Source organism: Paenibacillus sp. cl130 (genome assembly GCF_900116035.1).
Lineage (GTDB): Bacteria > Bacillota > Bacilli > Paenibacillales > Paenibacillaceae > Paenibacillus > Paenibacillus polymyxa_B.
On record NZ_FOYG01000010.1, the window covers coordinates 57672 to 115342 of the forward strand.

Here is a 57671-nt window from a genome sequence, read left to right on the forward strand (position 1 = left end):
GGCCGACCGCGAGATGACAGCCGACCTGAGGGACAGTTATATATCGCTCAATTCCAATCGCATGAATTCAATTATGAAGACGCTGACCGTAATTACGACCGTTTTTATGCCCTTGACGCTGATTGCAGGAATCTATGGTATGAATTTTTCGAATATGCCCGAGTTGGGCTGGAAATATGGATATTTTGGCGTACTGTTCTTCATGTTTTTGTTGAGTGTTGCAATGGTGGTCTGGTTTATGCGCCGAGGCTGGTTCAAATAGTATAGTCTACTTTCTTTTGCGCTTGCGCGGACGTCTGCGCGGGGTAGTGGTGCTTTTGCGCTGTGTCTTTTTCCGACGTGGGCGTGGTGGTGTGTATTCATCCAATTCCTCGGCGATATCTGTTGCAGAGTTTTTGCTCGCGGATTTGCCGAATGCTGGGAGAGAGCCCATAATCAGCTTCGCCATTGGAGCAAATTGCTGCACACTGGACATGACCTTTTGCACCTTGCCGACCGTAGCAACAATTCCATCAATACCACCCATACGGTCAATGAAGCCTTTGATTTCGTTGAGATTACTGAGGTTGCCAAGACCTCCAAGCAGTCCTCCTTTGGCTGGAACCGGGTCTGGTGTGACCACGGCAGAATCCGTAATACTCGCTGGCGCCTCGTAAGGAACCAGCCCGGAAGAACCGGCTTGCGGAACCTCGTTGTATGGATCGAGTCCGGGATAAGGAGATGAACTATACGGATCGGAAAGGGAGCGCTGTAGCGGCCTCCGATGATAGTAGTGTCCAGGCATGAGATCACATTCCTTTGCAGGTTGATACTCTACTGTATGTTACAAACGCACAGTGGGTTTAGGCGCGTGTCCCGAAATCAGGTATAAAAGCGGATTTGGGCATTCGTACGGTACGTTTCTATGGTCATAATGTTGTTCTGTAATGCGTGAAACCGTTAATGCTTGAAAAAGCGACTATTCCTCGGGTACAATGAGGAGAGATCGTAACCTTGGGAGATGATAATCCATGCAGCTTAAGAAGCTTAATGATAAAAGTATTGATCAATTGTTCGAAGCTATTTTAACTCTTAAAAATTTGGAAGAGTGCTATGTATTTTTTGATGATCTGTGCACGATTAATGAAATTCAATCCCTCTCCCAACGTCTAGAGGTTGCCCGTATGCTAGGCAAAGGCAGCACATATAATCAGATTGAAGCAGAGACAGGGGCCAGTACAGCCACCATTTCACGTGTTAAACGTTGTCTGAACTATGGTAATGATGGGTATAAAATGACTCTGGAACGTCTGGGACGCTAATGCGGAGCCCTGGGATACTGGTAATCAGCCACGGCTCTAGGGAGCCATATTGGGTGGAACAGGTGGATCAGGCAGTTGCAAAGCTTCATTTGCCGGAAGAAATACCAGTAGAGGTTTCATTTTTGGAAACGGTTAAAGAAAGATTGATTCAAAATGGTATTGACCGTCTGGAAGCCTTGGGTGTAACAGATATATTGGTTATACCTTTGTTTGTGTCATCAGGCAGTACGCATGTAGATGAGATTAGCTATGCACTGGGTGTCAAAGATGCGCCGGACAAAGAAACAGATTTGAAGCCGTTTCGAATGAAGGCGCGAGTGCATTTTGGCAGCCCGCTGGATGACGGAGAAGATGTTGCCCGCATGGTGTGGGACAAGGTTCGCCCGCTATCGGCCGACCCTGCGAGAGAGGTTATTTTACTCGTAGGTCACGGCAGTGTGCACAACGGCTTTTTTCAGCGCTGGGAGCAGGGGATTTCTTCGTTGGCCCGTACGGTGCAAAGCGTGAGCGGTATCATCACGGACCACGCTTTGCTAAATCCCGAGAGTGTGTACGACAAGGCAGCGTATTGGAATCAGGAGCGGGGTCATGATGTTATTGTGGCACCGCTATTTTTGAGTTCTGGATATTTTACAAGCCACATAATTCCTAAACGCTTGCAGGGGCTCGAATACCGTTATTCAGGAGATCCTTTATTGCCGCATCCTTTGCTCACAAGCTGGATGGATAGACAAGTTCGTGAATTATTGCAAAGTGTGCAGAAGCAAGCAAGGTCAAGTCATAGGTAGTCTAGTTCGGCTATAGCGTCATCTTAGCCTTAAATTTCCTTATTTGGGCAAAGTCTGGCTTCTTTTATTGTAAAAGAGGTCTTTTTCCAGTATGATGATATTTTGTACAGACTGAATGTGATGAACTGCTATGTGAATATAAATATCATTAAATATACGGGTGGCGTAACGGAATGAAAAGAGCTAGATTAATCTATAATCCGACCTCTGGGCGTGAGGAAATGAAGCGTCGTCTTGCGGATGTTTTGCAGCGCCTGGATGAAGGTGGTATTGAAGCCTCTTGCCATGCAACTACGGGTGAAGGGGACGCAACGCGTGCCGCAATAGAGGCCATTGAGCGTGGGTATGACATGATTATCGCCGCGGGTGGCGACGGTACATTGTATGAGGTCATTAACGGGATGGCTGAAAGAGAAAACCGCCCGCCCCTGGGTGTGTTTCCTTTGGGGACGACGAATGATTTCGCCAGGGCACTAGGCATCCCCAAGCACTGGGAGGATTATTGCGACCTAGTTATTCGTCAAAATCCGAAGCCACTGGATATCGGAAAAGCGAACGACCGCTACTTTATCAACATTGCAGGCGGGGGAACTTTAACCGAGCTTACGTATGAAGTTCCGAGCAAGCTAAAAACGATGATTGGCCAGTTGGCGTACTATTTTAAAGGTATGGAGAAGATGGTCAGCCTTGCTCCACAGGAGCTGATCATCAAGGCATCGGGTCAGGAAGTGATTCACGACGAGTTTATGCTCTTCCTGATTGCGAATACGAATTCGGTGGGCGGGTTTGAAAAGCTTGCTCCCGGGGCGACAATAGATGATGGGCTCCTCGATGTCATCGCTGTGCGGAAATGCAATCTGGCGGAAATGATCCGGTTGGTAACACTTGCGCTGCGTGGTGAGCATTTGCAGGATAAGAAGATTGTTTATTTTAAAACAGATTACATGGAAGTGACCTCACCCGGCTACGTCCAGCTTAATCTGGATGGCGAACTGGGCGGTACCTTGCCAGCGACTTTCCGGAATTTACCTCATCATTTGAATGTTTTCCGGTGAGGAATGATGAGGAAATACTTCTGCTTCCGGGCGGCAACGCAATATAGTATATGGAATGAAGAGTAGGTAGTTGTTTTTGTGAACATATTGGTTCTTGCCGTTCTCCGTAGGGAGTAACGGCATTTTCGAGTTGATGTTTGTATGTTTAGATGACCATTCTAATTAGACGTCCGAAGGAAAATACCGCATAAAAAGAAGATCAGAAAGAAGTGACAATCATGATGAATAACCGTAGCGGACGTGGAAAAAGCCGCCGGAATGCAGCGACAGCAACTCCTGTTCAAGGAAATCAGCACAAAAAGACTATGAAGGCGACAAGAGAGAGAGAACCGGAACAGTCTCGAGTTAGAGCTGGAAATGGGCTGCTTCAAGCCGAAATCAAACATAAAAATGGAAATATGAATGAAGTGGCTCAGAAGAAAAGGGAAAATGGACGAAATATTCGTCGTTCTTCCAACGGTGGACGAAGTCAGGAAGCTTCCAATCGTAACCGATCCAGTGCAGAGCGTACCGATCTGCCTGTGCAAAAGAATGATGAGGCCGTGATAGACATCATCGGCATGAACCACGATGGCGAAGGCGTAGGACGTGTAGAGGGTTTTACGCTGTTCGTTCCAGGTGCGTTACCGGGGGAAAAGGTACGGGTAAAGGTGCTGAAAACGAAAAAGCAGTATGGGTATGCCAAGCTGCTGGATATCGCGCAGGCTAGCCCTGACCGAATTGCAGCTCCGTGCGCCATCTACGATCAATGCGGTGGCTGCCAGATCCAGCATATGAGCTACGAAGCGCAGCTTAGCTGGAAACGCCAGCATGTCGTGGACGTGCTGGAGCGTATCGGGAAGCTGAGTGTGGCTACAGAGCCCAGTGAGCATACTGCACAGGTTTTGGCTGCTTCTGCGGATACAGATGGTGAGGCCGATACAGTCACGACTTCTGATTCGGCCATGAATGCGGATGGAAATGCCGACAGCATGTCGCGTGTACATGGCGTAGTCGTGCATCCTACACTCGGTATGAGTGAGCCTTGGCGATACCGCAACAAAGCCCAGGTGCCGATTGGTGTCACTGAAGGCGGGCTTGTCGGCGGCTTCTACGCACGCGGTAGCCATCGAATTGTGGATATGAACACCTGTCTCATTCAGGACGAGCGTAATGACGAAGTTGTCGCACGTGTGAAAGAGATTGGCCGAATGCTGGGCATCAGTGCATATAATGAAGAAACCGGACGTGGGCTGCTGCGCCATGTCGTTGTAAAGACTGCTTTTCGCACGGGTGAAATGATGCTGGTGCTCGTGACGAATGGGCGAGATATTCCGCATGCAGATGCGTGGATCGGCAGTATCCGTGAGCATATCCCACACGTGGCAAGCATATGCCAGAACGTGAATACGAAGCGAACGAACGTTATTTTTGGCGACGAGACTCGTGTACTGTGGGGTCGTGACGTGATCTACGACTACATTGGAAACGTACAGTTTGCGATTTCCGCGCGATCCTTTTATCAGGTGAATCCCGTACAAACAGAAGTGCTGTATAGCAAAACCGTCGAATATGCCGGGCTCACGGGCAAAGAAACGGTAATTGATGCGTATTGCGGCATCGGCACGATCTCCTTGTTCCTCGCTCAGCATGCAGACCAGGTGTATGGGGTGGAGATCGTCAAAGAAGCCATCGACGATGCACGAAGTAATGCGCTATTGAACGAAATGCGTAATGTGAAATTTGAGGTAGGCGCGTCCGAAGACGTCATTCCTGCGTGGAAAGAGCAAGGCATCACCGCCGACGTTATCGTCGTCGATCCGCCCCGTAAGGGCTGCGATCCACGCCTGCTCGATACCATTCTGGAGATGAAGCCAGAACGCGTGGTGTATGTATCCTGTAATCCAAGCACACTGGCACGGGATTTAAGAATATTGGAGGATGGCGGGTATAGTACAGTGGAAGTACAGCCTGTGGATATGTTCCCGCATACGGTGCATGTGGAGAGTGTGGCATTGTTGGAATGGCGGGGTTTGGAATAAGTGAATGTTTGAGTTGGGGACGGATTGGGGACGCGTCTGATTTTGTATTCTTACTTGTTTCTTGGATTAGTATTTTGATAAGTAAAAATTGAACTTATGAGCAAGATTAGGGATTCGCATATATCTGGTAATTCTATAAGAGCTTTGCACTTCGCTGAATAAAAAAGAAAGTACAACCGGCTAGCCTTTAATACTGAAGACTTTTACGCTTAAACTCGTGCGTTGGCAGTTTTGCTCTAACTTACGCTTTTCATTAAAATGCCTTGCACTCAGGTAAAGTCATGAACCACTCGCTAAAGCATAAGGGGCTATTCGTTTTAAATTGCCGTGCATGCATCTTTGGTTGTAAAACTTTATTTAGTCATCCAATGACGAATACTCGCGTCGGCGAAATAGGTTGTACTCCAAAATGCTGTGGAATGGTTCGAATTACTAAGCGTTTTGCCTTGTTTTAAGTAGGACGTAGCATCCCGCGTCCAAGGTTTTTTGGAGCATTTCGCAGATCCATGGCAGCTGTACACAACGGCTCTCATTAGCAGCCCACAATCGAACGGCCGAAGACATCTCGTTTCATTTGGTATAATAAATTCGAATGGAATTCTCTATTCTAATTAGGGAACTTAAGAGATGATAGATGTACAAGAAGAAAATATTAAGAAAAGCGTCTAGAAAAGCAGGAAAACAGAGAAAAATCGGGCTTTTGGAGTTTCGAGAATGCTTATTGTAAAAATCGGAGGTATACAAATGTCAAGTGCAGTACAACAACAACGTGCAGGATTACAATCTCAAATCTGGAAAATAGCCAATGACGTTCGTGGCTCAGTAGATGGATGGGATTTTAAGCAATATGTTTTGGGAACTCTTTTTTATCGTTTTATTAGTGAGAATTTTTCTAGCTATATTGAAGCCGGCGACGAAAGCATCAATTATGCAGAACTTGACGATAGCATTATAACTGAAGAGATCAAAGAAGATGCCATCAAAACAAAAGGTTATTTCATATATCCGAGTCAATTGTTCTCCAATATTGCAAAAAACGCCAATGTTAATGAAAGTTTGAATACAGATTTAGCTGCTATATTTTCTTCTATTGAAAGTTCAGCAAACGGTTATCCTTCTGATCTGGATATTAAAGGGTTATTTGCTGATTTCGATACGACAAGCAATAGATTAGGAAATACGGTAAAAGACAAAAACAGTCGTTTAGCTGCTGTCATTAAAGGCGTGGAAGGGCTTAATTTTGGTAGTTTTGAAGATAGCCACATTGACCTTTTTGGTGATGCTTATGAGTATTTAATCTCTAATTATGCTGCTAATGCAGGGAAATCCGGAGGAGAATTCTTCACACCGCAGCCTGTATCTAAACTTATTGCACAATTAGCGATACACAAGCAAACTACTATTAATAAGATTTATGACCCGGCTGCCGGTTCAGGTTCCTTGCTCTTACAAGCCAAAAAACAGTTCGACGCTCATGTTATTGAAGATGGTTTTTATGGACAGGAGATCAACCATACGACGTATAACCTTGCTCGTATGAATATGTTTTTACACAACATCAATTACGATAAGTTCAACATTGCATTGGGAAATACGCTTTTAGACCCTCAATTTGGTGACGAAAAGCCTTTTGATGCGATTGTATCGAATCCTCCTTACTCCGTAAATTGGATCGGTAGCGATGATCCAACGCTTATTAATGATGAACGATTTGCTCCTGTGGGCGTATTAGCCCCAAAATCCAAAGCCGATTTCGCCTTTGTCCTTCATGCGCTTAGTTACTTGTCAAGTAAAGGACGTGCAGCGATTGTTTGCTTCCCTGGCATTTTTTACCGTGGTGGCGCAGAGCAGAAAATCAGAAAGTATCTGATTGATAACAACTTTGTTGAAACGGTTATTTCATTGGCGCCGAACCTATTTTATGGGACTTCAATTGCGGTTAATATTTTGGTTCTTTCCAAGCATAAAACGGATAATAAAACTCAATTTATAGATGCTAGCGGTGTGGATTTCTATAAAAAAGGAATCAATAATAATGTACTGACAGATGAACATATTGAGAAAATTATGAGCATGTTTGATTGCAAAGAAGATGTTGAGCATGTTGCGAAATCTGTTGATTATGATGCAATCGTTCAAAATGATTACAATCTGTCTGTAAGCTCCTATGTGGAAGCAAAAGATACAAGGGAAATTGTTAATATAAATGAGCTGAATGCAGAAATAAAAATGACGGTAGCCAAGATCGATCAGCTTCGTGCGGAAATAGATAAGGTTGTTGAGGGGATTGAATCATGATTAAGCCCAATTTTATAGAGGAATTGCTTGATGGGGTTCAGGTTGAGTGGAAGACTTTGGGGGAGATTGGCGAATTCACACGTGGCAAAAGGTTTGTAAAAACCGATATGCTCTCAGAAGGTTTCCCATGTATTCATTATGGAGAAATGTATACACATTATAATATCTGGGCAGATAAAACTAAATCATTCGTGAGTCATGATCTAGCCTCAAAGCTACGAGTTGCAGAACATGGTGACGTAATAATTGTTGCTGCTGGGGAAACAATTGAAGATATTGGGATAGGTACTGCTTGGCTTGGTCCTACAGGAGTTGTTATTCATGATGCTTGTTTTGCATATAGAAGTTCTTTGAATCCTAAGTATGTTTCATACTTTTTGCGAACCAAGCATTTTCATGACCAAATTAAGAAATATATATCTTCAGGGAAAATTTCTGCGATTAATGCGAACGGCCTAAGTAAAGCCCAAATTCCCATCCCACCTCTAAAAGTACAGGAAGAAATCGTCCGTATTTTGGATATCTTAACAGAGCTTACAGCAGAGCTTACAGTAGAGCTTACAGTAGAGCTTACAGCTCGTAAAAAGCAATATACCTATTACCGTGATAAGTTGCTGAGTTTTGACGAGGATGAAGTTGAATGGAAGGCTTTGGGGGAAGTTGCTGAAAAAATTTATTCAGGTGGGACACCTAAAACAGGTGTTACAGAATATTGGGAGAATGGTACAATTCCTTGGATGAGCTCAGGAGAAGTTAATTTAGAAACTGTATATGCTACAGAGAAATATATTACTAAATCAGGTTTGGAAAATTCTAGTGCTAAGTTTGTTCCCAAAAACTCAATTGTTATTGCATTGGCAGGACAAGGTAAGACCCGTGGAAAAGTTGCAAGAATTAGAATTGATTTAACAACTAATCAATCTCTTGCTGCATTAACGTTTGATGAAAGTAAAGTTAATACGGATTATATTTTTCATTATTTAAAAACTCAATATGATAATTTACGTCAAATATCCTCAGGAAGTGGAACTCGTGGTGGTTTAAATTTACAGATGATTTCAAATTATAAAATACCTATTCCCACTACTTCTGAACAAGCACGCATCGTATCTATTTTAGACAAATTCGACGCCTTGACATCTTCAATCACTGAGGATTTACCTCGTGAAATAGAATTGCGTCAAAAACAATTCGAATATTACCGTAATATGCTTCTTAGCTTTCCAAAAGAGGAGGTAGAAGCATAGTATGGGAAAGAGTTTAAATGAAATTGCACAACAGTTAAAAGATAATGGAAAAAACGTTCAATTAATTTATGCTTTTAACGGAACAGGTAAAACAAGGCTCTCACGAGAATTCAAATTGTTAATTGCACCGCAAGGAAAAGAGGATACTGAATTTGAGGAATTAGAAGCGGTTAAATTTCTTTACTATAATGCTTTTACGGAAGATTTATTTTATTGGGATAATGATCTACAAAATGATACTGAACCAAAACTGAAAATCTATCCGAATTCTTTTACAAAATGGATATTTGAAGAGCAAGGACAAGATGGTAATATTATTAAAAATTTCCAAAATTATTCGGATAAAAAATTAAATCCGCGTTTTAATGAAGAATATAGTATTAAAGATAAAGATGGAAAAGATATAACAATAGGTGCTTTTACAGAAATAACTTTTTCATATGAACGTGGTAATGAAGAACGTTCTAATAACATTAAAATTTCAAAAGGTGAAGAGAGTAATTTTGTATGGTGTGTTTTTTATACTCTGCTTGAACAAGTTATTGATGTATTAAACGTAGTTGAACCAAGTAATAGAGGAACAAATCAGTTTGACCAGTTAGAGTATGTATTTATAGATGATCCTGTAAGTTCATTAGATGATAATCACTTGATTGAATTAGCAGTAGATTTAGCACAATTAATAAAATCCAATATACCAAACCTTAAATTTATTATAACTACACATAATCCCCTTTTTTATAATGTACTCTGTAATGAATTTAACAATTCTAACAGGGAAACAGGCTACAACAATAATAAACACTTTAAAAAACATAGGTTAGAAAAGAAAGAAGAAGGCATTTATGAGCTCATATCTCAGCCTAATGATTCGCCTTTTTCTTATCATCTTTTTCTAATAAATGAAATCGACAAAGCTATTGCATCTGAGCAAATATATAAATATCATTTTAACTTTCTTCGAAACATTTTAGAGAAAATGTCCACCTTTTTAGGTTATTCTGATTGGGGAGATTTGTTATTACCTGTTAAAGGAAGTCATGCTGCATATGAAAAAAGGATTCTGAACTTATCCAGTCATTCGAAGCATTCAGGTGAAGAAATCGTTGAACTAACAAATGATGACAAGAATGTTTTAAGGCATCTTATTAGTGAAATTAAAGAGATATATAGGTTTAAAAAATTAATTAAGGGGGGAAATGAATGAGCGATTTCAAACCCATTGTAGAATCAAACAACTTCATCGTTCTGGATAAATATACGAAGATCGATCAGCAAGGAGCTGATTATCAGACAGAAGCTGATTTGGAACGAGAACTGATTCAAGATTTGGACAATCAAGGTTATGAACATCTACCAAGTTTAACCACTCATGAAAAAATGCTTGCTAATGTCCGAGTGCAACTGCAAAACCTTAATAATGTACAATTTTCAGAAGCTGAATGGTTTAGATTTTGTGAACAGTTTTTAGATAAACCCAGTGATAACCATATTGATAAAACACGTAAAATTCATAATAATTACATTTATGACTTTGTCTTTGATGATGGGCATATTCAAAACATCTACCTAGTGGACAAAAAGAATATCGCCAATAATAAAGTGCAAGTCATTTCCCAATTTGAACAAAAAGGAACGCAAGCCAACAGATATGATGTTACCCTTTTAGTCAATGGCTTACCTTTAGTACAAGTAGAGCTTAAAAAACGTGGGATTGCCATACGTGAAGCCTTTAATCAGGTTCATCGATATAGTAAAGAGAGTTTTAATTCAGAAAACTCTCTGTTTAAATATTTACAGATTTTCGTGGTTTCTAATGGGACAGATAGCCGTTATTTTGCTAATACGACTAAACGTGATAAAAACAGTTTTGATTTTACGATGAATTGGGCTAGATCAGATAATACCCTGATTAAAGATTTAAAAGATTTCACAGCTACATTTTTTCAAAAAAATACTTTACTGAATATACTACTGAAATATTCCGTTTTTGATGCGAGCGATAATCTACTGATTATGCGTCCTTATCAAATTGCGGCTACAGAAAGAATTTTATGGAAAATTAAAAGTTCACACTTATCCAAAAATTGGAGAACCACTGAAAGTGGCGGATATATTTGGCATACAACGGGTTCAGGGAAGACGCTTACAAGTTTTAAAGCAGCTCGTTTGGCTACTGAACTGGATTTTATAGATAAAGTATTTTTTGTTGTAGATCGCAAAGACCTGGATTTTCAGACGATCAAAGAGTATCAGCGTTTTTCTCCTGATAGTGTTAATGGTTCAGAAAGTACCGCAGGATTAAAACGTAACATTGAAAAAGATGATAATAAAATTATTGTGACGACGATTCAAAAACTGAATAACCTAATTAAAAGCGAAACAGAGTTACCTATATATCATAAGCAAGTGGTATTTATTTTTGATGAAGCCCACCGTTCACAATTTGGTGAAGCTCAAAAAAATATCAATAAAAAGTTTAAGAAGTTCTATCAATTTGGATTTACAGGTACGCCTATTTTCCCAGAGAATGCGTTAGGTTCTGAAACGACTGCTTCTGTCTTTGGTCGAGAGTTACACTCTTATGTAATTACGGATGCCATTAGAGATGAAAAAGTTTTAAAGTTCAAAGTAGATTATAACGATGTACGTCCCAAGTTCAAAACGATTGAAAAAGAACAGGACGAGAAAAAGCTATCGGCCGCAGAAAATAAAGAAGCATTACTACATCCTGAACGGATTAAAGAAATTTCTCAATATATTCTTCATAATTTTAAAATAAAAACCCACCGTTTAAATGCGAATGGAAAAGGATTTAATGCCATGTTTGCTGTGAGCAGTGTTGATGCAGCCAAACTCTACTATGAATCATTAAATAACTTACAACAGGGAAGCAGTAAACCCCTTAAGATTGCGACAATCTTCTCCTTTGCTGCTAATGAAGAGCAAAATGCTATAGGTGAAATTCTTGATGAAACTTTTGAACCTTCAGCAATGGATAGTAGTGCAAAAGAGTTTTTAAGTTTAGCCATTAAAGACTATAATGCCATGTTTAAAACCAATTATGGCGTAGAAAGTAAGGAATTCCAAAATTATTATCGTGACCTTGCTAAACGAGTAAAAGACAAAGAGATCGATTTATTGATTGTTGTAGGCATGTTTTTAACCGGGTTCGATGCTCCTACATTAAATACTTTATTTGTTGATAAAAATCTCAGGTATCATGGTTTGATGCAAGCCTTTTCGAGAACAAATCGTATCTATGATGCAACTAAAACCTTTGGAAATATCATTACGTTTAGAGATTTAGAACAAGCCACTATAGATGCTATTACTCTTTTCGGGGATACAAACACTAAAAATGTAGTGCTGGAAAAAAGCTACAAAGAGTATATGGAAGGGTTTACTGATATCGCAACGGGGGAAGCCCGGCGTGGTTATGTAGACGTAGTAAAAGAGCTGCAAGAACGTTTTCCTGATGTTGAAGATATTTCTACTGAAAAAGATAAAAAAGAGTTTGCCAAGCTTTTTGGTGAATATTTGCGTGTTGAAAATATTTTGCAGAATTATGATGAGTTTTCAAGTCTAAAAGCTTTACAAACAGTAGATCTCAATGACTCTGAGGCTTTGGAAAATTTTAAATCTACTCACTATATGAATGATGAAGATATAGCTGCCATGCAAGAAATTAATGTACCAGAAGAAAGAACGATTCAAGATTATCGTTCATCCTATAATGATATTCGTGATTGGCTTCGTCGTGAGAAAAACGGAAAACAAAAAGACAATTCCTCTATTGATTGGGATGAGGTTGTCTTTGAAGTAGATCTTCTAAAATCACAAGAGATCAATTTAGATTATATTCTTGAACTTATTTTTGAAAATAACAAAAAAATAAAAGATAAAGAATCGTTGGTTGAAGAGGTACGTCGTTTAATTCGTTCGAGTGTAGGGAACCGTGCGAAAGAAAGTTTGATCATCGATTTTATTAATCAAACAGACTTGGATAATATTCAAGATAAAGCAAGTATTATTGATGCCTTCTTCTCATTTGCTCAAAAGGAGCAAAAACGTGAAGCAGAAGAATTGATTACTACTGAAAGCCTTAGTGAAGAGGCCGCAAAAAGATATATTTTAAATTCATTGAAAAAAGAATATGCTAGTGAAAATGGAACGGAGCTTAATGAAATTCTTCCTAAAATGAGTCCTCTTAATCCTCAGTATTTAACAAAAAAGCAGAGCGTTTTTCAGAAAATCTCTGCCTTTGTAGATAAGTTTAAAGGAGTAGGCGGAAAGATTTAATAAATCTAAAATAGCATGGTGTCTTGTTCCGTGGTATAGCAGAAGGTGCGATTCGCCAAACGATCATTGAGAAAAACTATCTTGATACAGTTATAGGATTACCTGCTAACTTGTTTTATGGCGTATCCATCCCAACTACGATCTTAGTATTCAAGAAAAATCGTAAAACAAAAGACATCTTGTTTATCGATGCAAGCAATGAATTTGAAAAAGGTAAAAATCAAAACAAACTTACTGATAAAAACATCAATAAGATTATAGAAACGTACCGAAATCGTGTAGATGTTGATAAATATGCTCATGTGGCATCACTTGAAGAAATCAAAGCAAATGAGTTTAACTTAAATATTCCTCGCTACGTGGATACGTTTGAAGAGGAGCAAGTCATTGACCTTGATAAAGTAAATAAGCTACTAGAGCAAGATAAACAAGAAATCGCTGAACTTGAAGCCAGAATCAATGAACAGCTGAAAATTTTGGGTATTCATGTGTAGAAATTGACGAAAGGGGTCAAGGATATTATTCCTCGGCTCTCTTTTTTAAGCCATTCGCATGGGAACGGCGTAAGTTGGGGGAAGTTATGCCGTGCAGTATTACTATGAACTGCGGCGCAGTACGTTATAGAAGATGGCAAGGAGGGGCGGCGCTCTTCCTTTTTTTGCGAGTCTTTTGGGGAGTCTGCTCCTCTCTTGGGTATGATATACTCATTTAGATGTCTATGCTTAACATATACTGCCGTTTGAACTACGTTGCTTAAACGTGTTATATGTGAAGAAGAAGCAAGGACATGAACAGGTTAGCTTTACCATTTTGGGACCAAAGATTTGTCCTGGTATTTATAGAGGAGTTTTTGATATGACGAATAATTTTTGGCGTGATTTGCCACGACCTTTTTTTATACTGGCACCGATGGAAGATGTGACGGATGTTGTGTTTCGCCATGTCGTAAGTGAAGCAGCCAGACCGGATGTGTTTTTTACGGAGTTTGCGAATACAGAGAGTTATTGTCACCCGGAGGGGAACAAAAGTGTACGCGGGCGTTTGACTTTTACAGAGGATGAACAGCCCATGGTGGCCCATATCTGGGGAGATAAGCCGGAATATTTCCGTGAAATGAGCATCGGTATGGCGAAAGAAGGCTTCAAAGGCATCGATATTAATATGGGTTGTCCTGTAGCGAATGTAGCGGAGAATGGGAAGGGAAGCGGCCTGATCTGCCGTCCCGAAATCGCAGCGGATATCATTCAGGCCGCCAAAGCCGGGGGACTGCCCGTCAGTGTAAAAACAAGGCTCGGTTTCACTGCCGTAGATGAATGGCGCGACTGGTTGACCCATATTTTGAAACAAGACATTGTGAATTTGTCCATTCATCTGCGGACAAGAGAGGAAATGAGTAAAGTAGACGCTCACTGGGAACTGATTCCGGAGATTAAGAAACTTCGTGATGAGGTGGCACCAGATACACTGCTGACCATTAACGGAGATATTCCGGACCGTCAGACCGGCTTGAAGCTCGCTGAGCAATATGGTGTGGATGGCATTATGATTGGGCGTGGTATTTTCCAGAATCCATTTGCGTTTGAGAAGGAGCCGAAGGAACACAGCAGTGAGGAATTGCTTGAACTGCTGCGGCTTCATCTAGATCTCCATGATCATTATTCAGCGCAGGAGCCACGTTCGTTCAGCCCTCTCGCCCGCTTCTTCAAAATATATGTCCGTGGATTCCGAGGGGCAAGTGAACTCAGAAACAGCTTAATGAACGCCAAATCAACAAGTGAAGTGCGTACATTGCTTGATGAGTTTGGAAGCAAGGAACATGATGAGGTAGAGTAACGTGGAAATTAAATTGCCAAGTTGGGGAACGGGCTGTTAGTAGGCATTGAAAACATAGGAGGGTATATGTCCTGGAGTAAATTGAAGCAACAACTGGAGAGCTTCCGCTGTCCTGCGTTAGACGGAAGGGTCGAATACCGAGCGACCAGTTACCGTTATTTGCCTGATAAGTCTGGAATTTGTTATATAACTGTAGATAAGAAGAACATACTCAATATGAATGATATCACTAGTCCAATCAAATGGTATCAGACGGAGTTGGAGATCAAGAATGATCCAGATATCCAAGTTCCTATCAGCAATGAAGAAATTGAAGCGGTCAGAAAAGATACTAATGGGAACGTTCCGGAGGATCGTCTACAAGTAATTGCAAGAAGTAGAAAAATATCAGAGCATGCAAAGGAGCTTTTGTCAGCACAGGCCTCATTAAGCAAGTCTAATTTTAATGTTGTAGCTAATAAGTTTTTAACTACTTCTATAGAGGACAGCTTAGAGAGTAATGATATCTTATTGAATATTCTAGCTTTAGTGGACAGACGAGTTGGAAAAAAGCGAATATTAAACATGACCGAGAAGATGAAGTTAAAGCATCCCATTGTGCAGTATTTTTATGAGTTACGGCGCAGTACGTTATGAAAATAAATAACTTTCAATGATGAGGACACATCGTGTCAGGGTTGTTCTCACTGAAAACATGAATAAGGACTTGAAAGAAATCGGGGAAAAAAGTTGAGTGGAAAACGGGACAAACCCGCTTCCGTCATGTCTTTTCCCTGTTTTTTTATATTGGGCTATGCAATGGAATTATCACCTATCATAACTATCAAAGTTTCTGTTGTTTTGCTCTGGTTTGACAGATCTAAGCCACTGAATTACACTAAAAATGAATGGTTTATTCATTATTGATTGAGGGTGTTTATTATACAGGCGAAAAAAGATGAAGTGAAAAAAGAAATTGAATCAGCCGCTTTAAAGGTGTTTTTTCGAAAAGGCTTTGTAGATGCCAAAATGAGCGATATTGCGGATGAAATCCAAATTTCAGTCGGAAATATTTATACTTATTTTAAAAATAAAAAGGAGTTATTTTATTCGGTTGTTCCGCCGTCTTTAGTGGAATATTTGAAGAATGTGTTAGTGGAAAGCATTCATATCGATAACCAGACTTTTTTTGAAGAAACCAATAACGAAAAAAAATCGGCCATTGTTCAGGAGCAAATCAACCTATTAACTCAATATAGCATGCAGATCGTCATTATTTTCGAAAAAAATAAAGGCACGATTTACAGCGATGCAAAAAACGAACTGATCGATTTGATGATCGAAACCAAGAAGCCCTATTTGAAAAATACTTATAAAAGGTATGAAATCGGAACCGATGAGAATATGATTTTGCTGAACATCATTGCCAATAATGTCATCAATATGATTTTGGATTTATTGAAGAGGGATATGAGCGCCGATAGCCGGAAACGGATTTTTGAGGCACTTAGTCTATACAGGCTACATGGACTAAAAAACTTGAATGAATAATGTCGACAAGTAGGAATGATTATTTGCGGGACAGTCTATCATTTTTCTGGCATCAAGACAGTCCCTATATTTTTTTGTTCCAAAAATGAATAAGTAATTCATTATTAAACACCGTGAGCGTAAACAGGAGGGAGAAACGATGAAGACAGGTTATGCACTTAAGAACTGCAATGTGATTTATGGAGACGCGAAAAAAGACGTTGAAAAAATGATGACGATTTTAATTCACGAAGACGGGCTGATTCAGGAGATCGGGAAGACAAGCGATTTGTCTATCCCCAGCCATTATCAAACGATCGATGTATCGGGGAAATATGTGATGCCTGGCCTCATTAATGCGCACGTCCATCTTTTTGCAGATGGAAAGCCATTTACGCTGTCTGCAAGCGAAGGGCTGCTGAATTTTGCATTCCATCATATTTTGGATACGAGGCTGGGCCGAAGTGTGTTAAAAAAACGGGTGAAGAAAAATGCACTGACGGCACTGCATTCCGGTGTAACCACGATGCGCAGCGTCGGCGAGTTTTTTTATACTGATGTACAGCTTCGAGATGAAATTAATGCAAACCGGTTTGTTGGCCCCAATCTTTTGGTGTCCGGGTATTTCCTGAGCGTAACGGGTGGTCATGGGGCACCCTATTTGGCTTTGATCGGCGATTCGCCATGGGAAGCGAGAAAAAATGTAAGACTCAATGTGAAAAACGGAGTAGATCTAATCAAAATATGCGTGACTGGCGGGGTTACCGATGCCAACATGGTCGGTGAAGCAGGCCGCTTGCAAATGACGGAGGAAGAGGTTGCCGCCATCTGCGAGGAAGCCCATAAAATCGGTATGCGTGTAGCGGCCCATGTGGAAAGTACCGAAGGCGTAAGAATCGCGCTAAAGGGCGGGGTGGATACCATTGAACACGGTGCGGAGATGGATGAGGAGATCATAAGTCTGTACAAAAACAATCCTAGGGCATTAAAGGGCTATACCGCCTTGATTCCTACGATGCAGGCTGCGTATCCCACTGCGAAGTTGGACACGAACCTAACGAAGGTGAATGAGACTGTTAAGGAAAATTCCCGGCTTGTGTACGACTCTATGCTGAAGGGGCTACGACAGGCTGTGGAACATCATATCAAAATCGGGGTTGGAGCGGATGCCGCAATGTCCTACGTCACCCACTATGATATTTGGCGGGAACTGGACCACTTTATGAGACAAACGAAACTGAACGCGGGTCAGGTCATCGAACGGGTAACAAAATCTAATGCGGAAATCTTAGGCATTGATCACCTTACAGGGAGCATTGATATCGGAAAACAGGCGGATTTAATCGTGATGGAGCAAAACCCTTTGAACAACATAAAAGCTTTGTCGGATGTAGCTATGGTCATGGTCAAAGGCAACCTTATACAAACACCATCGGTGGCCAGAATTCGGGAACTGGACGAGCTGCTTGATTCCGTTTGGTAAAATCAAACCCACCCCGTAAACTCCAGTATAGACGCTTTCGCGGATTGCGCTTCGGATTGCGCCCCTTTACGCCATTCTTTTGGCGGCTTTCCCATAAGCCTGGAAAAGCAACGGTTGAAGCTGGAAATGGAATGAAAACCGACTTGTTCGGAGATCGAAAGAATAGAATCCTCCGTGCTTTTTAACTGCTTGCAAGCCTCTTCGATTCGGGTGCTGTTTAGGAAATCGAGAGGCGACGTCCCCATAATTTCATGGAATTTTCTTCGGAAATGAGTTGTACTTAGATGGCACAGATCGGCCAAAAAATCCATGGTAATGGGGTTCATATAGTTTTTCGTGATGTATTCCAGAACCGGAGAAATGACAAAATCGCTTTTCAGACTATGCTCTGTTTCTTGATCTGCCAACAGTTCATTCCTGGAATGAATTCTAAGGAGTTCTATATAAAGGGATAGCAATAAGCCGTAGGCACTTTCCTGATAGTAAGGATTCTGCTGTTTTAATTCCTCTACGATTGAAGTCGCAAGTGTATAAACCTTGGGATGTTGCTCCTTATCCAATATACAGTTCATACCCTTAACCACCCACAAATTCGGCTCGAAGTTGCTGTAAGCACTTTTAAATGAATGTTGAAAGAGATCCTCTGGCGAAAAAAAGATATAAGACCAAAGACTGGCTGTATTTGGCGAACTATACGTGGTATGAGGAAGATACCTGGGGATGAAGGTCACATCGCCCGCTTTGAAGGGTACAGAATCTCCTTTGATCTCCATGATGCCGCTATCTGAATAGCATATACCAATCTCTAAATGGTTATGGAAATGGAGATGCTCACTTTTAATATCTGAAATCTTCCAACGCTCACCGCTTAATAGCAAGACAGGGAAATTTATAGGCAAGCTGTAGTGCCGATATTCTATAACGGGCTTCTTTTTTCTGGGCATATTCAATACCCCCATGACTTTGATTTTAACCAGCAGATATACATCAGGATTTTGCAAAATTCGATTCCAATCGCTCCAAGGTGCAATATATAGACGAACTAGACCATTTCGATCTATATACTGTTTATTGGAAGTCGCTTATTGGATTTTTGCAAAATCATCACATAAATGATTGGAATTGCACAGTTTTGTTGCGAATATGCTTAGATGGAGACTATTTTACTGCGTACAATGGAATAAGTAAAGCGTTTTCAAAACGGTGACGAACAGCTCTCAAGCGCCTTTGGGGGCGTGTGCGAAAGAGAGGAGAACATAGATGCTTCAATTAACTTATGACAAGGAAGAAATATTAAGAGTCATCGACAAAGTCGTCAGAAAAACAATGGCGATGGATTTGACGTGGGACTGGCCTTGCGGTGTGGCCTATTATGGTGTATCCAGAGCCTATACCAAAACAGGAAATAAAGAGTATTTGAATATGCTTGTGCAGTGGGCGGATGAATATATCGAGCTGGGGCTGCCGCATTGGACGGTAAACACATGTGCTATGGGTCATATGCTGATCACATTGTATGAAGAAACAGGGGACCAGAAATATTGGGATATTGTGATGAGCAAGGTGGATTATATTCGGAACCATGCTCTCAGGTTCGGAGACAATGTTCTGCAGCATACGGTATCCGTTGCTAATGATTTTCCAGAACAGGCATGGGCGGACACATTGTTTATGGCGGCATTTTTTCTGCTGCGTGTAGGAACCAAATTAAAGGATGAGGAAATGATCCAGGACGCCTTAAACCAATATTACTGGCATATCAAATACCTGCAAGATCCTAGTAGCGGTTTCTGGTACCATGGCTACAATAATGTCAAGCAGGATCACATGTCCGGATTTTTCTGGGGGAGAGCGAATGCTTGGGGAGCCTATACCATGTCGCAAGTTAAAATTCATTTGAAGGACTGGTATTTATATCCACAGTGCATGGACGTGGAGTGTTCGCTTCGAGATCAACTGGCTGCACTGAAGGGTGTTCAAACGGAGAACGGCCTGTGGCGGACGGTACTGGATGACGAGGAGTCCTACGAGGAGGTGTCTGCATCTTGCGGTATCGCGGCAGCCATGATCAATAACGGCAATCCGTTGCATACCAAATACGTGCAAAAGGCATTGGACGGCATCTTGAACCATATTAGCGAGGACGGACGGGTACTAGGTGTGTCGGGCGGCACAGCGGTTATGAAAGATCGGGATGGGTATCGTAATATTCCAAAAGACTGGATTCAGGGCTGGGGTCAAGGCCTGGCATTGGCTTTTCTATCCGATATGTTGAATTAGGAGGGAACCAAGTTGTCTAAACAAACTACGGGGGCCTTTACACTACCGGGAGAATCCGGTTATGAGGCGCTGACCCTGAAATTAGCTGAACGGTGGGGTGCCGATGTCATCCGTGACAGTGACGGCACGCAATTGTCCGATGAGATTATAAACGCTGGGTACGGCATATATTCGACAATCTGTATCATCAGAGATCATAATGAGTGGGCGTCCCACAATCTTGATAAGCTGCAGCAGTGTTTTTTAATTACAAATCCGAAGGTAGCTGTACAAGATTATGTATCCATCTATCTGATGGAGGATTTTTTTGCTGAACAATTCAAAGTTAATGATTCTAAAGAGGCGTTTAACTATTGGCAGGTTTTTGACAGAACGACCGGGGAGGAAGTTCCAAGAGAACAGTGGAATTATGAAAGGGAATCCGGAAATGTAGTCATTACCGGAATTGTTCCTTGGCATAAATACACCGTAAGCTTCATGGCCTACCGGATCTGGGAAGAGATTTCCATGTACAATCACACAACGAATCATTGGGACAAAGAGCATTTGATGCAGATTGATCCCGTCTATGCAGAAACGCAAAAGTATCTGCTGGATTGGATGGAAGATTGGTGTCTCCATCATAAGGAAACCACGGTTGTTCGGTTTACCTCCTTATTTTATAATTTCGCCTGGATCTGGGGTAGTAATGAGCGCAATCGCCATCTGTTCTCTGACTGGGGTTCATATGATTTTACGGTAAGTTCAAGAGCGCTTGATCTGTTTGCCAAGAAATACGGGTATTCGATGACTGCCGAGGATTTTGTGAATGGCGGGAAATACCGCGTCAGTCATATCCCGGCTGAGCAGCGCAAGCTGGATTGGATGGCATTTATCAATGATTTTGTAATCGAATTTGGCAAGAAATTAATTGACATTGTGCATAGGCACGACAAGCTGGCCTATGTTTTCTATGATGACAGTTGGGTTGGTATGGAGCCTTACAATGACCGTTTTCAAGAGTTTGGATTTGACGGGTTGATTAAATGTGTGTTCTCAGGTTACGAGGCGAGACTTTGCTCAGGTGTAAAAGTGAATACGCATGAGATTCGGCTGCATCCATACTTATTTCCGGTTGGTTTAGGCGGACTTCCTACCTTTATGGAAGGGGGGAACCCCACGCTGGATGCCAAAAAGTATTGGATTAATATTCGGCGCGCCTTGCTGCGGGAGCCTATTGACCGGATTGGACTGGGCGGATATTTGCATCTTGTAGAGCCTTACCCGGATTTTTGCGATTACATCGAAAAGATTGCCAATGAGTTCAGAGAAATTAAGGAACTGCACCATGAAGGCAAGCCCTATCACATGAAGACGAAGGTAGCTATTCTGCATAGTTGGGGAAAATTGAGATCGTGGACATTGTCCGGACATTTCCATGAAACGTATATGCATGATTTGATTCATGTCAATGAGGCTTTATCCGGATTGCCGATTGAAGTGCAATTCATTGATTTTGAAGATATCCGTCAGGGAATTCTACAGGATTGTGATGTAGTGATCAATGCCGGCTCTGCTGGTTCAGCATGGAGTGGTGGGGAGTACTGGAATGACAACAAGTGTGTGGACTTACTGACGAAATGGGTTTATGAGGGTGGTACCTTTATTGGCATCAACCAGCCTTCTGCGGTTGAAGGTCACGACAGCTTTTTCAGAATGGCACATGTTCTTGGACTGGATGAGGATACAGGCTCCAGAGTAGGTCATGGAAGATGGACTTATGAGGTTAGGGATGAGCATGGATTGGTGCCTGAAGGAGCCAGTATAACGCCAAAGAATAGCATTTATCTTACTGATGGGTCAGCTGCGGTAGTGGAAGAAACGAGTGGTATGATAACACTGTCTACTCATGCCTTTGGTAAAGGAAAGGGGATCTACCTTCCTTCTTTCGAATTCAGCTGGGAAAACACAAGGTTGCTGCTGAATTTGATTCGCTTTGCAGGCAATGAGTTACATGAAACGAAGTACATTACGGATAACCTATATACAGAGTGTGCTTATTATCCAGAAAGTAAAATGTTGGTTGTTATTAACAATAGCGATCAACTTCAAAGAACGACGATTGAAACGGAATATGGCAAACAAACCATGGAATTAGAACCGTATGACACCATGATCACCCATATCGGCTTAACAAAATCGGTATAGGAACGGAAAATAATGAGAAGTAGCGGTATCAAGCCCTCCTTTATTTTAAGGAAGGGCTTTTTGTTTCAGCACCTCCAGAAAATCAAGCCAATTTACCGGGGATTTTGTCCATTCAAAAGTATCTACTCCATCATTAACTATAAGTAAAACAATTAAGGAGATGATTTCTTTGAGAAAGGCAACCTTAATGAAAATTAAAAAAACAGAAGCAAAGTTGGGAAAAAAACTGAAAAAAAATAGTCACGTGATTATGAATCTTAAAAAAGCCATTCGTGTAACTCAACTTGGAGATGGGTTCGCACGATTCACTTTCGCACCGATCACTATTTCTCCTAATAGCTTTAGAAGCACTACGATTAACGGTAACGCCTACAATCTGATTAGCGGTGCATGGACTTTCTCTGGAAATGAACAAGGGTTTCTTCTCAATAATTATTCCGCGGCCGAAGACAGATGGGTATTTACTGCATGGAATCCAACTGGATTCACAAGAACGGTATCCTATGCTGTTATCGCCAAACGGAGGCCATGATTCAAATGTCATAGCTAGTAAAGAAAAGGAGCTTGCAGGTTCCTTTTCTTTACTAGAATGTAAATGAATAGACCAAAGATCTCCTAAAGGGTGTGAAGTTTTCTGCATTCTGCCTTAAAAGCCTTTTTACCTTATAATTTTTGATAGTGGTTTAAGAGGTGCTCAACTCTATCTTTAATAATCTGTTTTAAAGATTCAGGCTTCACTGATCGTACATAATGACCATATCTCATAAAATAATGAGCGATAAATTCTTCTTCTCCTGGATTATAGAATCCCTTAATGACTGTCTTATCACCATTTTCTATTTTCATAGAAGGATAATGTTCTTTATAAAAAATATCCTTGGCTTGTTCTACAATCTCTACTTCAAAGTCAATGCTCTTCTCAGTTTGATACATTTCTAATGAACGACTAAGAAGTTCATCTATAGAAAAGCGAGAATTGTTCTCCTCTTCTATAAGGGTTATTCGATCACATCTGAAAACTCTATATTTATTCGTATGTAACTCTATTCCAGTAGCATACCATTGACCAAACTTAGCGGAAATTTTGAAAAATTGAATATAGTAACTTTTTTTCTGATTATTTTTTACATATTTAACTTTACAGGTACTCTCATTAAGAATGCTTGTTAGAATTTTATCTAAATAACGACTAACATGATTATGCTGATATGTTTCAAATTGTAAAACCTTTTTCATTTTATGAATCTGGTTTATTTGTATTTTAGAAAGACAGTGTTCAAACTTTTCATTCAGTTGATTAACACTTAAATGAAAGGGGGTGGATTGATAAGCTTCTAACGTCAACATTGCAAAGTACAGAGCATACACTTCATCCATCGTAAAAATAATGGGGGATAACAATCTATTTTTTAGGATACCATATCGTCCATGTCTGCCATGTTCCGAAAAAATAGGCATACCTAATTGTTCCAATGAACTAATATCACGTAGAGCTGTACTTTTTGAGATATGGTATTTATCCATTAGGTCATTTAAATTAAAAAACTCTCGACTGTTTAAGTATCTGATCATGTCATTTAATCTTTCCGATTTCTTCATCTAAATCTCCTTATAAAGGTGTCATGTTTTGATACCTTTTTATATGATAATAAGTTCAAGGGAATATATCAAATTCATAAGATATCTGACTAAAAGCACATATAAAAGGAGATTGATACCATGAGTACAACATTAGAAGTAGCTATTTTCTTATCCATGAACGGAAAGGCAAAAGAAGCTATACATTTTTACAAAAAACACTTCAGCGCAGAGGAATTGTTTCTGGTTACCTATCAAGACATGGCCCAACGTGACAGCTCCATACAGCTTACGGATGAAAATAAAAATTATATTTCTCATTCAGTCTTATCCATCGGAAAAACAAAAGTAATGATAGCAGAAGATACAATGAATCCCAGTGAAGAATATACAGTAGGGAATAATACTTCATTATGTATTCAAAGTGCTGACCTAGAAGAAATTAAACGTTTTTATGATAGCTTAATTACAGATGATCGAGTGAAAATTATTGTGCCTTTATCTAATAATGTGTTTAGCCAAGCCTACGGTATTATTGAAGACCCATTCGGTATTCAAATACAATTAATGTTTGATAATCGATTATAATAAAAAAGCATATTGTATGTTCCATGTTTCATAATTGGATAATAAATGGGCAGAAGTAAAAACTAAAATGGGAAAACCTAAGATACCGCAGCAGAAAAGGAGCCACTATGACGGAGAAAAAAGAAATAGCAGATCAAATAGGGTGGAACTTCGACAACAGTTACTCTCGTTTGCCGGAATCATTGTTTACAAAGCTCAACCTAACTCCTGTCCGCTCACCAAAGCTGATCATTCTTAATCATCCGTTGGCAGCATCACTGGGGTTGAACGGCACGGCGCTGCAAGGGAATGATGGCGTAGCGGAGCTGGCCGGCAACCAGGTTCCTGAAGGGGCTATGCCTCTTGCTCAAGCTTACGCAGGGCATCAATTCGGGCATTTTAACATGTTAGGAGACGGACGTGCTCTGCTGCTTGGCGAACAGATCAATCCCTTGGGTGAACGGGTTGATATTCAGCTCAAGGGCTCAGGCAGAACGCCATACTCCCGTGGTGGTGACGGTCGTGCGGCACTTGGTCCGATGCTTCGCGAATACATCATCAGTGAGGCGATGCATGCGCTAGGTATTGCTACCACCCGCAGCTTGGCGGTCGTATCCACGGGTGAGTCGATCATCCGGGAAACCGAGCAGCCCGGAGCCATTCTGACCCGTGTGGCTGCCAGTCATCTTCGCGTCGGAACCTTTCAATACGTCTCAGCATGGGGCACGTCTCAAGATCTCCGTGCTCTGGCTGATTATACATTGGAAAGACACTACCCGGAAGTTGCCAATGACGAAAACCGTTACCTTTCACTGCTTCAGGAAGTGATTAAGCGTCAGACCGAGCTGATTGCCAAATGGCAGCTGGTTGGTTTTATTCATGGGGTGATGAACACCGACAATATGACCCTTAGCGGAGAAACCATTGATTATGGTCCTTGCGCCTTCATGGATACCTATAATCTTGAGACGGTGTTCAGTTCCATCGATAGGCAGGGCCGCTATGCTTATGCCAATCAGCCGCATATTGCTGCGTGGAATCTCGCGAGATTTGCTGAGACGCTCTTGCCACTGCTGCATGACAACAGGGAGCAGGCTGTCACACTGGCTGAGGATGCAATTTCAGATTTTGTAAAAATGTTTCACCATCATTGGCTTGCAGGAATGCGGGCGAAGCTAGGGATCTTTAACGAAGAGCAGGAGGATGAATCTCTTATTGAGGAGCTTCTGAGTATCATGCAGAAGCATCGTGCCGACTACACCAATACCTTCCGTGCCCTAACTTTGAACAAGCTGGAGGATACGGTTCTGTTCAGCACTGCGGAATTCACCCAGTGGCACGAGCAGTGGCAGGCGAGGCTGGGCAGACAGCAGGAATCACAAGCCTCCTCGTATCAGCTGATGCGCAGCAGCAATCCTGCAATCATTCCACGCAACCACCGGGTAGAAGAAGCACTGGAAGCTGCGGTGGAACGAGAAGACTACCGCGTGATGGAGAAGCTTCTTGAAGTTCTTTCGAACCCTTATGCCTACTCTACCGAACAGGAAATTTACTCTACATTGCCTGAGGAATCCACCTGTCCTTACCGAACCTTTTGCGGTACCTGATGTGGAGCGAACTATTTGAAGATAACCTATATTATGCGTTGGTGGAGAAGATAGCCAATCTCTCACCAACGCATTTTGTTTTTATAGTGGTAGGTTGCGACTGATTAATCCAGTTCCTGACCGTCATTTTCGATCTGTATGTGTCCGCAATAAAGACATTGATGCGTACAGTTCTGCGTAAGAGCAGGCTGGCCTTCGATGCGCATGTCGCTTTTTCCGTTCAGCCAAGGCATCGTAAGGACAGGAATACACGGTGCCTTTTTCACCCCATAAATATCGACCATCTCACTGGCTTGCACAGCCGGATTCAGCGGACTGGAGCAATTCCCAAAAGATTTTATGTTCACTCCGGGCACATAATCTCCAATATTCATCTGAGCTTTATTTTTGACATACACCCCATGGCTAAAAGGGCGCTTCAAACGCGTGGGCTGTGTACCGTAACTACAGCTTAAAATCGCACCTGCCACGACATAGCTTTTTTTCGCACCTGTTCCAGGCTGCACACTTGCTTCTTCCATACGGATTATTCCTCCTTTGTGGCCATCTCTACTTTTTGCACACGAACACCTGTAAATGGACGACGCAGCAGACTTTCCGCTACCGCGAGATTGATATAGATACGTGCTTCCAACAAGCCGGCAATCCGAAATATAGAGGATTCGATTTTCCCGTGTTTAAGTACCAATTGCTTCAAGGTGTGGTCGGGATACCACTCGGTTTGTGAGGAAAGACAATCCACCACAGGTGGACGCAGTACCCAGTACACATCCTGCCTGGCTTTCTGAAAATCGGTAAGTATAGCGGCCTTCCATTCCAGCTCCGGCATATATTTTTCCAACAGGGCTTTCATGGAGTCTGAAACCAGTGGCAAAGGGAACTCCAGAAAATCCGGATATACGGTTCGTGGATCTGTATGTACTGCTAGAAACAGGGGAGTATCCTCCGCCTGAAGGGTATGACCCGAAAGGATATCCTCCACCTGCAAGGGAGACAGGGGCGCAGTCTCCACCCGATGCTTTACGCGCTCGTCCACCATGAGTCGGTAATACCTCATGACATCCACTCCCCTTTACTCACTGCATCTGTTATCTGTGTAGCCAGGGGCGCTTCTATAGCAGCAAGGCCAATGGCTTCGCTTAGTTGGTCATCTGTAAAGCTTACCCGGTGTAGTTTTGCTCCTGTAAAATTAGCGTTTACTAAACATGCACCTATAAACGAAGCGTCAGTAACATCGGCTCCTACAAAGCAGGCACCTGTTAGATCCGCGCTGTTAAATAAAGCTCTTTGCAGCGCGGCATCTTGGAAAGTAGCTCCTTGAAGCTGTGCATGTTGAAAACTAGCTCCCTGTAAATTAGCTCTTGTAAAATTCACTCCATCCAATCCTAACGGTTCCCAATCCAGCCAAGCATCCGATCCATATTCGCTATTGCTTATCACTTCGTCCAGTACAGCCTCTTGCAGGGAACAGCCACTGAAATCGGCTCCATGAAGCAGGCTGTGCGAAAGGTCGGTTCCATCTAGCTGAGCTTCTTGCCATACCGTGCCTACGAGGATACAGTGATGCAATTGACTTTGTTGCATCCCGATCTGGCGAAAGACTGTATAGCGAAAATCCAAGGAACTGTAATTTCCATCCGACAGTTGAACTTGAGACAGTGCTTGGTAGCTGTAGGCCGATTCTTCTTTTTCCTCCAGCCAAGACTTTATTATGTTTGCATCCACGGGTCTTCGATCTTCCCGATACACGGAGACACTATGATCCATATACTCTCCGACGCGAATCTCAAAAGCTTCTTCACGATCCAACGCCTCAAACTCTGGTAGGTGGACTGCTTGCTTCATAGCCTGACGAACTAGACTAACGATCATCGTATGAAGATATCCCGCTGCTTCCAACATGATCTGTTCCAATTCAAGTTCGGAAAGGGAGACTTGTTGCTTCAAAGTTTCAGCCCCAAGTTGTTCACGTAATTGAGTCCAATAGAGAAAAATCCAACTTGCATCGTACTCCAACTGAACGGGCTCAGCATCAAGCATCCATAAGGCATCCGTAGCTTCAACAAGATAAACGGGCTTCTGTTCAAGCCATGTGGTGCGCAGCATAGAGTAGGTGATGTAACCGATATGACCTTTACGACCTGTGAGTTGTTTTTGCCGAACCAGCTCACAAAAGGCGCGAAAATGTTCTACTATATGCTGTAATCTTTGTGTTTGTGTTGATTTACATGTCAACGCCCATTCTTTGCGAATGAAAGACCAAGCCTGATGAAGAGCCGTTTGTTGTTGATCTAACACATCTGTTTGCTTTTCCATGTCTAATCATCCTTAATTCGACTTCACTTCGCTGCCTTTCATATCCGCCGATCCGCTTAATTCAATATGACTACCATTACAATCCATACGGAGCTGACTACCTGCGGACAGACTCATCGTCTTTCCCGCAGACAGGCTGAGATTGCCTCCCGCCGTAATATTCACCTGTTTGCTGCTCGCAATATGAATGCCTTCTTTATCGTCCAGTTTGATATAAATAGCGCCGTCCTTACCTGTAACGACCAGTTCATCCGGTCCCAGTCGAATTTCCTTGCCATGCGGGGTACGCCATATTTTCATTTGCGGATTGGAAAAATGGTTATGCGTACTCTTGCGATCTGCCCTTCTCACGGCACTACCTGCAACGCCGTCTTCTTCCCGACTACCGGGGAAATAGAGGGAAACTGAATCGCCTTTTTCTGGCATGACGTACCAGCCGGTATGGCCACCGCCACTGTACACAGTAGAATAGTTGAACCAGTGTGCTTGGTTTGTGTCCTGTTGTTCATCACAATCCAGATGAATGCGCACCTGATCCTGACGTACGTCCAGCACAATACCGCTTAATGAGGCTCCTGCCAGCTTATCCTGGTAGTAGCCTTTTTGCCGAAATCCTTGGTAAGAACCCAACACATACTGATGCCGCAGCAGTCCTTGACTCATGGCGGTGTAGGCTTCCATCACATACAGGTTATGCCCCTGAAAATTCAACTGAGCGCCCAAGTCGAGTACCTCATCCGTTTCTACCTCATAAAAAATAAAATCGTGTTCACTCAGTTGGGTTTGCTCATTCTCCTGAAAATAACGAAAAGGAAGCAATTGCTTACGTACGGTATAACGGGTATGATCCAGTATCGCCTGTGCAGGGCTGTCCTCAATACCAAAATAAAATTTGGGACTGTCAAAACGGGCTACAGGCATCAGACTCGTATGATAACGGGAGGCTATGCGTCTTAAAAACGCCCAGTCTGTCTCCTGATACTGAATGGCAAGCCGTCCGATGGCTTCTCCGCCGGTAGCCCCGTCGATCACATCCAGTCCTTCATAGTCCTTACCTATGTGCTCCAGCATTTGAGGAATCGTCATTTTCGTATACTGAAAAGAACGAGTACGCTGCTTCATGTCCATCCGGTAAGTATGGGAAATAGCTTCCACCTCCAGATAGTACACACCTCGCACGACTTTTACCTCGACCGAGAGGGCAATCCCACTAAATAGCGGTTTGCTTGCGCCAGATTCATCTTGTTGACTGACTTCAATGATGGTATTTTTTTCTGTCGTTTCCACATAGCTGTCTTGCAAGTCTTCGGGGATAATACCTGTAAAATAAAGCCGAGTATGCTCGTTAATTTTTTTCGTTAAGGTAAGCTCCTCCAGATCAATTTGTTCATAAGGGTGAATTTGAATTTGATCGTATCCCAGACTCATGGTGTAGTCATTCCTTTCTCATTTGTAGAATAGATGGAGGGTGGAAGGACAGAAAGGGATTGAACCCAGTATTCTGCTACAGGTAACCAGACTTCGAGATCTGCCTCCAGACAGCTAAAGGAACCTATGACAACTCGTCCATTATGGATGAAGAGCAGCATTTTGTTGTATAGATTACCGTCGATCCCCGCCGCCACAAAACGAATCTGCCCAACTGAAAGTCCGGAACAGTTGGTGACCATTTCGGTACCTAACCAGTTGCGAATCGGTTGTACAGACCGTAAAATATCCGCCATTTGCTCTACAAAATCAGGCAGTTCTTCCGCTTCCAGAGCGGTATCTGTAGGATTAAAAGTGATATTGATGGTCTCCTCAGATGAGGTATAAATGACCTTTGGTCGATGCTCTGAAGGATATTTGATTATAGCTTGCTCCATTGGCATAGGAGTGAAGGACTTGGGGATGTAGAAACCAATCTCTCCGTGTAGTATTGTAATGGGCTCCAACGTGAGATAATCATTTTCAACATGAAGTAGCTTTGTTTCTTCAAACATGGAACCGTCCAGTTCCGATTTCTGGGTTTGAGCTGGGATGGATTTCACATTATCGTTATTAGCTGTCTTCTGATCCACCATTTTAGCTTTGAGGCTAAGTATATGCTCGTCTAGATAGTTCATAGAAAGCCCCCTTTTAGAAAAATACACGTTTGTACTTGAATATGTAAAGATGGGAGGAGATATTTAAGTACAGAACCAACATATGTATTTATCGGTTAAAAGAGAGATTTAGTTTACAAAATGAACCATTCGTTGGGGGGACATTGTTCGATTTTAGATTCTATTTCATTCCATAACGCCTTTTTGCCGTAATAATTCGGTTGTAGTACTCCAAAGTAGGCGTTGCATCTTGCTATCCCCACCAGGATATGCCGGCACAATCAGCTTACCAGTACCAACATTAAAATACCCGCCTGTCACTTCTTGATATTGGGATTCTGTTGCTAAACGAATAATAATTTCTGCTCCTCTCCGTGGGTCTCCGATATGCAAAACGTTCAATATTTTTGCAAGTACCGAAGAAAATCCTAACTCACGGCCAAGGCCGGTAACGTTAAAGCCTGGATTAAGTGCGTTAACTACGATTCCGGTTCCATCCAATTGACGTCCAAGTTCTTCTGTAAACATGATATTAAGAAGTTTAGTCTTTCCGTATATCTTAGATGAACCTCTTGCGGTAAATGCAGATGTATCTATTAAATCCTCCGGTAATTTTAATTCACCATGGTTGCGTGACGCTTCAGAAGCTACATTGACGATCCTAGCATTTGTGGATTCCATTAGTGAATTGAGTAGTGTATGCGTTAACAGCCACGGGGCAAGATAGTTTACGGCTATCATTTCTGCCAAACCCTCTGAGGTTATTCGCTGTTCAAATCCATGTAATCCAGCATTGTTCACTAATACATCAATCTTTGGATAATTAGCTTTAATTTCATCCCCAATACGTTTGACATCTTTCATAAGAGACAGGTCCCCGAAAAAAAAGTCTACCTTTGTACTTGGCGCCAAGTCTCTCAGAATATTTCTAGTCGTTTCAGCACGCTTTTCATTTCTGGCTGTTAAGACTAGATGTGCTCCGCGTTGGGCTAATTCAATTGCTACCCATTGTCCAAGACCGTTAGTAGCACCAGTGATTACAATAATCGGGTATGTCGACATATAAATCATCCTCCAAATTCTCGATCTAATTACATTCTTATTCATGTCCACGCTTTACGGTTGTGGATGCTTTATACTGTAGATCTTCTGCTTGACACTTACCAAAGTTGAAAATATGATTGACATATATCAAGTATATGTATTTTGATTGATATATGTCAAATATATTCATACTAATTTAAATAAGGTGGAGACATATGGATAATAAAACTCAACATCCAAATTCTACAAGAGAGAAATTAGAACTGAATCTTGGTGAACAACTTAATGCACTTATAAGCGCGTCACATGCACTCAATGTAAGAACTGCGGCACTTTTCGATCCATCATTACAGCCTGCGGCTTTTCTGATCGTACGCTGTCTTCTTTCATACGGCCCGGTAAGCGCTACATTTTTGGCAGAATCCACCGCTATGGATCGAAGCTCTGTCAGCCGTCTTGTTACTCAGCTTAAGCAATTGGAATATGTAAAAAGTGAAACTCACCCTGAGGATCGCCGGGGTGTGTTGATATCCCTGACAGCTAATGGTCGTGGAAAAGCCTTGGAAGCTTTAAAAGAAAAAGAAAAAGAGTTTTATCAACGTATTTCAACATGGGAGGATTCCAAACTTGAAGCATTTATTGGGATGCTGAATTGTTTTAACGGTCAAGATTGTGAGGATTAATGAGTTTAGACATAAAGCATCGTATGATGAAAATAGGGGGTATTCAAAAGTGAAAGAAAAAAATGTTAGGGAAATTAGGGTATCTGATTATCATGACATTTATTTGTTGAACCAAGATTTTAACCCCAATCTATATCTATTTCCTGAAGAAAAAGTAAAAGAGAAGATTGAATTGATTACAAAGGAATCAAAAGATATGATCTTTGTTTATGAAGAAAATAACGAGGTATTAGGATATATTCATGGAAGCCCATATGAATTACTTTTTTCTGAATCTTTGGTAAATGTACTAGGATTTGTTGTTAAAGAAAAGTATAGAAATCAAGGTGTAGGTAGCATGTTGATTGAGCGTCTTGAACAGTGGGGAAAGTCCCATGGATTTTCTGGGATCAAACTATTATCTCACCCAAGTCGGATACAGGCTCACAGGTTCTATGAACGACGTGGCTATATGTTTACCAAGGATCAGAAAAATTTTATAAAAAATCTCAAATAAATACATATTCATTCATCATTGAATAAGTGGGTTCAAAAGCCTGATCTTTAGCTAGGCTTTGAACCCTTCAATTTTATAGATGAGATCCGCCACTTGCATCAATCCATTGACCAGTTATATCTTCATCTCGGATTTCAAATAGACTTAATATCGTGATATTTATCATTGAAGAAATATGTTTGTTTAGCACTCTAATGCATTACATTAAATTGACCATTGTTCAGAAAATATGAATAGCCTTCCTTTCCATTTCATGCATAAAAATGTCTGCTAATTAGCAGTTGTATTTAGGAGTTTTTTGTCATACAATGCATCTAATGCTACGGACTCGGTCTTAGAAACAGTAAGGTTTGGACGGTAAATAGGACGTGGTTTTCTGGTATATTTACGAATCGTGGAACTACTTTGTTGTCGTTCACTCACGACCACGTCAGTCTGAAAAGTTAATAATGTTTGGGGACAGTTTTCCGGATCATTAGCGTTTGATGATGAACATATACGAAGGGGAGCGTTCTTTTGGAATCGAAACAATTAACGAGAGGGCTAAAGCCACGGCACGTTGAGTTGATTGCGCTTGGAGGTACGATTGGCGTCGGTTTGTTTATGGGATCGGCAAGTACGATAAAATGGGCAGGTCCCTCAGTGCTGCTGGCGTATCTCTTAGCTGGGATTATTATGTTTTTTGTCATGCGGATCATGGGGGAAATGCTGATTCTTGAACCGGTGACAGGCTCATTCGCTACATTTGCTCATAAATATATCAGCCCTTTAGCCGGTTTCTTGACCGCCTGGAGCTATTGGTTTTTATGGGTTACCGTAGGGATGGCGGAAGTTACTGCGATTGGGGTATATGTGGGCTACTGGTTCCCAGATATCCCGCAATGGTTGCCGGCTTTGGCAGGTGTAATTATTATTGCATTGGCCAATTTGGCGGCTGTGAAATTTTATGGGGAATTTGAGTTTTGGTTTGCGATGATTAAAATTGTCGCCATTATCTTCATGCTAGTAGTTGGTACGGGGATGATCTTCTTTGGACTCGGTAACGGTGGACAACCGATAGGTCTATCCAATCTGTACAGCCAGGGAGGCTTCTTTGCAGGTGGTTTGAAAGGGTTTCTATTTGCACTCTGCATTGTAACAGCGGCTTACCAAGGGATAGAGATGGTAGGTATTACGGCAGGTGAAGCTGAAAATCCGAAGATGACACTGCGAAAAGCCATTAAAAACATCATCTGGCGTATTCTGATTTTCTACGTGGGTGCAATCTTTGTCATTGTTACGATTTATCCTTGGAACCAAATAGGCGAGATCGGTAGCCCATTTGTTCTGACTTTTGCCAAGGTAGGAATTGTGGCTGCTGCGGGTATCATTAACTTTGTTGTACTTACAGCTGCGATGTCTGGTTGTAACAGTGGTATTTACAGTGCGGGAAGAATGTTATACACGTTGGCTAAGAACGGACAAGCTCCCAAGTTTTTCGGGAAAGTTTCTCCAAGCGGCGTCCCTAGAAATAGTATAATAACGACCATTTCCTTGCTGCTGGTAGGGGTGTTATTTAACTATTTAATGCCTGATTCCAAACTTTTTCTGTATATTTACAGCGCCAGTGTTCTTCCAGGCATGGTACCGTGGTTTGCATTAGCCATCAGTCAATTTAAATTCAGGAAAAAGTGGAAGGACGAAATGAAGGATCACACCTTTAAATCTCGTTTTTTTCCGATCAGTAATTACATTACCATTATCTTTTTGTTGCTGGTGATCGTTGGAATGTGGTTTAATCCAGACACACGCTTGTCGTTGATTGTCGGGGCATCATTCATGGCGATCGTCATTGTTGGATATTTTGTCTTTGGCATAGGAAAGCGGCAGAGAATTGAAGAATTAGAGGAAAACTAAAAGATTGCTAAATACGTAACATTTGCCGAGCGCAATTCAGATGATCCTGAGTTCGCTCGGCTTTTCTTTTACATGACGAGGGAGGAGCTACGGAAGGGTTGTTACTGAGGTATAGAACCGTGTGGTTAGCCTGTTCGCACTACAAGTGTAAATATAGAGACAAAAAAAGTGAGAAGGGAAACTGAGAAGTTGATAATTGCAATACTCTTACGGTTAGCCTTAAACTCTGTAATTCCAGAAAATAAAAATATAAACCCTAGAAAAAATTGCGCGATTTTGTATGAGTCCCTATAGGTGTCTGGGTATGCGAGTGATAAAGAGGAAGAGATCATAACAACTACAGCAAATATTAAAGTGAGGATTCGGTAAATATCCATTTTCTTAAACATAGATAAGTTCCCCCTTCCTATTTATTCCTAATGTATTATATTCTAAGGGTAGAATCTTTGAATTACAAATAAATACAAAAAAGAGGAAATAGACAATAGGATGGTACACAGAATAAAGTGAAGGTGTCCCAAGTAATACTTTGGGGACACCTTCAAAATTAAAATCACTTGTACAACTTATGATTTACATAGCTTACATTGTGCTAATGTCAATCACGAATCTATACTTCACATCAGAAGCTAACACTCGTTTGTAGGCTTCGTCAATCTGGTCGGCCGATATCACTTCAATTTTAGGAACAATATTGTGTTTTGCACAAAAATCCAACATTTCCTGTGTCTCACGGATGCCTCCTATCATTGAACCAGCAAATGAACGGCGATGTCCGATAAGGGACATCACATTTAGTGACAACGGCTCCCCAGGGGCACCGACATTCACCAAAGTTCCATCTAGATTGAGTAGTGCAAAATAAGCATCCATATCGATGGCAGCACTTACCGTGTTAATAATCAAATCAAAGTGCCCAGCAAGCTTTTCAAATGTTTCTGGTTCGCTTGTAGCATAATAGTGATCCGCACCAAATTGCAAGCCATCATCTTTTTTCTTTAATGTTTGTGATAGAACGGTTACCTCAGCACCCATAGCATGTGCAATCTTGATAGCCATATGGCCAAGGCCTCCCATTCCCACAACGGCCACTTTCTTATCTGGACCAGCACCCCAGCGGTTCAACGGTGAATAAGTCGTAATACCTGCACAAAGTAATGGAGCAGCCACGTCTAGCTCAATGTTATCTGGAATTTTCACTACAAAATCCTCAGTTACGACAATGTGGGTAGAATATCCGCCTTGTGTAGGCTCGCCGTATTTGTCAACACCAGCATAGGTAGGGACATTTCCTTTAAGGCAGTATTGTTCCTCTCCTTTACGACAGTTCTCACATTCGCCACAGGAATCAACCATACAGCCAACCCCTACCCGGTCACCAACTCTGTACTTTGTAACCTTAGATCCTACCTCCGTGACAATCCCTGCAATTTCATGTCCAGGTACGAGAGGGTAGTTCACTGGTCCCCATTCACCGTGAGCAGTGTGGATGTCAGAATGGCATATTCCGGCATATTTAATTTCAATCAGAACATCGTATGAATCAAGATCCCGTCGTTTAATTTCAGCCGATCGAAACGGTTTGTCTGGGCCATCGACAGCTCGTGCTTTAGCAGTTATCATAAATAGCCTCCTATTATTTGTATTTTTCAAGAGAATGCAGTTATATCGGTATAAATTGAAAACTAGCGGAAGTCGGTTGAAGTTGCCCTTCATTCATTTCCATTTATACTTTTTCTCTTGCAAATCAATGTTAATCCTTATAGTTAACTCTAAGTCAAGCGCAGGTTTATAAGCCTCTATTCAGTAATGTTGTTTTCTTGCTAATTATATTTCGTTAGATAGCATCTGATTCTACTTTTCCTATAAGGGGACTTTGACATTCAACAAATAACTTGATAGAATTCCCCTTACACCCTAGAGTTAACTCGAAGTCTATGTCATTAAAAATAGGAGATACATGATGAAGACATATTCTATCAGCGAAGTTGCAAAAGAATTGAATCTTACAGCATATACCTTACGTTACTACGATAAGGAAGGACTTATGCCTTTTGTAGAACGGACATCTAGCGGAACAAGATTATTTAAAGAATCCGATATCGACGCTTTAACAATAATTGAATGTCTAAAATCCACCGGGATGCCGATCAAAGAAATTAAAAATTTTATTGATTGGTGTTCTGGTGGGGATTCCACACTACAACAAAGATATGACATGTTTATGGAACGAAAAGCTACTGTAGAAGTACAAATGGAAGAACTTAAAAAAACAATGGAAGTAATTGAACATAAATGCTCATATTACAAAACTGCGTTGGAAGCCGGAACGGAAAATATTCATAAAAACAATAAAATTGGGAGTCTCTTTACTAACTAATAGAAAAGCATCTGTAATTCATCCATTTCTATATGAATTACAGGTGCTTTCGTTTGTAATATTCGATTTACTACAACCTACTGTTTTAAAACAGAACGATCGGCTTTTGAAAACTAGGAACCAACTATAATGTAACTTGAACAGGCAGGAGTAGCACCGAGGATCAAGTATTCCGAAAGTCAACGGGCAATTTGCCCATTATATAGGTTGAGAGCCACGACTTTAGTTCAGAAAACAACGAATTACTATAGAATCATCGAAGATAATCAGGAGTATGGTCCAGTATTCCCTCATTTTTATTTTTTGATAAGATTAATTCCATATTATTGAAGGTTACAATCAGACCGCGAAGGTATAAAGAATGATACATAAGGAAATGAGGAAGATACTGAATGAAGGCAAAAGCGTATATTATTTTGTTGACTGCTGTAATAAGTTTAACTGCTATGCTGAACGCATGCGGTGACTCCAAAAAGCAAATTGAAGGTGAATCTACGACTGGAGCAGCAACGACTACGACTACACAGAATACCAAGGCGGACAATGCGGAACAGGCTGGTGTGGATGGTATTGTGAGCAATACTACAGACCAAGCTGCAAAAAGTAATGGGAAGACGTACTCAGATGTGGCTAAAGAAGCAACGAAACCCGAGCAGCCAGCAGGACAAATAGGGTTAAATACGACGCAGGAGCAGCTTCTTACCTTTGCGGATCGTTATGGACTGGTACGAGTACCGGATCATCCGATTCGGCGGGTTTCCGATCCAACCGGGAAACAGGTAAACATTGCAAATTACAGTGATTCTGTCGTGAATTTATATACAGAAGAGCCCATCCACCTGAATACAGATGAATTTATTCATGAAGCTTATACTTTTTTTACAGAGGGAGTTGCTCCAGGTGAGTCCTACAAGAAGTGGGAGGAAACCTCTAATACAGAAAGAGGACTCGTCAAAATGCTCTATTTGTCACGCGAGGGACTTCATATTTTAGAAGAAGCGATGAAGACGCATGATTACTCTAGTCCATCTGTCCAAAACGCGATGGGCTTCTTTAAGGTTGCCTCGGAATTTGAATCTGTACTGCCTGTTGCACAAACCCCCACAGACATCAGCTTGTACAATATGTATGATCAACGCGTTAAGCCCGAGTGGAAGAAACTGAGCGATCTTAAAAATCCTGCTGCAAATGAAAAAGTCTTCACTGCTGCCTATCGAAAAGCAAGAGATGAGACAAATAATCTCATGGGTCTGTTAAACATTATGGTGTCTACGGAAATGGAAAAACGTCTCAAAGCAGCAACCGATCAGCAGAATACAGGGGAAATAGCTTATTCAATGCATGTTTTAACTTGATACCAATACGTATAAATTTCCGAAAATCCTAGCTTGGAATAAAGCCGTTATAGACCCCAGTATTCTCTCTCCATAATGCCTTTATTATGTTCTGCTACCCATCCATCATAAAGTAAAGTGGACAGGGGCTGCCAGTTGTTCAAGGAAATTTTGTAGCTCATAGGTGACAAAAATCATCCACACTTTTTTCTAATATTTAACTGTTAATAGAACTATTGAAAAGCTATAATGCTAATAATGATTTGAGTGTACTTTGAGAAAGAGGTTGAGGGTATGGTGTTGAAAAAATGGCCATTATTATTGATGATAGGTATTCTCATGGTGGCATCTGTGAGCTGGAACAGTGGAGTATCTTATGCAGCTACAGAATATACTTGGGATAAGTACAAGGGCACTGAGGTCAAGACATATAGATTGACTGCGGTACCTGGAAGAGTCGAATATATGGATCAGGAAAGGTTTTTTGCAGCTTTAAGTCAAACCCCAAATGTGTATGGAGATTTCAGTGGCTATAAAACAGGGAAAACAACTGGAGTTGTAACCGAGAGTATAACGGATGATGTGTACAAATTTACAGTTACTGATTTTCTTCGCGATCAGGAGCCTGAGGTTGTAGAGTATATCAATCCCAGAGGCGGAATTCCTCATAGATGGAATGGAACTAGTGATATTCAAATTTTTATGAGAGGATCAGAAGCGGCTTCTTTGTCTGAGCTGTTTTATGAGGGGACACCCAGTGAAGGACGCTTTCAATTTAATGCTAACGATATATATTTAGTTACATTCTGGTCCAGTACCGTAAGACTTATCAGTGGGATGTCTGCTGAGGCGCTAATAGAGGAAGGTCCTCACACGTTTAAGAATCGGGAGCTTGTAGGTCAAGTAACCAGCGAAGATCCTGCAGCTTATCCGCAAGACGGGATTTCAGAAGGTTATTATTATGTTTTTAAGGGTGCTGGCAACAAAGAATCAACAGCTGATGGAGATAGCCAATAAAAACAAAAGAAGAGATAACATTGTGTATGGTGCTTTATACATGATGTTATCTTTTTTATTGTGATGCTCGCATTAGAAAATTTAGTAATGAAAAAATGCTGGAAATTTAATTCCCAATGAAAACCATTTTAAAAGATCGGGATATATGCCTTTAAAATAATGACAATTTTACGGATGGAACCGTAATCTATAACTACTTTTTTTGCTGTCTTTATTCAATCCTAGGGATATTATTCCGATAATTCAAGTATATACAGTTTGGTGTTAATTGAAATGAAATCCGTTTGAAAACAAAAGAGATAATTTTCAGAGTTGAAACAGAAGTGCAGGTGGAAGTGACCTGATGCTATATCGTAAAGGAGGTGCAAGGATCCAAATAATATGAAATGTGAAAAAAAGTTAAAACAAATTAGGCAGTACATCGCTGCTTTACTGGCTGTTTGGTTGTTCTGTATACATACTGTGCCTGTTTTTGCAGACAGGGTCTTTAACGATATCGAACATTCCTACGCAGCTGATGCAATTGAAGCCATGGCTGCTCAAGGGTATGTTACGGGTTATCAGGATGGTAGTTTTCGACCTGTGCATTTTATTTCGAGGCAGGAATGGGCGAGCATTTTCGTTAAAACCTTAAAACGAACTTCGGTTAACAAAAGCGTTGCTTCTTTTAGTGATGTGTCACCGTGGGCTCTACCCTATGTGCAGACCTTGCAAGCAGAGAACATTACCAAAGGAATTAGTGATCAGTTATTCGGTGCAAAGCATAATATGACCCGTCAGGATATGGCGGTGTGGTATGCCAGGTATTTCGGCGTTTCTGAAGATACCCGCGCTTCCGATAGATCTAGTTTTGTGGATCAGGCTGATATATCAGACTATGCACAAACGAGCGTATGGCTGATGGAACGGTTGGAGCTGATCGAGGGGGATACGAATCATTATTTCCATCCCAAAGAGTCTGTGAGACGGCAGGATGCTACACTGGTAGCATATCGGATATGGCTAGGCGGTGACGGTCTGAGAGAACGTGCTAAGCGTTTGCTGGAATCATTAGGAAATGGAACTGCAATGACGAATCAGCCAGCCAGTCCAACGGAATCGAGGAAGATCGTGGTCGACCTGGCGCCGGAAATCAGTCACCAGCGTGCGAATCCGGAGATCGAAGAGCCTAAAAGCCATAGTCCAAGACCCGATCCACCGGTATCTCCGGTAACACCAACAGAGCCGAAGCCGGAACCGCCAATTATACGACCAGAACCTAGTCCCAAACCACCGGTGATACCACCAGTGACACCGCCAGTGATACCACCAATCATACCGCCAGTGACTCCGTCAGAACCACCGGATCATTCGTCGGATTTCGTGGTGGATGAGGTAGTAATCAAGGCGCCCGAGTTGGTCAATCAACCGGAAACGTATCCTTCGTATCAGCTGTCCTTTGATCTCTACAATAAAGGGCACTTGGTAAGCATTCCCGCTGTTAGCGTCACAAGTGTCACCTACACATTTAGTGATACATTAGGTGTATTTGATGAACATGGGAAAATTGCGCATTCCGAAAATATACCTGCTGCTGATGGTTATATTCCTGTAGAGATGGAAGTCACCATTGCTAAACCTTATCGGGTACTTAAAGCACAGACCAAGCTGATCGTGAAAGGGAAGACTCCTCCGGTAGAGGACCCGAGTGTAATCAGGTCCGTATACTTGGCGACGTACACCATTTCACAGGCCACTACTCTAGACCCTACAGCCTGGAGCATGCCCTATGTATTTCAAAATGCAAAGGGAGAGGTCATACCGTCCGGTCTATTGCCGTCAGACTTGAAGCTTCGTATAGAGGATTCCAGAGGGATATTTGACGAGGATGGACATATTGCCAACCTGCATCTGATTCCTGCATTGAACTCTGTCATTCCATTCAAGATTGAGGTTGAATCACCCTCTCAGGGAATTCACTTCATATCCGATGCCGAGTTAACTGTAGTACCAGGAGCACGCAAAAAGCAATATTTTGCTATCTCCATGATGCTACAGGGAAAAGATGCGGGCAGTACGACCACGGTAGAGCAAATTGAGCAGTCGCGTCAATTGCTGATGGATCACTTTGGTACCAACTTAAAAGTGACGTGGGCCATGGAAAATAGATTTATTTTTGTGGAATCAAATCGTCCGCAGCTTAAAAAGGTTTTGGAATACGTGGATCAGTATGGCGATGAAGTCGGGATTTTGGATGGGTATCCGAATAATCTGTTTGATCTTCCTGAATGGGAAGCACAGATGAACGAGTGGTTGTATATGTATCGTTATAATGCCCTCAATGAGCTGCACCAATCTGGTTCGTTGGGATCACCTTCGGTGTTTGAAAGTATGGATACAGACCAATATCGGAAGTATCTGCCTAAATCATTGACCGGCTTTACGGTGAATCCTGAGCAGGCCCAATGGCTTAAGGATCATTTTAAGATTACCTCAGCGATGGGGTGGTCGGCTACACAGTATAATGTGAACAACATGTATGGTGAGGGTTCACCTTTGATGCCTTACTGGTCCCATAAGGATAATCCGATTGTTCCGGCACAGGGGCTTACAAATAATAGCGGTATCGTATTTATGAATTCGATTTCGATTGATCCCATCGGGTCGCGCTATACCAAAGATTCTTCACGCTGGACTCTCCATCCAGGTGATCCATATGTGACGGAAACGGATGCGGCACCACAACTGTATATAGCACAGCAATATTTAGATAACCCGTATCAACGTTTGAATACAGTAAACTACATGTCCATTATTTTGGATGTCAACTGGCTTGCCAAAAACCATAACATGTCTCAAATATGGGAAAACTTTGTGAAGCACTTCCCTGTTGACCGTGAGGTTGAGATTGTGGGCGTGGACGGGCTGAAACAGATTTATGAATCGGTAGCTGGATTGAGTAATGATCATACGGAGTTTACGCTCATGTTTAGAGGCTCAGGTATTAAGACGGCTATGGATTCCAATAATTCACCAGCGAATCTGCGCTATTTGTGGACCGAAAATGCCTCACAGCGGATTATTTTATCCAAAGAGGATGGAGATGCGGCATGGTCCATTATTGACTTTACCGACTATACCCGCACACCGGTTCCAAAGACACCATACAACCTGGATAAGAACACAGATGTAAGCTATGTTACTGGAAGGAACTTTAAGCTGCATCCTACAGCTCCGTTAACAGCAGATGAAATTCAGCGCGTAAAGGATCGTTTGAAGGAAATCTATTTCGCGGAAGAAGTAAATTATCAGTAAGGGTTTGGAATGACAGAATTTTTAAGACTTGAGGTTTTATGAAAAGGGGGTGTCCCAACAGCCATGGAAATGGTTGTGGCACGCCCCTTTGTTTTAGAAAAAAGGTTTTACACCCATTCAATAACCTGATCTACAGATCGCCGAGTTTTGCCACGCGGTTCGTTGAGACGGTATCCAAATGCCACCATACAAGAAATACCGAAATGCTCGGCATCCATAATGCCTTCCTCGGAGAGGATGCGTTCGATTTCCTGTTTATTAAAACCTTCGATAGGGCAGGAATCAATGCCGATTTGAGCTGCGGCAGTCATCATGTTGCCCAGTGCGATGTAGGTTTGTCGGCAGCCCCACTCGAACAAGGCTCTTTTATTTTCCTCCAGCCCAAAATCTGACTTTAGAAAGGCATCATACACTTTCTCTCTGCCTTGAATCACTTCAGCTGGTAATTGCTGCACGTTTTCCATCATACTCTTGATATAATCGGATGAGGCTACCATATCTTCAGGAAGTCTAGAGAGGATGAGTACAAAATGGCTGGCTGTTGGCAGTTGTTTTTGGGCCCCCCAAGAGTAAGGCAGCAGCTTCTCACGCATAGCGTTACTCTGAACGACAACAAATTTCCAGGGTTCAAAGCCAAACGAACTCGGGGATAAACGGCCTGTTTCAAGAATAAAGTCGAAGTCAGAATCGCTAATTTTCTTATGGCTATCAAATTCCTTCGTTGCATGTCTGAACTCGTATGCAGATAAGATTTGATCTTTAGTAGTAGTTAAGGTTTCCATCGTTATTCCACTCCTTATGGATGTGATTAAAATTGACGCTTACCAAGTAACATGCTTAATATTAGAATATACATGATCGTTTTTGAAGTACGCACATTAATGTGCTGTAGTATATAAAATGATACCAAGGAGGAGAAAAGCCTATGCGCAATCGGAAAGGCGGCTTTGGGGAATGTACCGCTGGAAATGATCAGGCGTGTCCTGTTGAGTACACGCTGGACGTGATTGGGGGCAAATGGAAAGGGATTATTTTATATCATCTCATGTATGGGACTAAGCGATTTAGTGATTTTCGGCGGATCTGTCCGGGAATTACCCAGCGTATGCTGACACTCCAATTGCGCGAGCTGGAAGAGGACGGAGTCGTTCACCGTGAAGTCTACCAACAGGTTCCTCCCAAGGTCGAATACTCTCTAACTGAATTTGGAAAAACGCTGATCCCGATTATTAACCTGATGAAGGATTGGGGAGAAGAATATAAAACAAAACAGCGATCACCAGAAAGCAGCCTCCAGCAACCTAGCCCCAATGTGTAGGTTTTGAGACGGCTCCACAAAGAAGACCTGACCATCATTTTGGCAGGTCTTTTCATTTTAAAGTGAAATGATGCAAAGTTCGTTTTTCAGTTGACAGTAAGGACGACGCTTGATATATTTCTTACGATATTGATAATCATTATCATGTGTATCGGGAAGATCATCTTCACAATATATAGGGGGCTAATCAGTTGAAAAGAAAATCGTATTTTATGATAACAGCTATGTTACTTGTATTGTCTGTATTCATCAGCGCTTGCGGCGGAAATAATAATGGAAGTAATCCGGCTTCATCTTCAGGAGATAAGCAAGAGTCGGCTTCTACTGGAGAGACTAGAAGCTTTAAAACGGTTAAAGGGGATATTCAAATTCCTGCTAAGCCACAGCGCATTGTAACGGATTTTTACGGTGGAGAATTGCTGTCCGTGGGTGCTAACGTGGTGGGTGTGGAGCCGACTGCGTTTCAAAATCCTTTTCTGACCGATTTGCTGAAGGAAAAAGGAACCAAAGAGGTGGGTGATCCGACCAATTTGGAAAAGACGCTGGAACTCAAACCCGATCTGATCGTGGTTATGAAGGATACGAATTATGAGGCTTTGTCTAAAATCGCACCTACCCTATACATTCCGTACGGTACGACGACTAATATCTATGATACGGTCAAGCTGTTCGGCGATATCACCGGGGAAAAGGAGAAGGCTGAGCAATTTATTGCTGCATTTGATAAAAAGGCCGCTGAAGGTCGCGCACGTCTTAAAGGTGTGATTGACGAAAAGGCAACTTTCGGTCTGTATGAGCTGACGGACAAAAACGCACTTTGGATCTTTGGCGACAATGCGGGGCGGGGCGGTCAAGCCGTGTACAATGCGCTCAAACTGAATATGCCAAAGAAAACAGCTAACTCCAAGGAACAAACGGTGCAGCTTTCGATGGAGGTATTGCCACAGTATGACGCAGATTATATGTTCCTGACTACGTATGACCCGGAGAAAAAGGGTGACGCGCTCAAGCAACTGAAATCGTCCGCTGTGTGGGGGAATCTTCCTGCGGTGAAGAACAATAGAGTGTTCTTTAACGATTTTGATACGTATTATCGCTATGATCCAATCGCTATTACCGGGCAAATTGATATGATCGTAGATATGCTGGTCGAAAGAGAAAAAGAGAATAAAGTTAAACAATAGGTGTGAGATTCTGCGTTGTGACGAATTGTCCAAAACAGATGGGAAGTCGCATAATACACGCAGTATATAGCATAAAAAACCAGTCCAACATGAATCATGTTTGGACTGGTTTTTTATTTACTATTTCGTCGTAATTTCAATAGTATCTTCTTTTTGTATCCAATCTACCTTGGCCCCCAGCGTTTCGCTGAGTAGCCTTAGTGGAAGATAACCAATTCCATTCACCATGAAGGGCGGATTGGTGAGTTTTACGGCTTTACCGTTCACTTTTGTTTGGCTGGTTTTGAAATTTACTTCTAGAGAGACAGGATGGTCTTCTGTCTTAGACTGATTCATATTCGCTATTTTGCTGTTGAAATCATAAGCGATCTCGGCCCCCAGTTTGTCAAAAACAGAACGAAGGGGAATAAAAGCCTGCCCGTTGCGGGTAATGGCACCATTACTCAGAGGGACAGGCGAACCATTGAGACGGACAAGAATCGGTTTTTGTACAGGAACTGGTGAACTATAAAGAAACTCATAGTCCCCTATACCGAGCTGCGCGTGTTTGTTGACACCCCAGCCCCATAGGGCGCCATCTGCTTTTTGCATGATTACGTGCCGTGGACCTGCTTTGATGCTTTGAATATTTTTAGCAAGTAATGTAAAGGGGGCATTGGATGATAACTTTTCACCATCTAGAGACGCAACATATACATTCCCAGCAGTGGTTAGGGCAAGTATGGAGCGTTCAACGAAAAAGGCGTCTTTAACATCCTTTACTCCTGTTAATAGTACAGGGGTATTTTCGTTGTGATAGGTTGTATTATCTGAGGAACCTGTAACTGTAGCACCCCAGAACCAAAGTCGACTTTGCTGATCAATCGCGAGATTGGAATACCTATCGGCCTTGATTGTCTTGATGCCCGATAAGGCTTGAATTTGCGATACGGATAGAGTTTCGGACGGAGTTACATTTTTATCAAATTCTTTGGGCCACGTCCACACGGTGCCATCTTTTTTTAAGGCTATGTTTTTAGCGATTGCCGTAATATCTTTTAATGATGAAATAGGTTCGAAGCCCTGCAAGGCTTTTGTATTTTTCCACACACTGCCGTCTTTCTTTAGAAATATCCAGCGTTCCTCATAATCCGGTCTTTGCTCATAGTAACTATCTATATTGGCAACCTCGTCGAGGCCAGATAGGGTTTGAAAAGGACTAGAGATGTTTCCATTGTCGAGTCGATCAGCGGAAGATATGCTGCCTTCGCTGCTCAGAGCGAGCACATGATCATTCAAACTACTTACAGCTGCGAGGTTCTGTAATCCTTCCAGAGGAACGAATTTCACGGATTCAGCAATATTATTTCTAGGCACATACCAAGCAGAGTGGTCTTGTAAGGAAAATACCAGATCGCCCTCGTTGATGATATTAGAAAATGTTTTTACAACGTCCGACTTACCCTCTACACGAGTCGGTACGGATTGATTATAGCCCCACAGCCACAAGCTTCCATCGGATTGAATCAGACTCCCAGAATCATAGGAACGAATATGGGATGTAGACTCCTTTTCGTTCGCCCACGCGTTAGAACTGAATAACAATAACGTGATTATACTGAGTAATAGAGTCCGTCTTTTCATACGATTTTCCTCATTTCTTGATCAATGTGTATAAGATAAAAAATGATACCTTCGAGAATATCCCCTTATCCATAGACGTATATAATATAGAAAAGTTTTCCAAAATGTATGAATTTCAATAAAATAACCTCCAAACCCACGATTAGAGATGGATTTGGAGGCTATTTCTTTTAACGAGTAAGCAGAAATATGTTGGTTAGAACAGGTTAAACACGGTTATGAGCAGACTAATTCGCTATTCGACTGCGCACCATCAACAAGGTTTGGTCTTTGATTTGTCCGATTTCACGGATGAGTGCGGCTGTCTTGGTCTCATAGGAGTATTTGACATCCAAGTCTTTCAGCGAAGCAAGGTTAATGTCGACGGTAAGCAGGGCAGATTGAGCTGCTGCTTCGAACAGGATCGCGCCGATGCCAAGATCTGAAATCACATTTTTATTGGACATTTCCACAATGTTATAGGCTTGCGACAATCCGTCCCGGCATACTTCCAGCAGGCGCATGGGTACCTCAATGGCAGCGATCACCGCTGTCTGTAAGGAATGGGTACGATAGCGCTTTTCTTCATCTGTTTCCTTGGGCAAACGCAGCGCGGTCATGTACTGTTCAAAGGATTGGATGTCTGCGACCATTAGTTCCTCACAATGTGTAGACAATCTTTCCATGCTACTAATGACATCCGTGATTTGTTCATGGATGTGCGCATATTTTTCTCCTTGTGAAAGGTTGGCGGTCATGGAGGTCATAGCCGCGCCTAGTGCCGCAGCCAATGCGGATACACTTCCTCCGCCGGGGGTAGGCGCTGCACTTGCAGCCTCTTTCAGAAAATGTCCGATGGAATTGTTCCAAGACAGTTCACTCATGAATAGACCACCTCTCTGGAGTAGTGTTGCAGATGTATCGCTTTGAGCAGATTTTTGTACAAAATCGCAGTCGTTAAGGTGCCAACACCGCCGGGAACCGGAGAAATGGCATGTACCTTTTCACCCACGTTTGAAGCAGCGTCACCCACGATTTTTCCTTCCAGTGTCTCGTTAATTCCTGCATCCACGAGAATCAGACCGGGATGGACCATATCCTGCGTAATCACATCAGGGCATCCGACTGCGACGAAGGCAATGTCTGCATGGCTCAGATGCTCTGCAATATCACGCGTACCTGCATGACAGGCGGTAACGGTGGCATTTTCTCTTTGCAACATGTGGAAAAGGGGAAGTCCCACTGTCTGCCCGATGCCCACGAGCGTGACATTTTTGCCTGCCAAGGTGTGACCGTAATGCTTGAGCAGCTCGATACAGGCTTGAGGTGTTGCGGGATATAGTCCGGCGTCACCTGTTACGGTAGCCAGCTTGTTATCAGGTGTTATTCCATCAATATCCTTGTAGGGGGCGATGGATTGTTTAATAACGGAGGCAGAAAGATGTTGGGGAAGCGGCAGTTCCAGCATAATGCCATGTACATGGGATGCATCGTTCAGACTGCCGATCAGGTGCAGTAGCTCGGCTTCGCTAACATGACGGTCAAAAGTATGGAGATGAAATGAGATTCCCAGCTTCTCCGCTATTTTTTGCTTGGTCCGTGCATAGTATGCAGATGCCGGATCGCCTTCTACCAATAGGGTCGCCAGATGGGGACGGTGTCCTTGCTGCTTCATTTTTTCTACCTGTGAACGGATCGTTGCATATACTTGCTCAGCTGCTTCTTTGGATTTCATGATTATAGCCATAGTCCGTGCCTCCTCTGAATTTATCGCATGATTTATCAACAGGGTGTCATGGTCTTAAAACGAAAAAAAGTATTTGCACAAGGTCGTCAAGACAGACGAATCCTCTGCAAATACTTCTCCCAGGCGAACGGTACGCTTTTTTTGTATGCTCCCTCGTGGTTCATTCCACTGACTTCGCCAGTCACATACAGCGTTATTATGTCTTATATTTTAACAAATAATCATCAGAAAAGAAACCCGCGAACATTTGGAAAACGGGTTGTGTTACTTGTCTATATGACAAATGTCATATACCCGAGCTGACGTTTATGACTACAGCGCCTAGAGGCTTTACCTTATACTGAGATTAGATCAACATGTACGCCTAACAGGATCAAGGTATAGGCGTCATTTTAAAGGAGGATCATAATGAGTATGACACAACTCCCATTAGCCCAATTGAAAAAAAATATGGCTCCCTACGAGAAAATAAACACAAAATCCAGCGTTCTGCAACTCATCAATACCTTGGGTCCACTGATCCTATTGTGGTATGCTGCTTATCTTAGTCTGTCGGTTTCGTACTGGCTGACACTTCCAATTGCCATTGTTGCATCGGGGTTTGTGGTACGGACATTTATTATTTTTCATGATTGTGGTCATCAATCCTTCTTCAAAAGCCGCAAGCTGAACGACATTGTGGGAACGATTACAGGTATTATTACGCTCTGCCCTTATCACCAATGGAAAAATAGTCACGCAATCCACCATGCAACCAGCAGTAATCTGGATAAAAGAGGCACAGGTGACATGTGGGTGCTTACGGTAGAAGAGTACACAGAGGCTTCCACATGGACACGGCTGGCCTATCGCATATATCGAAATCCTTGGGTTATGTTTGGACTAGGTCCGATCTATACTTTTTTGATTTCCTATCGGTTTAATATCAAGACAGCCAAACGCAAGGAAAAAATGAACACCTATGTGACGAATATATCCATCGTTGCCTTGTATGCACTGTTGTCATGGGCTATTGGATGGCAGGCCTTCCTTCTCGTACAGGCACCTATCTTTTTTGTATCTGGTATGTTGGGAATCTGGCTGTTCTATGTACAACACCAATTTGAGGATTCGTATTTTGAGCACGATGAAGAGTGGAGCTATATTAATGCGGCCGTAGAAGGCAGTTCTTACTACAAGCTTCCTAAAGTATTGCAATGGATTACGGGCAATATCGGATTTCATCACGTTCATCACTTGAGCCCAAAAGTGCCAAATTATAATTTGGAAAAAGCACATGAAGCGACACCGTTACTTCAAAAGGCGACCACGATCACAGTAAGTAGCAGTCTGCAATCTTTGAAGTTCCGACTTTGGGATGAAAATACGAAAACCTTTTTGACCTTTAAACAAGTGAGGCCGCTCCTCAGCAAACGTGTTGCAGTTACGAAACCCATCCCTACACCTGTTGTAAGCACAGAAAGAAAATAACTTTGTACAAAACTTTTCTGAAGAGATGTTGAAAAATTGCAGTTTACTTTGAGAAATCTAAAGGGATAACATCCTTTTAGATTTTTTTGTTTATATTGAAAATGCAGTACTTTCATTCTTTGTTTTAGCAAGCGCTATTGACAAATCGATTGTCAACCTTTACATTCTATATATCGAAACGATATATATCGATTATATATAAATTAGCTACATGTAAACAGAGATAAGTTCCCTTTGATTTCAGAAGGATAATTCACTATGCCAGGAAAGAAGGAATAGATTTTATGTTGATTTATGTAATACTTGGGTTCCTCTGCGAAAAGGATATGACAGGATATGAAATCAAGCAGAAGATGACGATAAGCACTTCCAACTTTATTGATGCCAGCTTCGGAAGCATATATCCTATGCTGAAAAAAATGGAAAAGGGGGAGCTTATCAAGTATGAAGAAGTGGTAGAGGAAGGCAGATTCAAAAAATCATATGGTATTACGGAAAAAGGGAAGAGTGAATTTATAGAATGGTTAAAAACACCATGTACTTTTTCCCCTTTTAATTATGAGTATTTGAGTAAGCTTTTCTTCTATAAATATCTTGACGACATTGAGGTTGTTCGTTTGATTGCCAGCTTTCAAACTACTGTCGCCTGTGAATATAACAAGCTTGCCTTGATAGAAGAGAAGCACGTTCATGAGATGGATGTATATGAGCACGCGACGTTGATGTTTGGCAAAGAATATTTTCAAATGATTATGAATTGGCACGATGAACTCACAAGAAAAATTACAGGAAAGAAGGATAATGAAGATGAGAATGACAAAGAAATTTAAATTGCAGATTGCAGCTAAAAATGTGGATTTGTACAAATGGGTAACTGAGATGACTCCAGCTGAATATGAATCATTTTCAAAAGCTCACAAGGCAATGGGCAGTTATTTTGAAGATGGTGAATTCTATATGGTTAATGTGGAAAATATGGGGAATGAGATGATTGTTCAGCACTATCAATTAAAAGAGCACACAAAGGATCATTTGCGTTTCTACTCTGACAAGACAGAAGCATATATATGGCGATGGATACCCGCCATCGTTGGAGTTCCATGGGAAATGAAGATCACGCCTGTTGATAACAACTCTTGCGAATTTAGTTGTACGATTGGAGCGGACTTTCCATCTCGGCTACTGGCTTTTGCAGCATGGATAAATGGTTTTGGTGGATTCTTTATGAGAAAACATTTAGCCGATGAGGGCGGAAAATTTGCTAAAGATATAGAAAAGAAATTTAATAACGTTAGGTATGTATAATTCATGAACGAGCTGATCAGAAATATAGACCAGTCCCATTTCAAAGCACGATCTGGTGCAGTGGGTGGAGTGTACAGCGAATGGCTTAAGTTTGAGATCAGTTCCCGCAAAATGGACGGCTTCTAATCAAAGTGTTCATTTGCGGTTCACAGGAAAGGCTTTATCTTTGGTGCTTTCGAGCAGACGAAACAGTGGTATGATAAGATAAGGGATATAAGTCATGTGAAGTAGAAGAGGGTGGCAGAATGCAAAAGTGGTATCAGATTTTCCAAAGAAATACAGGGCTTAGTCCTTATGTGTGGGTCGTCTTTTATATCCTGCCCTTTTACTACTTTAGCTCTTCATCTACAAGTCATATTATTCTGGGTACTGCTATTATTTTGGTATTCTTTGCATGTTATGTACTGGCTTTTGTCTCAAAAGGCTGGCTCATATACTTTTGGACCAGTGTACAGATTGCCATATCGATTACCATGACACTGCTGTTTAGCTATATGTATTTTTCCATATTTATCGCCTATCTGATCGGTAATATTAAAAGTAAGGCTGCATTTACGACGCTGTATATCATTTTAATGGTTATTACGATTGGATTGATCAATTACGGTTTTGTATCTCAGAATCCCGTTTTTATTAAACAGATTCCTTTTATCCTGCTCAATCTGATCGGTGTGATTCTCCTTCCGATTACGAATTTTAATCGCAACAAAAGCGATCGGCTCCAAGTCCAATTAGAGGATGCCAATAAGAAAATATCGGAATTGATTAAGCTGGAGGAACGGCAAAGAATTGCGCGTGACCTGCACGATACCTTAGGTCAGAAGCTGTCACTCATCGGGCTGAAGAGCGATTTGGCGGGCAAACTGATGGATCAGTACCCGGAGCGTGCTCATGCTGAAATTAACGATGTTCGTCTCACGGCGAGAAGCGCGTTAAAAGAGGTGCGGGAAATGGTTACTCAAATGCGAGGTATGCGACTAGAGGATGAGCTGTTACGTATTCGGCAGATCTTAAAGGCTGCTCACATTGAATTGACCTTGGAGGGCGACCCGAAGCTGGAGCATACATCATTAATGAATGAAAATGTACTTAGTATGTGTATGAAGGAAGCAGTGACAAATGTGGTTAAGCACAGTGGAGCCACCGCTTGCTCCATCACTATTGAGCCGTCTCGTAAGGAACTAACTCTTCGGATTCAGGATAATGGAGTCGGTGCTACGAGAGAAAATGGAACCCTTCGTGGAAATGGCCTGCAAGGAATGAAGGAAAGGCTCGAATTCGTGAACGGATGTATGGAGCTGCGCTCAGATCAGGGAACGACCTTGGTCATTAAAGTGCCCAATATCCCTGAAAAGCCGAATGAGGAGGTGGGGCCATGATTCGAATTGTTATTGCAGAAGACCAGCGTATGCTGCTGGGTGCTCTAGCCTCCCTGCTAGACTTGGAAGAGGATATGAAAGTAGTCGGAAAAGCAAGCAACGGGGAAGAAGCTATAGAACTGGTGAAGCTGCACCAGCCGGATATATGCATTATGGACATCGAAATGCCGATTAAGAGCGGATTGGATGCGGCTGAGGAACTCAAAGCCTTGAACTGCAAGGTACTGATTTTAACTACGTTTGCTCGCCCCGGGTATTTTGAACGAGCGATCAAGGCGGGGACACACGGTTATCTGCTCAAGGACAGTCCCAGTGAAGAGCTGGCTTCCTCCATTCGAAGTATTATGGCAGGTCGACGTATTTACGCTCCAGAACTGGTCGATGATGCTTATGCCGAAGTCAACCCGCTAACAGAGCGTGAAAAGACCGTTTTGGCGCTTATTGCTGACGGAAAGAATACAAAAGAGATTGCTGGTGAACTGTATTTAACGACAGGGACGGTGCGCAATTATATTTCAGTCATTCTCGATAAGCTGGGTGTCAGTAACCGGATCGAGGCGATTACACGTTTTAATGAAAAAGGTTGGTTTAAGTGAGAAACAGGGACGCTATGAAGCAAAATGTAGCGCTCTGTTTTTTTTGTTTTATCCATAGATTTGGTATGCCTTTAGCGTACTACCTTGTGATACAATAGGATAGTTGTCCACAGGATGGACTGGAGTACAAGGAGGAGCAGAACTGCATGAAACAAGCCCCATTTATAGCCGTTGAAGGGCCAATCGGAGCAGGTAAAACGACGTTGGCTTCGATGCTTTCAACCGAGCTACATTTGCCGATAATCAAAGAGATTGTCGAGGAGAACCCATTTCTCGATAAATTTTATCAAAATATAGATGAGTGGAGTTTTCAGCTGGAAATGTTCTTTCTCTGCAATCGGTATAAGCAGCTGGAGGATACTGGTCTGCAATATATCGAGAAAGCTCAGCCCGTTATTTCTGATTATCATATCTACAAGAATTTGATTTTTGCTGAACGTACGCTTAAGGGTGTGAAGCTCGAAAAATATCGTCAAATCTATCATCTGCTCACGGATGATATGCCTAAGCCAGACATTATCATTTATATTAAAGCAGATTTGGATACCTTGCTGGGGAGAATTCGCAAGCGTGCACGCTCTTTTGAACAGGAGATGGACCCCGCTTATCTGGAGCAATTAATAATAGATTATGATAAAGGCATTCAGTTTCTCGCTGAACAGTCCCCTTCCCCTCGTATATTGACCGTGAACGGGAATGAAATTGATTTTGTAGAAAACCAGGCACAATTTAAACAAATTGTTTCCGATGTAAAGGAGCTTATATAGTGAATAATTACAACATTCCTGCGAATGCCCTGATTACGGTAGCGGGTACAGTGGGTGTAGGTAAATCCACGCTGACTGGTGCTTTGGCCGGACGCCTTGGTTTTAAAACCTCTTTGGAGCAGGTCGATCATAATCCCTATCTGGAGAAATTTTATCACGATTTCGAAAGATGGAGCTTTCATTTGCAAATTTATTTTCTCGCGGAACGCTTCAAGGAACAAAAGAATATTTTCTTGTCTGGTGGAGGTTTTGTGCAGGATCGTTCTATTTATGAGGACACAGGCATTTTTGCGAAAATGCATGCCGATCAGGGAACGATGAACCCTACCGATTATGAAACGTATACTAGCCTGTTTGAGGCGATGGTGATGACACCGTTTTTCCCGCACCCTGATGTGTTGATCTATTTGGAAGGCAGCTTGCCCTCCATACTGAGTCGGATTGAGGAGCGCGGTCGCGAGATGGAGATCCAGACCGAGCGTTCTTATTGGGAGCAAATGCATCGCAGATATTCCAATTGGATCAACGAATTTGATGCCTGTCCTGTACTGCGTCTGAACATTGATGAATATGATGTACACGACCCAGCTTCCATGGATGCCATTTTGGAAGAAGTAGGAAAAGTAATATCAAAAAAATAGAGATATAACCCCAAATAAATAACAGGGACTGTGGTACAATCAGTATAAATTATGCTGATAGACTACAGTCTTTTTTTGTCGAATGAACATGTTAAAGCATGAGATATGACTAACGGTATAGTGGACAAGTTTAGGCTGGAATGCGAGAATAGGTACATATGAATTGTAATGACTCACGGGAAGGATGGGATACTGTGATGCGTTTTGGTATTGTTGGAACCAACTGGATAACAGAGAGGTTTATTCAAGCTGCGATGGAGACGGACGAATTTTCCCTGACGGCGGTGTACTCACGCACAGAGGATAAGGGCAAAGCTTTTGCTGACAAATATAACAGCCAGCCGGAGGTTTTTACAGACCTGGCGCAAATGGCCGCAAGTGATCAGGTCGATGCCGTATATATTGCCAGCCCCAATTCCTTACATGCGGAGCAGGCGATCTTATGTATGAATCACGGAAAGCACGTGTTGTGTGAGAAACCTTTTGCGTCTAATACAGCAGAGGTGAAGAGCATGATCGAAGCCGCGCGGAACAACGATGTTCTGCTGATGGAGGCCGTTAAATCCACACTTATGCCTAACTTTAAAATAATAAAGGATCATATGTATAAAATAGGCCGGGTTCGGCGTTATTTTGCAAGCTACTGTCAATACTCCTCACGCTTTGATGCTTTTAAGCAAGGTAAGGTATTGAATGCGTTTAATCCGGCCTTTTCCAATGGTTCCTTGATGGACCTTGGAGTGTATTGTTTGTATCCTATGGTGACTTTGTTCGGCAAACCTGAGGAGGTTCGGGCGGTTGGTGTACTTTTATCCTCTGGTGTCGATGGCGAGGGCAGTATCGTGATGAAGTATCCTGATATGGATGCTACGGTCATGTATTCCAAAATTACAGATTCCTATCTGCCTGCTGAAATTCAGGGTGAGAATGGAACGATGGTGATCGACAAAATCAGTCAGCCCTATGAGGTGAAAATTCATTATCGGGACGGCACGATTGAAGATCTGACCAAAGCTCAGACGCGTGAGCCAATGTATTATGAAATTCAGGAATTTATTGATTTGATCAAGAGTGGTGAACGCAACAGTTCCATTAACTCCTTGGAGTGTTCACTTACAGTCGCTGAAGTGATGGAGGAGGCAAGACAACAATTCGGCCTTCGTTATGAAGCAGATTTGAAAAATACTTCTACACATTAGTCAGTGGAATGATCGAGATTACAATGCACAAAGGGCTGCCGATTTTGCAAACTTTGCAAATATACGGTTAGCCTTATTTGGCTTTGTAGCCCTAAAAGTGTAAGCAATTGTGATGACAGGAGTCAGAAGGCTATATTCATTTTTTATTGACAGATTCTCCTTCTTGTCTTAAGGTGTTAACAATGCAATATACAGTTAAATAATCCCACTTTCGGTCAAACGAAGATTAGGGAGTTTTTTTAGGGTGTAAATCCGATTAAATCCACCGGATTACTTAAATGGGATGGAGGAATACATACATTGTAGACGTAAGGAGGAAGCAGTTTGATAAAGTTTGAACAAGTTAGCAAAATATTTACCTTACCCAATCGTAAGGTAAATGCACTCGAAAAGGTTTCGTTATCGGTTGAAAAAGGAGAAATTTTCGGCGTGATTGGCTTTAGCGGTGCAGGTAAAAGTACGCTGCTGCGGCTTGTGAATTTACTGGAACGCCCCTCAGAGGGACGAATTGTCGTTAATGATCAGGATGTTACTCAGATACGACCCAAGGAACTAAGAAATTTAAGAAGACGGATCGGGATGGTATTCCAAACCTTTAATTTGTTTAACTCTCGTACTGTATATGGGAATCTGGCTTATCCTCTAAAACTGGCTAAACTGCCCAAGGCACAGATAGATGCTCGTGTTAAGGAACTGCTGCAATTTGTTGGATTGGAGGATAAAGCGGATTCCTATCCGGAGCAGTTATCTGGAGGGCAAAAGCAACGGGTCGGCATTGCCAGAGCACTGGCGAATTCGCCCGATATTCTCATCTGTGATGAAGCGACCTCGGCCCTCGATCCGGAAACGACAGAAGATATATTGAGGCTGCTGAAAAAAGTAAATGAAGAGTACCAGATTACGATCTTGCTCATTACCCATGAAATGAATGTGATTCGCAGTATTTGTGATCGTGTGGCGGTGATGGAGAATGGTAGGGTGATTGAGCAGGGCAGTGTGTTCGATGTATTTGCCAATCCACAGACGAAGACGACGAAAAATTTTATTCGCTCTGTACTGAATGATCAGCTTTCACCCAAACTGCTGAGCAAGATTCGGGAGCATCACGCTGGCCGATTGTACAGACTTGTTTTTCGGGGTGGGGCGACCAGTGAACCGGTGCTTTCTAGAGCGACACGGAAGCATAATCTGGATTACAACATTGTATATGGAAGTATTAATGAGCTACAGGGAGCGCTGTTCGGAAGCTTAATTGTCGAGTTAATCGGTGCAGACAATGAAGTTAACAAGGTCGTGGAGGAACTACGAACGACGGTGGAGGTCAGGGAGGTCGTCGATCATGAGAGTTAATTGGGATACATTTTGGCTCAAGGTAGTGGAGGCTACAGGGGAAACGCTTTTGATGGTTGTTGTCACGCTGATTTTTGCCAGTATTCTGGGGCTTATGATTGGTTTAGTACTGTATGTGACACGTAAAGGGAGCTTGTTTGAAAACAAATTTGTGTTTATGTTTCTGAATTTGCTGATTAATATCATTCGCCCGATTCCGTTTATCATTTTTTTAGTGGCGATTAGCCCGTTTACGCGTTTAATCATGGGAACCACGATTGGAACCTCGGCGGCTATTTTCCCAATGACTATTGTAGCGGCCTTTGCTGTAGCGAGAATTGTGGAAAATAATCTGGTCTCCATTGATCCGGGCATGATAGAAGCTGCCAAGGCACTGGGAGCGACTCCATTTCAGATCATCACGGGTGTGTTGATTCGGGAAGCGCTGGGACCTTTGATTCTAGGGTTGACGTTTATTACCGTGGCCTTGATTGATTTCTCTGCCATGGCTGGTACGGTGGGCGGAGGAGGCCT

The 57671-nt window shown here is 42.1% G+C and carries 53 protein-coding genes, 1 pseudogene and 1 riboswitch (2 of these 55 cut by a window edge); of the genes and pseudogenes, 39 read left to right on the forward strand and 15 right to left on the reverse strand.

Features of this window, described 5'->3' with window-relative positions:
- Positions 1 to 262 carry the 3' portion of a magnesium/cobalt transporter CorA gene (corA, locus tag BM358_RS22645; RefSeq protein ID WP_025721203.1) on the forward strand. It extends 698 nt beyond the left edge of the window, so the window shows 262 of its 960 coding nt (coding positions 699-960); its start codon lies beyond the left edge, outside the window; the stop codon is at positions 260 to 262.
- A gap of 6 nt (positions 263 to 268) precedes the next feature.
- Here corA and BM358_RS22650 read toward each other — a convergent pair whose 3' ends face one another.
- A complete protein-coding gene (locus BM358_RS22650) occupies positions 269 to 784 on the reverse strand; it encodes a hypothetical protein (protein ID WP_025721205.1) in 516 nt (171 codons plus the stop codon).
- Positions 785 to 1010: 226 nt separating this feature from the next.
- On the opposite strand from BM358_RS22650, the gene BM358_RS22655 reads away from it, so the two are divergent.
- From BM358_RS22655 to BM358_RS22715, 13 genes and pseudogenes are all read left to right on the forward strand, one after another.
- The gene (locus tag BM358_RS22655; protein WP_007428885.1) at positions 1011 to 1301 is read left to right on the forward strand and encodes a YerC/YecD family TrpR-related protein; all 291 of its coding nucleotides are present in this window, start codon (positions 1011 to 1013) and stop codon (positions 1299 to 1301) included.
- Complete coding sequence (locus BM358_RS22660) at positions 1301 to 2089, forward strand: sirohydrochlorin chelatase (RefSeq protein WP_028542001.1); 789 nt, start codon at positions 1301 to 1303, stop codon at positions 2087 to 2089. Before BM358_RS22655 ends, BM358_RS22660 begins: the two co-directional genes overlap by 1 nt.
- A 173-nt stretch (positions 2090 to 2262) precedes the next feature.
- The gene (locus BM358_RS22665) at positions 2263 to 3144 is read left to right on the forward strand and encodes a diacylglycerol kinase (RefSeq protein ID WP_013308843.1); all 882 of its coding nucleotides are present in this window, start codon (positions 2263 to 2265) and stop codon (positions 3142 to 3144) included.
- Positions 3145 to 3362: 218 nt separating this feature from the next.
- Entirely contained in the window at positions 3363 to 5165 is a 1803-nt protein-coding gene (gene rlmD, locus BM358_RS22670; RefSeq protein ID WP_028542002.1) for a 23S rRNA (uracil(1939)-C(5))-methyltransferase RlmD, read from the forward strand.
- Between the two features lie 744 nt (positions 5166 to 5909).
- Positions 5910 to 7463, forward strand: a complete 1554-nt coding sequence (locus BM358_RS22675; RefSeq protein WP_028542003.1) for a type I restriction-modification system subunit M — start codon at positions 5910 to 5912, stop codon at positions 7461 to 7463.
- Entirely contained in the window at positions 7460 to 8710 is a 1251-nt protein-coding gene (locus tag BM358_RS22680) for a restriction endonuclease subunit S (protein WP_028542004.1), read from the forward strand. Before BM358_RS22675 ends, BM358_RS22680 begins: the two co-directional genes overlap by 4 nt.
- A gap of 1 nt (position 8711) precedes the next feature.
- Positions 8712 to 9917 (forward strand): AAA family ATPase, encoded by a 1206-nt coding sequence (locus BM358_RS22685; RefSeq protein ID WP_028542005.1) that lies wholly within the window; start codon positions 8712 to 8714, stop codon positions 9915 to 9917.
- Entirely contained in the window at positions 9914 to 13012 is a 3099-nt protein-coding gene (locus BM358_RS22690; protein WP_028542006.1) for a type I restriction endonuclease subunit R, read from the forward strand. The genes BM358_RS22685 and BM358_RS22690 overlap by 4 nt, the downstream gene beginning before the upstream one ends.
- A gap of 14 nt (positions 13013 to 13026) precedes the next feature.
- Positions 13027 to 13506, forward strand: a pseudogene (locus BM358_RS22695) (N-6 DNA methylase); the annotation flags it as partial.
- 361 nt (positions 13507 to 13867) lie between these two features.
- The gene (locus BM358_RS22700) at positions 13868 to 14845 is read left to right on the forward strand and encodes a tRNA dihydrouridine synthase (protein ID WP_028542008.1); all 978 of its coding nucleotides are present in this window, start codon (positions 13868 to 13870) and stop codon (positions 14843 to 14845) included.
- A 66-nt stretch (positions 14846 to 14911) separates the two neighbouring features.
- The gene (locus tag BM358_RS22705; RefSeq protein ID WP_028542009.1) at positions 14912 to 15481 is read left to right on the forward strand and encodes an SF0329 family protein; all 570 of its coding nucleotides are present in this window, start codon (positions 14912 to 14914) and stop codon (positions 15479 to 15481) included.
- A 306-nt stretch (positions 15482 to 15787) separates the two neighbouring features.
- Positions 15788 to 16375, forward strand: coding sequence for a TetR/AcrR family transcriptional regulator (locus BM358_RS22710; protein ID WP_256253388.1), 588 nt, complete (start codon positions 15788 to 15790; stop codon positions 16373 to 16375).
- A 139-nt stretch (positions 16376 to 16514) separates the two neighbouring features.
- Positions 16515 to 17837: a metal-dependent hydrolase family protein gene (locus BM358_RS22715; RefSeq protein WP_028542011.1), complete on the forward strand. Its 1323-nt coding sequence runs from the start codon at positions 16515 to 16517 to the stop codon at positions 17835 to 17837.
- 2 nt (positions 17838 to 17839) lie between these two features.
- On the opposite strand, the gene BM358_RS22720 is transcribed toward BM358_RS22715, so the two are convergent.
- On the reverse strand, positions 17840 to 18796 hold the full coding sequence (locus tag BM358_RS22720; RefSeq protein ID WP_331280960.1) for an AraC family transcriptional regulator: 957 nt from the start codon (positions 18794 to 18796) through the stop codon (positions 17840 to 17842).
- Positions 18797 to 19097: 301 nt separating this feature from the next.
- On the opposite strand from BM358_RS22720, the gene BM358_RS22725 reads away from it, so the two are divergent.
- The 3 genes from BM358_RS22725 to BM358_RS22735 all read left to right on the forward strand — a co-directional run bounded on the left by BM358_RS22725 (position 19098) and on the right by BM358_RS22735 (position 22836).
- Complete coding sequence (locus tag BM358_RS22725; RefSeq protein ID WP_028542013.1) at positions 19098 to 20117, forward strand: glycoside hydrolase family 88/105 protein; 1020 nt, start codon at positions 19098 to 19100, stop codon at positions 20115 to 20117.
- A gap of 12 nt (positions 20118 to 20129) precedes the next feature.
- Entirely contained in the window at positions 20130 to 22304 is a 2175-nt protein-coding gene (gene gnpA / locus BM358_RS22730; protein WP_028542014.1) for a 1,3-beta-galactosyl-N-acetylhexosamine phosphorylase, read from the forward strand.
- Between the two features lie 160 nt (positions 22305 to 22464).
- Complete coding sequence (locus tag BM358_RS22735; RefSeq protein ID WP_231517217.1) at positions 22465 to 22836, forward strand: hypothetical protein; 372 nt, start codon at positions 22465 to 22467, stop codon at positions 22834 to 22836.
- Between the two features lie 131 nt (positions 22837 to 22967).
- Here BM358_RS22735 and BM358_RS22740 read toward each other — a convergent pair whose 3' ends face one another.
- Positions 22968 to 23903 (reverse strand): helix-turn-helix transcriptional regulator, encoded by a 936-nt coding sequence (locus BM358_RS22740; protein ID WP_028542016.1) that lies wholly within the window; start codon positions 23901 to 23903, stop codon positions 22968 to 22970.
- A gap of 120 nt (positions 23904 to 24023) precedes the next feature.
- Here BM358_RS22740 and BM358_RS22745 point away from each other — a divergent pair, with 120 nt between their 5' ends.
- Positions 24024 to 24470 carry a VOC family protein gene (locus tag BM358_RS22745; RefSeq protein ID WP_028542017.1) on the forward strand — a complete coding sequence of 149 codons (447 nt, stop codon included), beginning with the start codon at positions 24024 to 24026 and terminating at the stop codon, positions 24468 to 24470.
- Positions 24471 to 24577: 107 nt separating this feature from the next.
- Positions 24578 to 26056: a protein adenylyltransferase SelO gene (locus BM358_RS22750; RefSeq protein WP_028542018.1), complete on the forward strand. Its 1479-nt coding sequence runs from the start codon at positions 24578 to 24580 to the stop codon at positions 26054 to 26056.
- Positions 26057 to 26160: 104 nt separating this feature from the next.
- Here BM358_RS22750 and BM358_RS22755 read toward each other — a convergent pair whose 3' ends face one another.
- From BM358_RS22755 to BM358_RS22780, 6 genes are all read right to left on the reverse strand, one after another.
- Positions 26161 to 26577 carry a DUF4280 domain-containing protein gene (locus BM358_RS22755; RefSeq protein ID WP_013308879.1) on the reverse strand — a complete coding sequence of 139 codons (417 nt, stop codon included), beginning with the start codon at positions 26575 to 26577 and terminating at the stop codon, positions 26161 to 26163.
- Positions 26578 to 26582: 5 nt separating this feature from the next.
- A complete protein-coding gene (locus BM358_RS22760) occupies positions 26583 to 27113 on the reverse strand; it encodes a hypothetical protein (RefSeq protein ID WP_028542019.1) in 531 nt (176 codons plus the stop codon).
- Positions 27110 to 28372 carry a pentapeptide repeat-containing protein gene (locus BM358_RS22765; RefSeq protein WP_028542020.1) on the reverse strand — a complete coding sequence of 421 codons (1263 nt, stop codon included), beginning with the start codon at positions 28370 to 28372 and terminating at the stop codon, positions 27110 to 27112. Before BM358_RS22765 ends, BM358_RS22760 begins: the two co-directional genes overlap by 4 nt.
- A 12-nt stretch (positions 28373 to 28384) precedes the next feature.
- The gene (locus BM358_RS22770; protein WP_028542021.1) at positions 28385 to 29800 is read right to left on the reverse strand and encodes a phage baseplate assembly protein V; all 1416 of its coding nucleotides are present in this window, start codon (positions 29798 to 29800) and stop codon (positions 28385 to 28387) included.
- Positions 29797 to 30477 carry a hypothetical protein gene (locus tag BM358_RS22775; protein WP_028542022.1) on the reverse strand — a complete coding sequence of 227 codons (681 nt, stop codon included), beginning with the start codon at positions 30475 to 30477 and terminating at the stop codon, positions 29797 to 29799. The genes BM358_RS22770 and BM358_RS22775 overlap by 4 nt, the downstream gene beginning before the upstream one ends.
- Before the next feature lie 165 nt (positions 30478 to 30642).
- The gene (locus tag BM358_RS22780) at positions 30643 to 31518 is read right to left on the reverse strand and encodes an SDR family NAD(P)-dependent oxidoreductase (protein WP_028542023.1); all 876 of its coding nucleotides are present in this window, start codon (positions 31516 to 31518) and stop codon (positions 30643 to 30645) included.
- A gap of 197 nt (positions 31519 to 31715) precedes the next feature.
- On the opposite strand from BM358_RS22780, the gene BM358_RS22785 reads away from it, so the two are divergent.
- The 3 genes from BM358_RS22785 (at position 31716) to BM358_RS22795 (ending at position 34575) form a co-directional block, all read left to right on the forward strand.
- Positions 31716 to 32183, forward strand: coding sequence for a MarR family winged helix-turn-helix transcriptional regulator (locus BM358_RS22785; protein WP_028542024.1), 468 nt, complete (start codon positions 31716 to 31718; stop codon positions 32181 to 32183).
- Between the two features lie 49 nt (positions 32184 to 32232).
- Positions 32233 to 32679: a GNAT family N-acetyltransferase gene (locus tag BM358_RS22790; protein ID WP_028542025.1), complete on the forward strand. Its 447-nt coding sequence runs from the start codon at positions 32233 to 32235 to the stop codon at positions 32677 to 32679.
- Between the two features lie 516 nt (positions 32680 to 33195).
- Positions 33196 to 34575: an amino acid permease gene (locus tag BM358_RS22795; protein WP_028542026.1), complete on the forward strand. Its 1380-nt coding sequence runs from the start codon at positions 33196 to 33198 to the stop codon at positions 34573 to 34575.
- 125 nt (positions 34576 to 34700) lie between these two features.
- Here the strand turns inward: BM358_RS22795 and BM358_RS22800 are convergent, their stop codons facing one another.
- Positions 34701 to 34964, reverse strand: a complete 264-nt coding sequence (locus BM358_RS22800; protein ID WP_049828455.1) for a DUF3953 domain-containing protein — start codon at positions 34962 to 34964, stop codon at positions 34701 to 34703.
- Between the two features lie 193 nt (positions 34965 to 35157).
- Positions 35158 to 36198, reverse strand: coding sequence for an NAD(P)-dependent alcohol dehydrogenase (locus tag BM358_RS22805; protein ID WP_023987116.1), 1041 nt, complete (start codon positions 36196 to 36198; stop codon positions 35158 to 35160).
- Positions 36199 to 36538: 340 nt separating this feature from the next.
- Here BM358_RS22805 and BM358_RS22810 point away from each other — a divergent pair, with 340 nt between their 5' ends.
- From BM358_RS22810 to BM358_RS22825, 4 genes are all read left to right on the forward strand, one after another.
- Positions 36539 to 36955, forward strand: coding sequence for a MerR family transcriptional regulator (locus BM358_RS22810; RefSeq protein ID WP_028542028.1), 417 nt, complete (start codon positions 36539 to 36541; stop codon positions 36953 to 36955).
- A gap of 392 nt (positions 36956 to 37347) precedes the next feature.
- Positions 37348 to 38310: a hypothetical protein gene (locus BM358_RS22815; protein WP_028542029.1), complete on the forward strand. Its 963-nt coding sequence runs from the start codon at positions 37348 to 37350 to the stop codon at positions 38308 to 38310.
- A 273-nt stretch (positions 38311 to 38583) separates the two neighbouring features.
- Positions 38584 to 39306, forward strand: coding sequence for a hypothetical protein (locus BM358_RS22820; RefSeq protein ID WP_028542030.1), 723 nt, complete (start codon positions 38584 to 38586; stop codon positions 39304 to 39306).
- Positions 39307 to 39687: 381 nt separating this feature from the next.
- Positions 39688 to 42600 (forward strand): S-layer homology domain-containing protein, encoded by a 2913-nt coding sequence (locus tag BM358_RS22825; protein ID WP_028542031.1) that lies wholly within the window; start codon positions 39688 to 39690, stop codon positions 42598 to 42600.
- Positions 42601 to 42707: 107 nt separating this feature from the next.
- Here BM358_RS22825 and BM358_RS22830 read toward each other — a convergent pair whose 3' ends face one another.
- Positions 42708 to 43382 (reverse strand): NAD(P)H-dependent oxidoreductase, encoded by a 675-nt coding sequence (locus tag BM358_RS22830; protein WP_023987121.1) that lies wholly within the window; start codon positions 43380 to 43382, stop codon positions 42708 to 42710.
- Positions 43383 to 43525: 143 nt separating this feature from the next.
- Here BM358_RS22830 and BM358_RS22835 point away from each other — a divergent pair, with 143 nt between their 5' ends.
- Positions 43526 to 43918 (forward strand): winged helix-turn-helix transcriptional regulator, encoded by a 393-nt coding sequence (locus tag BM358_RS22835; RefSeq protein WP_023987122.1) that lies wholly within the window; start codon positions 43526 to 43528, stop codon positions 43916 to 43918.
- A 191-nt stretch (positions 43919 to 44109) separates the two neighbouring features.
- Positions 44110 to 45102, forward strand: a complete 993-nt coding sequence (locus BM358_RS22840; protein WP_028542032.1) for an ABC transporter substrate-binding protein — start codon at positions 44110 to 44112, stop codon at positions 45100 to 45102.
- Between the two features lie 120 nt (positions 45103 to 45222).
- On the opposite strand, the gene BM358_RS22845 is transcribed toward BM358_RS22840, so the two are convergent.
- From BM358_RS22845 to BM358_RS22855, 3 genes are all read right to left on the reverse strand, one after another.
- On the reverse strand, positions 45223 to 46725 hold the full coding sequence (locus tag BM358_RS22845) for a stalk domain-containing protein (protein WP_028542033.1): 1503 nt from the start codon (positions 46723 to 46725) through the stop codon (positions 45223 to 45225).
- Between the two features lie 227 nt (positions 46726 to 46952).
- Complete coding sequence (locus BM358_RS22850; protein WP_023987124.1) at positions 46953 to 47588, reverse strand: cyclodeaminase/cyclohydrolase family protein; 636 nt, start codon at positions 47586 to 47588, stop codon at positions 46953 to 46955.
- The gene (locus BM358_RS22855; RefSeq protein WP_023987125.1) at positions 47585 to 48451 is read right to left on the reverse strand and encodes a bifunctional 5,10-methylenetetrahydrofolate dehydrogenase/5,10-methenyltetrahydrofolate cyclohydrolase; all 867 of its coding nucleotides are present in this window, start codon (positions 48449 to 48451) and stop codon (positions 47585 to 47587) included. Before BM358_RS22855 ends, BM358_RS22850 begins: the two co-directional genes overlap by 4 nt.
- A gap of 110 nt (positions 48452 to 48561) precedes the next feature.
- Positions 48562 to 48646: riboswitch (ZMP/ZTP riboswitch) on the reverse strand.
- 213 nt (positions 48647 to 48859) lie between these two features.
- On the opposite strand from BM358_RS22855, the gene BM358_RS22860 reads away from it, so the two are divergent.
- The 11 genes from BM358_RS22860 to BM358_RS22905 form a co-directional block, all read left to right on the forward strand.
- Complete coding sequence (locus BM358_RS22860; RefSeq protein ID WP_023987126.1) at positions 48860 to 49921, forward strand: Delta(5) desaturase DesA; 1062 nt, start codon at positions 48860 to 48862, stop codon at positions 49919 to 49921.
- 284 nt (positions 49922 to 50205) lie between these two features.
- A complete protein-coding gene (locus BM358_RS22865) occupies positions 50206 to 50751 on the forward strand; it encodes a PadR family transcriptional regulator (protein ID WP_028542034.1) in 546 nt (181 codons plus the stop codon).
- A complete protein-coding gene (locus BM358_RS22870) occupies positions 50729 to 51226 on the forward strand; it encodes a hypothetical protein (protein WP_028542035.1) in 498 nt (165 codons plus the stop codon). Before BM358_RS22865 ends, BM358_RS22870 begins: the two co-directional genes overlap by 23 nt.
- A 3-nt stretch (positions 51227 to 51229) precedes the next feature.
- Positions 51230 to 51352 carry a hypothetical protein gene (locus tag BM358_RS27005; RefSeq protein WP_256026584.1) on the forward strand — a complete coding sequence of 41 codons (123 nt, stop codon included), beginning with the start codon at positions 51230 to 51232 and terminating at the stop codon, positions 51350 to 51352.
- 119 nt (positions 51353 to 51471) lie between these two features.
- Positions 51472 to 52605 (forward strand): sensor histidine kinase, encoded by a 1134-nt coding sequence (locus BM358_RS22875; protein ID WP_023987129.1) that lies wholly within the window; start codon positions 51472 to 51474, stop codon positions 52603 to 52605.
- The gene (locus BM358_RS22880) at positions 52602 to 53201 is read left to right on the forward strand and encodes a response regulator transcription factor (protein WP_013308918.1); all 600 of its coding nucleotides are present in this window, start codon (positions 52602 to 52604) and stop codon (positions 53199 to 53201) included. The genes BM358_RS22875 and BM358_RS22880 overlap by 4 nt, the downstream gene beginning before the upstream one ends.
- A 146-nt stretch (positions 53202 to 53347) precedes the next feature.
- A complete protein-coding gene (locus BM358_RS22885; RefSeq protein ID WP_023987130.1) occupies positions 53348 to 53968 on the forward strand; it encodes a deoxynucleoside kinase in 621 nt (206 codons plus the stop codon).
- Positions 53968 to 54609 carry a deoxynucleoside kinase gene (locus BM358_RS22890; protein WP_013308920.1) on the forward strand — a complete coding sequence of 214 codons (642 nt, stop codon included), beginning with the start codon at positions 53968 to 53970 and terminating at the stop codon, positions 54607 to 54609. The genes BM358_RS22885 and BM358_RS22890 overlap by 1 nt, the downstream gene beginning before the upstream one ends.
- Positions 54610 to 54806: 197 nt before the next feature.
- Complete coding sequence (locus tag BM358_RS22895) at positions 54807 to 55808, forward strand: Gfo/Idh/MocA family protein (protein WP_028542036.1); 1002 nt, start codon at positions 54807 to 54809, stop codon at positions 55806 to 55808.
- 324 nt (positions 55809 to 56132) lie between these two features.
- A complete protein-coding gene (locus tag BM358_RS22900) occupies positions 56133 to 57158 on the forward strand; it encodes a methionine ABC transporter ATP-binding protein (RefSeq protein WP_023987132.1) in 1026 nt (341 codons plus the stop codon).
- Positions 57148 to 57671 carry the 5' portion of a methionine ABC transporter permease gene (locus BM358_RS22905; protein ID WP_023987133.1) on the forward strand. The gene runs 139 nt beyond the window's last position, so the window shows 524 of its 663 coding nt (coding positions 1-524); the start codon lies at positions 57148 to 57150; its stop codon lies off the right edge, out of view. Before BM358_RS22900 ends, BM358_RS22905 begins: the two co-directional genes overlap by 11 nt.

Excerpts from the sequence above, each read along its gene's own strand:
- BM358_RS22650 (WP_025721205.1), bottom strand. The coding sequence starts at position 784 with ATGCCTGGACACTACTATCATCGGAGGCCGCTACAGCGCTCCCTTTCC.
- BM358_RS22655 (WP_007428885.1), top strand. The coding sequence starts at position 1,011 with ATGCAGCTTAAGAAGCTTAATGATAAAAGTATTGATCAATTGTTCGAA.
- BM358_RS22660 (WP_028542001.1), top strand. The coding sequence starts at position 1,301 with ATGCGGAGCCCTGGGATACTGGTAATCAGCCACGGCTCTAGGGAGCCA.
- BM358_RS22665 (WP_013308843.1), top strand. The coding sequence starts at position 2,263 with ATGAAAAGAGCTAGATTAATCTATAATCCGACCTCTGGGCGTGAGGAA.
- rlmD (WP_028542002.1), top strand. The coding sequence starts at position 3,363 with ATGATGAATAACCGTAGCGGACGTGGAAAAAGCCGCCGGAATGCAGCG.
- BM358_RS22675 (WP_028542003.1), top strand. The coding sequence starts at position 5,910 with ATGTCAAGTGCAGTACAACAACAACGTGCAGGATTACAATCTCAAATC.
- BM358_RS22680 (WP_028542004.1), top strand. The coding sequence starts at position 7,460 with ATGATTAAGCCCAATTTTATAGAGGAATTGCTTGATGGGGTTCAGGTT.
- BM358_RS22685 (WP_028542005.1), top strand. The coding sequence starts at position 8,712 with ATGGGAAAGAGTTTAAATGAAATTGCACAACAGTTAAAAGATAATGGA.
- BM358_RS22690 (WP_028542006.1), top strand. The coding sequence starts at position 9,914 with ATGAGCGATTTCAAACCCATTGTAGAATCAAACAACTTCATCGTTCTG.
- BM358_RS22700 (WP_028542008.1), top strand. The coding sequence starts at position 13,868 with ATGACGAATAATTTTTGGCGTGATTTGCCACGACCTTTTTTTATACTG.
- BM358_RS22705 (WP_028542009.1), top strand. The coding sequence starts at position 14,912 with ATGTCCTGGAGTAAATTGAAGCAACAACTGGAGAGCTTCCGCTGTCCT.
- BM358_RS22715 (WP_028542011.1), top strand. The coding sequence starts at position 16,515 with ATGAAGACAGGTTATGCACTTAAGAACTGCAATGTGATTTATGGAGAC.
- BM358_RS22720 (WP_331280960.1), bottom strand. The coding sequence starts at position 18,796 with ATGGGGGTATTGAATATGCCCAGAAAAAAGAAGCCCGTTATAGAATAT.
- BM358_RS22725 (WP_028542013.1), top strand. The coding sequence starts at position 19,098 with ATGCTTCAATTAACTTATGACAAGGAAGAAATATTAAGAGTCATCGAC.
- BM358_RS22735 (WP_231517217.1), top strand. The coding sequence starts at position 22,465 with ATGATTTCTTTGAGAAAGGCAACCTTAATGAAAATTAAAAAAACAGAA.
- BM358_RS22740 (WP_028542016.1), bottom strand. The coding sequence starts at position 23,903 with ATGAAGAAATCGGAAAGATTAAATGACATGATCAGATACTTAAACAGT.
- BM358_RS22745 (WP_028542017.1), top strand. The coding sequence starts at position 24,024 with ATGAGTACAACATTAGAAGTAGCTATTTTCTTATCCATGAACGGAAAG.
- BM358_RS22750 (WP_028542018.1), top strand. The coding sequence starts at position 24,578 with ATGACGGAGAAAAAAGAAATAGCAGATCAAATAGGGTGGAACTTCGAC.
- BM358_RS22755 (WP_013308879.1), bottom strand. The coding sequence starts at position 26,577 with ATGGAAGAAGCAAGTGTGCAGCCTGGAACAGGTGCGAAAAAAAGCTAT.
- BM358_RS22760 (WP_028542019.1), bottom strand. The coding sequence starts at position 27,113 with ATGAGGTATTACCGACTCATGGTGGACGAGCGCGTAAAGCATCGGGTG.
- BM358_RS22765 (WP_028542020.1), bottom strand. The coding sequence starts at position 28,372 with ATGGAAAAGCAAACAGATGTGTTAGATCAACAACAAACGGCTCTTCAT.
- BM358_RS22770 (WP_028542021.1), bottom strand. The coding sequence starts at position 29,800 with ATGAGTCTGGGATACGATCAAATTCAAATTCACCCTTATGAACAAATT.
- BM358_RS22775 (WP_028542022.1), bottom strand. The coding sequence starts at position 30,477 with ATGAACTATCTAGACGAGCATATACTTAGCCTCAAAGCTAAAATGGTG.
- BM358_RS22780 (WP_028542023.1), bottom strand. The coding sequence starts at position 31,518 with ATGTCGACATACCCGATTATTGTAATCACTGGTGCTACTAACGGTCTT.
- BM358_RS22785 (WP_028542024.1), top strand. The coding sequence starts at position 31,716 with ATGGATAATAAAACTCAACATCCAAATTCTACAAGAGAGAAATTAGAA.
- BM358_RS22800 (WP_049828455.1), bottom strand. The coding sequence starts at position 34,964 with ATGTTTAAGAAAATGGATATTTACCGAATCCTCACTTTAATATTTGCT.
- BM358_RS22805 (WP_023987116.1), bottom strand. The coding sequence starts at position 36,198 with ATGATAACTGCTAAAGCACGAGCTGTCGATGGCCCAGACAAACCGTTT.
- BM358_RS22810 (WP_028542028.1), top strand. The coding sequence starts at position 36,539 with ATGAAGACATATTCTATCAGCGAAGTTGCAAAAGAATTGAATCTTACA.
- BM358_RS22815 (WP_028542029.1), top strand. The coding sequence starts at position 37,348 with ATGAAGGCAAAAGCGTATATTATTTTGTTGACTGCTGTAATAAGTTTA.
- BM358_RS22820 (WP_028542030.1), top strand. The coding sequence starts at position 38,584 with ATGGTGTTGAAAAAATGGCCATTATTATTGATGATAGGTATTCTCATG.
- BM358_RS22825 (WP_028542031.1), top strand. The coding sequence starts at position 39,688 with ATGAAATGTGAAAAAAAGTTAAAACAAATTAGGCAGTACATCGCTGCT.
- BM358_RS22830 (WP_023987121.1), bottom strand. The coding sequence starts at position 43,382 with ATGGAAACCTTAACTACTACTAAAGATCAAATCTTATCTGCATACGAG.
- BM358_RS22835 (WP_023987122.1), top strand. The coding sequence starts at position 43,526 with ATGCGCAATCGGAAAGGCGGCTTTGGGGAATGTACCGCTGGAAATGAT.
- BM358_RS22845 (WP_028542033.1), bottom strand. The coding sequence starts at position 46,725 with ATGAAAAGACGGACTCTATTACTCAGTATAATCACGTTATTGTTATTC.
- BM358_RS22850 (WP_023987124.1), bottom strand. The coding sequence starts at position 47,588 with ATGAGTGAACTGTCTTGGAACAATTCCATCGGACATTTTCTGAAAGAG.
- BM358_RS22855 (WP_023987125.1), bottom strand. The coding sequence starts at position 48,451 with ATGGCTATAATCATGAAATCCAAAGAAGCAGCTGAGCAAGTATATGCA.
- BM358_RS22860 (WP_023987126.1), top strand. The coding sequence starts at position 48,860 with ATGAGTATGACACAACTCCCATTAGCCCAATTGAAAAAAAATATGGCT.
- BM358_RS22865 (WP_028542034.1), top strand. The coding sequence starts at position 50,206 with ATGTTGATTTATGTAATACTTGGGTTCCTCTGCGAAAAGGATATGACA.
- BM358_RS22870 (WP_028542035.1), top strand. The coding sequence starts at position 50,729 with ATGAGAATGACAAAGAAATTTAAATTGCAGATTGCAGCTAAAAATGTG.
- BM358_RS27005 (WP_256026584.1), top strand. The coding sequence starts at position 51,230 with ATGAACGAGCTGATCAGAAATATAGACCAGTCCCATTTCAAAGCACGA.
- BM358_RS22875 (WP_023987129.1), top strand. The coding sequence starts at position 51,472 with ATGCAAAAGTGGTATCAGATTTTCCAAAGAAATACAGGGCTTAGTCCT.
- BM358_RS22880 (WP_013308918.1), top strand. The coding sequence starts at position 52,602 with ATGATTCGAATTGTTATTGCAGAAGACCAGCGTATGCTGCTGGGTGCT.
- BM358_RS22885 (WP_023987130.1), top strand. The coding sequence starts at position 53,348 with ATGAAACAAGCCCCATTTATAGCCGTTGAAGGGCCAATCGGAGCAGGT.
- BM358_RS22895 (WP_028542036.1), top strand. The coding sequence starts at position 54,807 with ATGCGTTTTGGTATTGTTGGAACCAACTGGATAACAGAGAGGTTTATT.